The sequence below is a fragment of the Cryobacterium sp. AP27 genome (assembly GCF_056680495.1).
This window is the reverse complement of the sequence record NZ_CM155285.1, coordinates 2,965,404-3,022,844: the sequence shown is the minus strand read 5'-3', so window position 1 is coordinate 3,022,844 and position 57,441 is coordinate 2,965,404. Positions and strand designations below refer to the sequence as shown.

At 67.4% G+C, this 57,441-nt stretch carries 49 protein-coding genes, 1 pseudogene and 1 riboswitch (1 of these 51 cut by a window edge); of the genes and pseudogenes, 25 read left to right on the top strand and 25 right to left on the bottom strand.

From position 1 onward, the window contains the following. Positions 1-68, bottom strand: the 5' end (the start) of a protein-coding gene (locus AC1MB9_RS14300) for a LysR family transcriptional regulator (RefSeq protein WP_479962596.1). Its footprint begins 847 nt before the window's first position; only the first 68 of its 915 coding nucleotides appear in the window; its start codon is at positions 66-68; its stop codon lies beyond the left edge, outside the window. 156 nt (positions 69-224) lie between these two features. Between AC1MB9_RS14300 and AC1MB9_RS14295 the strand changes: the two genes are divergently transcribed. The 4 genes from AC1MB9_RS14295 (at position 225) to AC1MB9_RS14280 (ending at position 8,732) form a co-directional block, all read left to right on the top strand. After that, a complete protein-coding gene (locus tag AC1MB9_RS14295) occupies positions 225-3,797 on the top strand; it encodes a proline dehydrogenase family protein (protein WP_479962595.1) in 3,573 nt (1,190 codons plus the stop codon). A 185-nt stretch (positions 3,798-3,982) separates the two neighbouring features. Beyond that, positions 3,983-5,005, top strand: a complete 1,023-nt coding sequence (locus AC1MB9_RS14290) for a 3-oxoacyl-ACP synthase III (protein WP_479962594.1) — start codon at positions 3,983-3,985, stop codon at positions 5,003-5,005. Continuing rightward, the gene (locus AC1MB9_RS14285) at positions 5,002-7,749 is read left to right on the top strand and encodes an alpha/beta fold hydrolase (protein WP_479962593.1); all 2,748 of its coding nucleotides are present in this window, start codon (positions 5,002-5,004) and stop codon (positions 7,747-7,749) included. The genes AC1MB9_RS14290 and AC1MB9_RS14285 overlap by 4 nt, the downstream gene beginning before the upstream one ends. Further along, entirely contained in the window at positions 7,746-8,732 is a 987-nt protein-coding gene (locus AC1MB9_RS14280) for an NAD-dependent epimerase/dehydratase family protein (RefSeq protein ID WP_479962592.1), read from the top strand. The genes AC1MB9_RS14285 and AC1MB9_RS14280 overlap by 4 nt, the downstream gene beginning before the upstream one ends. 27 nt (positions 8,733-8,759) lie before the next feature. Here AC1MB9_RS14280 and AC1MB9_RS14275 read toward each other — a convergent pair whose 3' ends face one another. Continuing rightward, positions 8,760-9,143, bottom strand: a complete 384-nt coding sequence (locus AC1MB9_RS14275; RefSeq protein WP_479962591.1) for a GntR family transcriptional regulator — start codon at positions 9,141-9,143, stop codon at positions 8,760-8,762. 154 nt (positions 9,144-9,297) lie between these two features. On the opposite strand from AC1MB9_RS14275, the gene AC1MB9_RS14270 reads away from it, so the two are divergent. Next, complete coding sequence (locus tag AC1MB9_RS14270) at positions 9,298-10,071, top strand: ABC transporter permease (RefSeq protein WP_479962590.1); 774 nt, start codon at positions 9,298-9,300, stop codon at positions 10,069-10,071. Between the two features lie 19 nt (positions 10,072-10,090). Here the strand turns inward: AC1MB9_RS14270 and AC1MB9_RS14265 are convergent, their stop codons facing one another. Beyond that, on the bottom strand, positions 10,091-10,315 hold the full coding sequence (locus AC1MB9_RS14265; RefSeq protein ID WP_479962589.1) for a hypothetical protein: 225 nt from the start codon (positions 10,313-10,315) through the stop codon (positions 10,091-10,093). 25 nt (positions 10,316-10,340) lie between these two features. Between AC1MB9_RS14265 and AC1MB9_RS14260 the strand changes: the two genes are divergently transcribed. Continuing rightward, positions 10,341-10,673: a hypothetical protein gene (locus AC1MB9_RS14260; protein WP_479962588.1), complete on the top strand. Its 333-nt coding sequence runs from the start codon at positions 10,341-10,343 to the stop codon at positions 10,671-10,673. Positions 10,674-10,717: 44 nt separating this feature from the next. Here AC1MB9_RS14260 and AC1MB9_RS14255 read toward each other — a convergent pair whose 3' ends face one another. Continuing rightward, complete coding sequence (locus AC1MB9_RS14255; protein ID WP_479962587.1) at positions 10,718-11,155, bottom strand: Lrp/AsnC family transcriptional regulator; 438 nt, start codon at positions 11,153-11,155, stop codon at positions 10,718-10,720. Positions 11,156-11,385: 230 nt separating this feature from the next. Between AC1MB9_RS14255 and ddaH the strand changes: the two genes are divergently transcribed. The 3 genes from ddaH (at position 11,386) to AC1MB9_RS14240 (ending at position 14,704) form a co-directional block, all read left to right on the top strand. Then, positions 11,386-12,255: a dimethylargininase gene (gene ddaH, locus AC1MB9_RS14250; RefSeq protein WP_479962586.1), complete on the top strand. Its 870-nt coding sequence runs from the start codon at positions 11,386-11,388 to the stop codon at positions 12,253-12,255. A 76-nt stretch (positions 12,256-12,331) separates the two neighbouring features. Continuing rightward, on the top strand, positions 12,332-13,567 hold the full coding sequence (rocD, locus tag AC1MB9_RS14245; protein ID WP_479964658.1) for an ornithine--oxo-acid transaminase: 1,236 nt from the start codon (positions 12,332-12,334) through the stop codon (positions 13,565-13,567). Positions 13,568-13,741: 174 nt separating this feature from the next. Continuing rightward, positions 13,742-14,704 carry an acetylxylan esterase gene (locus AC1MB9_RS14240; protein ID WP_479962585.1) on the top strand — a complete coding sequence of 321 codons (963 nt, stop codon included), beginning with the start codon at positions 13,742-13,744 and terminating at the stop codon, positions 14,702-14,704. Between the two features lie 21 nt (positions 14,705-14,725). On the opposite strand, the gene AC1MB9_RS14235 is transcribed toward AC1MB9_RS14240, so the two are convergent. The 3 genes from AC1MB9_RS14235 to AC1MB9_RS14225 all read right to left on the bottom strand — a co-directional run bounded on the left by AC1MB9_RS14235 (position 14,726) and on the right by AC1MB9_RS14225 (position 17,963). Next, on the bottom strand, positions 14,726-16,003 hold the full coding sequence (locus AC1MB9_RS14235; RefSeq protein WP_479962584.1) for an alpha-hydroxy acid oxidase: 1,278 nt from the start codon (positions 16,001-16,003) through the stop codon (positions 14,726-14,728). A gap of 21 nt (positions 16,004-16,024) precedes the next feature. Next, on the bottom strand, positions 16,025-16,780 hold the full coding sequence (locus tag AC1MB9_RS14230; protein WP_479962583.1) for a FadR/GntR family transcriptional regulator: 756 nt from the start codon (positions 16,778-16,780) through the stop codon (positions 16,025-16,027). Positions 16,781-16,919: 139 nt separating this feature from the next. Further along, the gene (locus tag AC1MB9_RS14225; protein ID WP_479962582.1) at positions 16,920-17,963 is read right to left on the bottom strand and encodes a glycerophosphodiester phosphodiesterase family protein; all 1,044 of its coding nucleotides are present in this window, start codon (positions 17,961-17,963) and stop codon (positions 16,920-16,922) included. Between the two features lie 302 nt (positions 17,964-18,265). Between AC1MB9_RS14225 and AC1MB9_RS14220 the strand changes: the two genes are divergently transcribed. Then, complete coding sequence (locus AC1MB9_RS14220; protein ID WP_479962581.1) at positions 18,266-19,030, top strand: dienelactone hydrolase family protein; 765 nt, start codon at positions 18,266-18,268, stop codon at positions 19,028-19,030. Positions 19,031-19,064: 34 nt separating this feature from the next. Here AC1MB9_RS14220 and AC1MB9_RS14215 read toward each other — a convergent pair whose 3' ends face one another. Both AC1MB9_RS14215 and AC1MB9_RS14210 read right to left on the bottom strand, forming a co-directional pair. Continuing rightward, positions 19,065-19,988 carry a 2-hydroxyacid dehydrogenase gene (locus AC1MB9_RS14215; RefSeq protein WP_479962580.1) on the bottom strand — a complete coding sequence of 308 codons (924 nt, stop codon included), beginning with the start codon at positions 19,986-19,988 and terminating at the stop codon, positions 19,065-19,067. Next, complete coding sequence (locus AC1MB9_RS14210; RefSeq protein WP_479962579.1) at positions 19,985-20,902, bottom strand: DMT family transporter; 918 nt, start codon at positions 20,900-20,902, stop codon at positions 19,985-19,987. Before AC1MB9_RS14210 ends, AC1MB9_RS14215 begins: the two co-directional genes overlap by 4 nt. 429 nt (positions 20,903-21,331) lie before the next feature. Between AC1MB9_RS14210 and AC1MB9_RS14205 the strand changes: the two genes are divergently transcribed. Further along, on the top strand, positions 21,332-22,519 hold the full coding sequence (locus tag AC1MB9_RS14205) for a glycerate kinase (protein ID WP_479964657.1): 1,188 nt from the start codon (positions 21,332-21,334) through the stop codon (positions 22,517-22,519). 90 nt (positions 22,520-22,609) lie between these two features. Here the strand turns inward: AC1MB9_RS14205 and AC1MB9_RS14200 are convergent, their stop codons facing one another. The 10 genes from AC1MB9_RS14200 to AC1MB9_RS14155 all read right to left on the bottom strand — a co-directional run bounded on the left by AC1MB9_RS14200 (position 22,610) and on the right by AC1MB9_RS14155 (position 34,673). Continuing rightward, positions 22,610-22,933 (bottom strand): DMT family transporter, encoded by a 324-nt coding sequence (locus tag AC1MB9_RS14200; RefSeq protein ID WP_479962578.1) that lies wholly within the window; start codon positions 22,931-22,933, stop codon positions 22,610-22,612. Positions 22,934-22,945: 12 nt separating this feature from the next. Beyond that, positions 22,946-23,010, bottom strand: a riboswitch (guanidine-III (ykkC-III) riboswitch). 70 nt (positions 23,011-23,080) lie between these two features. Beyond that, positions 23,081-24,523 (bottom strand): rhamnulokinase, encoded by a 1,443-nt coding sequence (locus AC1MB9_RS14195; protein WP_479962577.1) that lies wholly within the window; start codon positions 24,521-24,523, stop codon positions 23,081-23,083. A 106-nt stretch (positions 24,524-24,629) separates the two neighbouring features. Beyond that, the gene (locus AC1MB9_RS14190; RefSeq protein ID WP_479962576.1) at positions 24,630-26,666 is read right to left on the bottom strand and encodes a bifunctional aldolase/short-chain dehydrogenase; all 2,037 of its coding nucleotides are present in this window, start codon (positions 26,664-26,666) and stop codon (positions 24,630-24,632) included. Positions 26,667-26,756: 90 nt separating this feature from the next. Beyond that, on the bottom strand, positions 26,757-27,923 hold the full coding sequence (gene rhaI, locus AC1MB9_RS14185; RefSeq protein WP_479962575.1) for an L-rhamnose isomerase: 1,167 nt from the start codon (positions 27,921-27,923) through the stop codon (positions 26,757-26,759). Beyond that, positions 27,920-28,375 carry an L-rhamnose mutarotase gene (locus AC1MB9_RS14180; protein ID WP_479962574.1) on the bottom strand — a complete coding sequence of 152 codons (456 nt, stop codon included), beginning with the start codon at positions 28,373-28,375 and terminating at the stop codon, positions 27,920-27,922. Before AC1MB9_RS14180 ends, rhaI begins: the two co-directional genes overlap by 4 nt. Beyond that, positions 28,359-29,828: an arabinose isomerase gene (locus AC1MB9_RS14175; RefSeq protein WP_479962573.1), complete on the bottom strand. Its 1,470-nt coding sequence runs from the start codon at positions 29,826-29,828 to the stop codon at positions 28,359-28,361. Before AC1MB9_RS14175 ends, AC1MB9_RS14180 begins: the two co-directional genes overlap by 17 nt. A 103-nt stretch (positions 29,829-29,931) precedes the next feature. Beyond that, the gene (gene rhaS / locus AC1MB9_RS14170; RefSeq protein WP_479962572.1) at positions 29,932-30,990 is read right to left on the bottom strand and encodes a rhamnose ABC transporter substrate-binding protein; all 1,059 of its coding nucleotides are present in this window, start codon (positions 30,988-30,990) and stop codon (positions 29,932-29,934) included. Between the two features lie 2 nt (positions 30,991-30,992). Then, positions 30,993-32,120: an ABC transporter permease gene (locus AC1MB9_RS14165; RefSeq protein WP_479962571.1), complete on the bottom strand. Its 1,128-nt coding sequence runs from the start codon at positions 32,118-32,120 to the stop codon at positions 30,993-30,995. Continuing rightward, positions 32,113-33,156, bottom strand: a complete 1,044-nt coding sequence (locus AC1MB9_RS14160; protein WP_479962570.1) for an ABC transporter permease — start codon at positions 33,154-33,156, stop codon at positions 32,113-32,115. The genes AC1MB9_RS14165 and AC1MB9_RS14160 overlap by 8 nt, the downstream gene beginning before the upstream one ends. Continuing rightward, positions 33,153-34,673, bottom strand: a complete 1,521-nt coding sequence (locus tag AC1MB9_RS14155) for a sugar ABC transporter ATP-binding protein (RefSeq protein ID WP_479962569.1) — start codon at positions 34,671-34,673, stop codon at positions 33,153-33,155. Before AC1MB9_RS14155 ends, AC1MB9_RS14160 begins: the two co-directional genes overlap by 4 nt. 196 nt (positions 34,674-34,869) lie before the next feature. Between AC1MB9_RS14155 and AC1MB9_RS14150 the strand changes: the two genes are divergently transcribed. Further along, entirely contained in the window at positions 34,870-35,874 is a 1,005-nt protein-coding gene (locus AC1MB9_RS14150; protein WP_479962568.1) for a LacI family DNA-binding transcriptional regulator, read from the top strand. Between the two features lie 66 nt (positions 35,875-35,940). Continuing rightward, entirely contained in the window at positions 35,941-37,428 is a 1,488-nt protein-coding gene (locus AC1MB9_RS14145; RefSeq protein ID WP_479962567.1) for a peptide MFS transporter, read from the top strand. A 216-nt stretch (positions 37,429-37,644) separates the two neighbouring features. On the opposite strand, the gene AC1MB9_RS14140 is transcribed toward AC1MB9_RS14145, so the two are convergent. Beyond that, a complete protein-coding gene (locus tag AC1MB9_RS14140; protein WP_479962566.1) occupies positions 37,645-39,987 on the bottom strand; it encodes a glycosyltransferase family 2 protein in 2,343 nt (780 codons plus the stop codon). Between the two features lie 217 nt (positions 39,988-40,204). On the opposite strand from AC1MB9_RS14140, the gene AC1MB9_RS14135 reads away from it, so the two are divergent. Further along, positions 40,205-41,749, top strand: a complete 1,545-nt coding sequence (locus AC1MB9_RS14135; RefSeq protein WP_479962565.1) for a chitinase — start codon at positions 40,205-40,207, stop codon at positions 41,747-41,749. 17 nt (positions 41,750-41,766) lie between these two features. On the opposite strand, the gene AC1MB9_RS14130 is transcribed toward AC1MB9_RS14135, so the two are convergent. Beyond that, entirely contained in the window at positions 41,767-43,128 is a 1,362-nt protein-coding gene (locus tag AC1MB9_RS14130) for an MFS transporter (RefSeq protein WP_479962564.1), read from the bottom strand. Continuing rightward, on the bottom strand, positions 43,125-43,589 hold the full coding sequence (locus tag AC1MB9_RS14125) for a MarR family winged helix-turn-helix transcriptional regulator (RefSeq protein WP_479962563.1): 465 nt from the start codon (positions 43,587-43,589) through the stop codon (positions 43,125-43,127). Before AC1MB9_RS14125 ends, AC1MB9_RS14130 begins: the two co-directional genes overlap by 4 nt. Before the next feature lie 108 nt (positions 43,590-43,697). Here AC1MB9_RS14125 and AC1MB9_RS14120 point away from each other — a divergent pair, with 108 nt between their 5' ends. From AC1MB9_RS14120 to AC1MB9_RS14110, 3 genes are all read left to right on the top strand, one after another. Continuing rightward, positions 43,698-44,582 carry an alpha/beta fold hydrolase gene (locus AC1MB9_RS14120; RefSeq protein ID WP_479962562.1) on the top strand — a complete coding sequence of 295 codons (885 nt, stop codon included), beginning with the start codon at positions 43,698-43,700 and terminating at the stop codon, positions 44,580-44,582. A gap of 9 nt (positions 44,583-44,591) precedes the next feature. Further along, positions 44,592-45,641: a lipoate-protein ligase LplAB gene (gene lplAB, locus AC1MB9_RS14115; protein WP_479962561.1), complete on the top strand. Its 1,050-nt coding sequence runs from the start codon at positions 44,592-44,594 to the stop codon at positions 45,639-45,641. A gap of 92 nt (positions 45,642-45,733) precedes the next feature. Continuing rightward, positions 45,734-46,048 (top strand): hypothetical protein, encoded by a 315-nt coding sequence (locus AC1MB9_RS14110; RefSeq protein ID WP_479962560.1) that lies wholly within the window; start codon positions 45,734-45,736, stop codon positions 46,046-46,048. Positions 46,049-46,060: 12 nt separating this feature from the next. On the opposite strand, the gene AC1MB9_RS14105 is transcribed toward AC1MB9_RS14110, so the two are convergent. Beyond that, positions 46,061-46,405 carry a GNAT family N-acetyltransferase gene (locus AC1MB9_RS14105; protein WP_479962559.1) on the bottom strand — a complete coding sequence of 115 codons (345 nt, stop codon included), beginning with the start codon at positions 46,403-46,405 and terminating at the stop codon, positions 46,061-46,063. Positions 46,406-46,439: 34 nt separating this feature from the next. On the opposite strand from AC1MB9_RS14105, the pseudogene AC1MB9_RS14100 reads away from it, so the two are divergent. From AC1MB9_RS14100 to AC1MB9_RS14090, 3 genes and pseudogenes are all read left to right on the top strand, one after another. Then, a pseudogene (locus AC1MB9_RS14100) lies at positions 46,440-47,288 on the top strand (DNA-methyltransferase); the annotation flags it as partial. 218 nt (positions 47,289-47,506) lie between these two features. Continuing rightward, the gene (locus tag AC1MB9_RS14095; protein ID WP_479962558.1) at positions 47,507-48,436 is read left to right on the top strand and encodes an LLM class F420-dependent oxidoreductase; all 930 of its coding nucleotides are present in this window, start codon (positions 47,507-47,509) and stop codon (positions 48,434-48,436) included. Between the two features lie 153 nt (positions 48,437-48,589). Continuing rightward, complete coding sequence (locus AC1MB9_RS14090) at positions 48,590-49,270, top strand: hypothetical protein (protein ID WP_479962141.1); 681 nt, start codon at positions 48,590-48,592, stop codon at positions 49,268-49,270. Positions 49,271-49,482: 212 nt separating this feature from the next. On the opposite strand, the gene AC1MB9_RS14085 is transcribed toward AC1MB9_RS14090, so the two are convergent. Continuing rightward, on the bottom strand, positions 49,483-50,892 hold the full coding sequence (locus AC1MB9_RS14085; RefSeq protein ID WP_479962557.1) for a GH1 family beta-glucosidase: 1,410 nt from the start codon (positions 50,890-50,892) through the stop codon (positions 49,483-49,485). Positions 50,893-50,933: 41 nt separating this feature from the next. Between AC1MB9_RS14085 and AC1MB9_RS14080 the strand changes: the two genes are divergently transcribed. The 3 genes from AC1MB9_RS14080 to AC1MB9_RS14070 all read left to right on the top strand — a co-directional run bounded on the left by AC1MB9_RS14080 (position 50,934) and on the right by AC1MB9_RS14070 (position 54,223). Next, positions 50,934-51,776 (top strand): M15 family metallopeptidase, encoded by an 843-nt coding sequence (locus tag AC1MB9_RS14080; protein ID WP_479962556.1) that lies wholly within the window; start codon positions 50,934-50,936, stop codon positions 51,774-51,776. Positions 51,777-51,895: 119 nt separating this feature from the next. Next, the gene (locus tag AC1MB9_RS14075) at positions 51,896-53,365 is read left to right on the top strand and encodes an amidase domain-containing protein (protein WP_479962555.1); all 1,470 of its coding nucleotides are present in this window, start codon (positions 51,896-51,898) and stop codon (positions 53,363-53,365) included. 147 nt (positions 53,366-53,512) lie between these two features. Further along, positions 53,513-54,223: an amidase domain-containing protein gene (locus AC1MB9_RS14070; RefSeq protein ID WP_479962554.1), complete on the top strand. Its 711-nt coding sequence runs from the start codon at positions 53,513-53,515 to the stop codon at positions 54,221-54,223. A 53-nt stretch (positions 54,224-54,276) separates the two neighbouring features. Here AC1MB9_RS14070 and pgm read toward each other — a convergent pair whose 3' ends face one another. Further along, positions 54,277-55,893 carry a phosphoglucomutase (alpha-D-glucose-1,6-bisphosphate-dependent) gene (gene pgm / locus AC1MB9_RS14065; RefSeq protein ID WP_479962553.1) on the bottom strand — a complete coding sequence of 539 codons (1,617 nt, stop codon included), beginning with the start codon at positions 55,891-55,893 and terminating at the stop codon, positions 54,277-54,279. Positions 55,894-55,928: 35 nt separating this feature from the next. Between pgm and pheA the strand changes: the two genes are divergently transcribed. Together pheA and AC1MB9_RS14055 are read left to right on the top strand one after the other, a co-directional pair. Continuing rightward, on the top strand, positions 55,929-56,876 hold the full coding sequence (pheA, locus tag AC1MB9_RS14060) for a prephenate dehydratase (RefSeq protein WP_479962552.1): 948 nt from the start codon (positions 55,929-55,931) through the stop codon (positions 56,874-56,876). Beyond that, positions 56,873-57,427: a hypothetical protein gene (locus tag AC1MB9_RS14055; protein ID WP_479962551.1), complete on the top strand. Its 555-nt coding sequence runs from the start codon at positions 56,873-56,875 to the stop codon at positions 57,425-57,427. Before pheA ends, AC1MB9_RS14055 begins: the two co-directional genes overlap by 4 nt. The last annotated feature ends 14 nt before the right edge of the window (positions 57,428-57,441 follow it).

The window sequence follows — 57,441 nt, the reverse complement described above, 5'->3', positions numbered from 1 at the left end:
GCGACCCCGGCGAGGGTGCCGCGAATCTTCAATTCGCGCAACAAGCGTAGTCGACGGACGTCGAGCATTCGCCCTCCTCAGGGGGGTCATAACCATTCATCAATAATTCTAATGAATATCGGTCAGGAAGACTCGCTTTTGTGGTGCTAGAGGGGACGCATCGCTGGGGCACACTGAGAAGATACCGAGCGACCCACCGTGAACGAGAGACTAAAATTGTGACCATGACGAACCCCTTCATTCCCCGCGTCGACAAGGACCTCAGCGCGGAGGTGATCGTTCTCGTGCAGAAATGGCTCGCCGAGAGCGCGACAATCCCGGAGGATGCCGCGGCCGAACGCTTGGCCGGGGTGCTGAAGGATCCGAATGGACTCGACTTCACCGTCGGATTCGTTGACAACGTCATGCGCCCCGAAGACAAGATGGTCGCCGGGTACAGCCTGCAGCAGGTTGCCAAGAAGGCGCCGGCCTTCCTCCCCTGGTACATGCGCGGCGCCATCGGCGTCGGTGGAATCCTCGGGCCCGTACTTCCCTGGGTCGTCATCCCCGCCGCCCGCAAGGTACTGCGCCAGATGGTCGGCCACCTCGTCGTCGACGCCACGCCCGACAAGCTCGGCCCCGCGATCGCGCACCTGAAGGAATCGGGCAACCGCCTCAACATCAACCTGCTCGGCGAAGCCGTGCTCGGCGAGGACGAAGCCTCGCACCGTCTCGCATCCACCATGGAGCTTCTTGCCCGCTACGACGTGGACTACGTCTCCGTCAAGGTGTCCTCCATCGCCAGCCAGATCTCCATGTGGGCCTTCGACGAGTGCGTCACGCGCATCGTCGAACGCCTCACCCCCCTCTACGAGCTGGCAGCCGAAAGCCCGACGCCGAAGTTCATCAACCTCGACATGGAGGAGTACCACGACCTCGACCTCACCATCGCGGTCTTCGAGCGACTCCTCGACCAGCCGCAACTCGCCGAGCTTGAGGCCGGCATCGTTCTGCAGGCCTACCTGCCCGACTGCCTCGCCGCGCTGCAGGGACTGACTCACTGGGCACAGTCCCGCCGTGCCGCCGGAGGTGCGCCCATCAAGGTGCGCCTCGTCAAGGGCGCCAACCTGGCCATGGAGCACGTCGACTCGGCCGTGCACGACTGGCCCCTCGCCACCTACTCCACCAAGCAGGACAGTGACACCAACTACAAGCGCGTGCTCAGCTGGGCGCTGACCCCGCAGAACACCGACGCCGTGAAGATCGGCGTGGCCGGCCACAACCTCTTCGACGTGGCATGGGCGCACCTGCTGAGCAAGCAGCGCGGCGTCGATGACAAGGTCGAATTCGAGATGTTGCTCGGTATGGCCACCGGCCAGGCCACCGCCGTCAGCAAGGACGTCGGTCGCCTCCTTCTCTACACGCCCGTCGTGAAGCCGTCAGAGTTCGACGTTGCGATCAGCTACCTCATCCGCCGACTCGAGGAGAATGCGAGCCAGGAGAACTTCATGTCGGCCGTGTTCGAACTCACCACCAGCCCCGCCCTGTTCGAGCGCGAGAAGGACCGCTTCCTCGCCTCGCTTCAGGCCGTTGACGACACCGTACCCACCCCGAACCGCACGCAGAACCGTGCAGAGGTGACCCAGCTCGAAGCGCTGCCAACCCCGGACGCAGAGGATGCCGACGCATCTGCTGACGACGAGGGCGACGGCAACCTGACGGCCGCGCTGCTCGGCCTCACCCGGGGATCGACCGGGGAATCCGGCTTTCACAACGAGCCAGACACCGACCCGTCCCTGCCGGCGAACCGCGCCTGGGGCCGCCGGATCCTGAGCCGCGTCGAGACGTCGACACTCGGGCTCGACACCATCGCCGGCGCGCGCGTCGACGACGTGCCCACTCTCAACAAGGTGATCGAGACGACCGTCGCGGCGAGCGTGGCCTGGGGCCAGAAGACCGGTGCCGAGCGCGCTGCCGTTCTGCACCGCGCGGGCCTCGCCCTCGCCGCCAACCGCGACCGCCTCATTGAGGTCATGGCCGCCGAGACCGGCAAGACCATCGCCGAGGGTGACCCGGAGGTGAGCGAGGCCATTGACTTCGCGCACTACTACGCCGAGCGGGCGAAAGACCTCGACCACGTGCAGGGTGCCACCTTCGTGCCCTCCAAGCTCATCGTGGTCACCTCGCCGTGGAACTTCCCGGTGGCCATCGCGGCCGGCGGAATGCTCGCGGCCCTGGCCAGCGGCTCGGCCGTGATCGCCAAGCCGGCCCGGCTCGCCCAGCGCTCCGGCGCGATCGTGGTCGAAGCGCTATGGGAAGCCGGCGTGCCGCGTGACCTGCTGGCCCTCGTCGACCTCAAGGACCACTCGCTCGGAACGGCCCTCATCGGGCACCCCGCTGTGGACCGCGTGATCCTCACCGGCGGATACGAGACCGCTGAGCTCTTCCGCTCGATGCGCCAGGACCTGCCGCTGCTCGGCGAGACGAGTGGCAAGAACGCCATCATCGTGACCCCCTCGGCCGACCTTGACCTGGCCGCCGCCGATGTGATCAAGAGCGCATTCGGCCACGCCGGCCAGAAATGCTCCGCCGCGAGCCTCGTGATCCTTGTGGGCTCCGTTGGCAAGTCGGAGCGCTTCGAGCGCCAGCTCATCGACGCGGCGCGCTCCGTGCGCGTCGGCATGCCGAGCGACCCGGTCAACACGATGGGGCCGATCATTCAGCCCGCCGAAGACAAACTGCTCCATGCCCTCACCACCCTGGGCGCGGAGGAAAGCTGGCTCGTCGAGCCGCACCAGCTGGACGAAGAGGGCCGACTGTGGACGCCCGGTATTCGCACCGGCGTCGCGCCCGGCTCATACTTTCACCTCACCGAGTTCTTCGGGCCGGTCCTGGGCGTCATGCACGCCAAGACGCTTGAAGAGGCGATTCGTTTTCAGAACGCGGTGGACTACGGCCTCACGAGCGGACTGCACTCGCTCGATGCCGATGACCTGACCGAGTGGATCGACTCGGTCGAGGCGGGCAACCTCTACGTGAACCGTGGCATCACGGGCGCCATCGTGCAGCGTCAGCCCTTCGGTGGCTGGAAGCGTTCGGCGGTGGGCCCCGGCACGAAGGCCGGCGGACCGAACTACCTGTACGGGCTCGGCAGCTGGGTGAGCAACCCCGGACGCAACAGCTCCACGCTCCACCTGCGTGGGCTGGAGCCTCGGGTGACGGAAATCATCGAGGCTTCGCAGCCGTTCCTTGACTACGCGGACTTCGACGTGCTCCGCCGTTCGAGCCTGAGTGACGCCCTCGCCTGGCGTGAAGAGTTCAACGTGGTGCGCGATGCCTCGAACCTCAAGCTGGAGCGCAACCTGTTCCGCTATCGTGCGCTGCCCGTGACCGTGCGCCTCACCGAAGACGGCACCCTGTCGAACCTGCTGCGTGTGATTGCGGCGGCCACCCTGTCCCGGTCGCGTTTCGCCGTGTCGAGCGCCCTGCCGGTTCCGGCCGGTGTGCGCGCCGTTCTCGAACAGCGTGAGATCCCGGTGAGCGTCGAAAGCGACGAGGAATGGCTGTCCCGTGCCGCGGCCGGCGGAATCACCACAACGCGCGTGCGCCTCGTGGGTTCCGACCCGGTTCATGGCGCGGCCGAGGCGGCATCCGCATTGGCCATTGCCCTGGACGGAAGCCCCGACGTTGCCGTGTACGCGCACCCGGTCACCCAGGCCGGCCGCGTCGAGGTGCTGCCGTTCCTGCGCGAACAGGCGATCTCGCTCACAGCGCACCGCTTCGGCAACCCGAGCGCGATCTCGGACGACGTGATCTAGGCCCGTTCAGGCCCGCGATCGCCGGGACTCATCGATACGATGGGTCTCGGCGATTTTGCGCTGTCATGACGCTCTCGCCGGGCGCTCAGGCGCGGCAGCGTAAAGTAGGCGCGGGAACCCGTCTGGTTTGGACTCGGTTCCGGACGGATGCTCGCTTCGTTCATATCTCGACAGGGGAACAGCAGTTGGATGGAAATGCAACGTCGACGCACAAAAACGTCGCCCTGTTGTCGGTTGTCAGTACCCTTGCCACCCGCATAACAACGTCACAGGACATCGACAGCCAGCTGCAGCCGGTGCTGCGTCGGCTGCGCCTGCCGAGCGGCCTGCTCCAGCGAGTGGCGGGAGTGCAGGAACGACGCAACTGGGCAGACGGTGAATCCTTCGACGATGCCGCCGTATCGGCCGGCAAGCGCGCGCTGCGCGACGCCGGGATCGAGCCGAGTCAGGTGGGTCTGCTGATCAACACCTCGGTCACGCGCAAGCACCTGGAACCGTCGGTGGCCGTGCGCATCCACCACGGGCTCGGTCTGCCCTCCTCGGCCATCAACTTCGACATCGCCAACGCCTGCCTCGGATTCGTGAACGGCATGACCCTCGCGGCACAGCTCATCGACTCGGGACAGATCCAATACGCCGTGGTCATCGACGGCGAAGACGCCGATGAGATCCAGCTCAACACGATTGAACGGCTCGGCCGCGAGGGCATCAACCGCAAGGACTTCATGAGTGAGTTCGCCAGCCTCACGCTGGGTTCCGGGGCTGCGGCGGCCGTTCTCGGACCGCTCGACGCGCACCCCGGATCGCACCGCATACTCGGCGGCGTCACGCGCGCGGCCACGCAGTTCAACGACCTGTGCGTCGGCAGCGTCGACGGCATGTTCACCGATGCGAGGGCGCTGTTGAAGGGCGGCATGGAACTCGTGGTATCCGCCTGGACCGCCGCGCGTCGCGACTGGAACTGGGCAAACATGGACCGGTACATCGTGCACCAGGTCTCGGACGTGCACACGAACGCGCTCGTGAAAGCCACCGGCCTCGACCGCTCGAAGGTGCCCCTCACCTACCCGACCCTCGGCAACGTCGGCCCGGCGTCGATCCCGATCACCCTGGCCCAGGAGGCCCCACGACTGCAGACCGGCAACCGGGTGTTGCTCATGGGTGTGGGGTCGGGCCTCAACACCGCCATGATGGAGATCCTCTGGTGAACCGGCGCCTTCCCCGCGCCGGGGCCACCCCCGCAGCGGCCGAGCTCCCCCCGCCCGGGTTATCCGGACTCGATCCCGCGTTCTCGCGCCTGCTGCAGGTCAGGGAGAGCGACGCTGCGGACGTCGTGCGCACGTGGCACGTGCTCGACAACGGCCCCGCACTGGACTCACTGGGCGTCACGCCCGTCGGCACCATCCTGTGCGTTCACGGCAATCCCACGTGGTCCTATCTCTGGCGTCGACTCGTGACCCAGGCGACGGATGCCGCCGCTCGCGGCGCCGAGGCCTGGCGCGTCGTGGCCGTCGACCAACTCGATATGGGCTTCTCGGAACGCACCGGGGTTCCCCGCACGCTCGCGCGACGAGTGCGGGACCTCGCTGACCTCACCGACTCCCTCGCCATTGACGGGCCGGTCGTCACATTCGGGCACGACTGGGGCGGATCCATCTCGCTCGGCTGGGCGCTCGACCACCCCGAGCAGCTCGCCGGCGTCATGCTCCTCAACACCGCGGTGCACCAGCCCGAGCAGCATGCGGTGCCCGCTCCACTGCGCCTGGCCCTCGGCAAGGGTATTCTCGGCGTGGCGACCGTGGTCACGCCCGCCTTCCTGGAGACGACGCTCGCACTGGCGCACCCGCCGCTCGATCCCGGCGTGAAAACCGGCTATCGTGCGCCGTATCGAGGCCAGGCGCGTCGCGGCGGAATCGGCGGCTTCGTCGCGGACATTCCCGTCGACGCCCGGCACGAGAGCGCCCCGGAACTCGACCGCATCGCGACGGGGCTGCTCGCGCTCGAGGTTCCCGCCCTGCTGCTGTGGGGGCCCCGCGACCCCATCTTCAGCGATCGTTACCTCGACGATCTGCTCGGCCGCATGCCGCATGCCGACGTGCATCGCTTCGAGGGCTGCGGGCATCTGCTCGCCGAAGACGCCGACTACGCCGGAGCCGCGCTCACCTGGCTCGGCGACCTGCCCGCCGTCGCCGCACCGCTGGACACGCCACGCTCCGCCGAGAACGAACCGCCCGCCGCAACGGCGGAGGATCCCGCCGAGACGCCCGCCTCCGGGTGGGCCGCCGCGACCGTGAACCCGCTCTGGCATTACCTCGACGAGCTGAGTTCCAGCGACGACACCGCGCTCGTCGACATGGCGCCCGGCACGGGAGCGGGGCCTCGTGTCGTCACCTGGCGTCGGCTCTCCCGGCAGGTTCGCCGCATCGCGGCCGGCCTGGACCGGATCGGCGTGCGCCGCGGCGACCGGGTCTCCCTGCTCGTCCCGCCGGGCGCCGACCTGACCGCCGTACTCTATGCCTGTGTGCGCATCGGTGCGATCGTCGTTGTGGCGGATGCCGGGCTCGGCCTGCGTGGTCTGACCCGCGCCGTGCGTGGAGCCCGCCCCGACTTCGTGATCGGCGCCGTGCAGGGGCTCGCCGCCGCGCGCGCCCTCGGCTGGCCGGGAACGAAGATCGCCACCGCCCGATTCCCCGCGGTCGTCGCCCGTACGCTTGGCGTGTGCCACACCCTCGCGGACCTGATCGAGCTCGGAGCCGACGAAGCGCTGCCCGAGGGGCCGGGCCCCGACGACACCGCCGCCGTGCTCTTCACCTCCGGGTCCACCGGACCCGCCAAGGGCGTTGTCTATTCCCACGGGCAGCTTTCCGCCGTCGCCAATGCGCTGTTCGTGCAGTACGGCGTCGGCGTGGGAACCGGTCTCGTCGCCGGTTTCGCGCCGTTCGCCCTGCTCGGACCCGCGCTCGGCGCCCGCTCGGTGACACCCGACATGGACGTGACCGCGCCGAAGACCCTGACCGCGGTTGCCGTCGCCGCGGCCGTCGCGGCCATTGATGCCACGGTGGTGTTCCTGTCCCCGGCAGCGCTCGCAAATGTGGTCGCCACCGCCGGAGATCTCGCCCCGGCCGACCATGACGCCCTGCGCGGCGTGCGCACCTTCCTCTCCGCCGGCGCGCCGGTATCGGAGCCTCTCCTCGCCGCAGCCGGGCGCCTCATGCCGGAAGCGAGCGCACATACTCCGTACGGCATGACCGAGGGGCTGCTCATGGCAGATATTTCCCTCGACGGAATACGTGCGGCCGGCGCGGTTACCGCCGCGTCCGCCGCGGGACCGGGCGGCGTCTGCGTCGGCATCGGAGCGGCGACCACGAGCATCCGCATCTCCCCGCTCGACGCGCACGGGAACGCGACCGGTGCGGCGGGTGCCGAACCGAACGTCACGGGCGAGATCGTCGTGTCCGCGCCGCACGTGAAAGACCACTACGACCGGCTGTGGGTCACCGACCGCGCCAGCCGTCGTGCCGTGCCGGCCGACGACCGACGCTGGCACCGCACCGGGGACGTGGGGCACCTCGACGACGTCGGACGCCTCTGGGTGGAGGGGCGGCTGCCGCACGTCATCGTCACCGCCGACGGGGTGGTCACTCCGGTTGGGCCGGAGCAGCGCATTGAATCGGTGTCGGGCGTCTCGCGGGCCGCCGTTGTCGGTGTCGGCGCGTCGGGAACGCAGCAGCTCGTCGCCGTTGTCGAGACGCCGGCGGGCGAGCGACGCCCACGCCTCGCCTCCGAGGCTTTGGCGACCGCGGTGCGCGCCGCCGTGACGTCACCCCTTGCGGCGATCCTGATCGTGCCACAGCTCCCGACCGACATTCGTCACAACTCCAAGATCGACCGCACCCTGCTCTCGACCTGGGCGACCGGCGTCCTTTCCGGCGGGCGGATGACGCCGCCGTGAAGGTGCTTGTCACCGGAGCCAGCGGCTTTCTGGGCCGAGCCGTGGCCGCCGAGATCGTTGCGGCGGGCCACTCCGTGCGCACCTTCCAACGCCGCGCCTCCGGTGTCGCCGGTGCCGAGGATGCCCTCGGATCGATTGTCGACGCGTCGGACATCGTTCATGCCGTGACGGGAATGGATGCCGTGGTGCACCTCGCGGCCAAGGTCTCGCTGGCGGGCGACCCGGCCGAGTTCCAGGCCGTGAACGTGCACGGCACGCGGGCGTTGCTGGCGGCGGCAGCGGATGCCGGGGTTTCCCGCTTCGTCTACGTGTCGTCACCCTCCGTCGCGCACGCCGGAACATCCATCATGGGAAGCGGGGCGGAGGTCGCCGACCCGGGACGGGCTCGCGGCGCGTACGCACGTACCAAGGCCGAGGCGGAGCTGCTGGCGCTGGGGGCCGACTCCGCGGCGCTGGCCGTGGTGGCTGTGCGACCCCACCTGGTCTGGGGCCCCGGAGACACCCAGCTCATTGAGCGCATCGTGGACCGTGCCCGATCCGGACGGTTGCCGTTGCTGGGTCACGGCGCCGCTCTCATCGATACAACCTACGTCGACAACGCGGCGTCGGCGATTGCCGCCGCCCTAGAGCGTGCGCCGGAGGTACGCGGTCGCTCCTACGTGATCACGAACGGCGAGCCGCGCCCGGTGGCCGAGCTGCTCGCGGGCATCTGCGCGGCCGCCGGCGTGCGCGCTCCCTCCTGGCGCGTACCGGCCGTCCTTGCCCGCCAGGCCGGATCCGTCATCGAAGCGGTGTGGCGGGTGCGACCGGGCACGGATGAGCCACCGATGACGCGGTTTCTCGCGGAACAGCTCTCGACCGCGCACTGGTTCGACCAGCGTTCCACTCGGGCCGACCTGCGGTGGACTCCGACGGTCAGTCTCGACGAGGGACTCGCGCGCCTGGCCGTGTCGTATCGTCGCGACATGCCCTTCCCGCTCTAAGCGGCCGCCGGGCCCGCCGAACCCGCTCTACGTCGGAGCGTCGGGGAGGGTCTTCAGCGACCGGGTGACGAGCTCGAGCGCCTCATCCGTGGCGATCCCGAGTTTGGTAATGCGGGCCGCGTAGGCGGTTGCCGCCTCCTGGGCGTGGCGGTGCGCGGCGTCGCCGTTTGCCGCGACAAAGGACCCCATGCGACCTCGGGTCTCGATCAGGTCATCTCGCTCCAGTTCCCGGTAGGCGCGGGCGACGGTGTTCGTGGCCACTCCAAGGTTTGTCGCGAGGGCACGCACCGTGGGAAGTCGGGCCCCCGGGGTCATCCGGCCGGTTCGGACCGCCTCCATGATCTGGGCGCGAATCTGCTCGAACGGTGGCGCTGCCGCTTCGGGATCTATGGTGACGAAAGACTCTGGCACGGCGTCTCCTTGGGCGTATTTGACTTATGCGTGCCGGGAACGTGCTGAACGTGGCACGGACTGCTGCTGTGTTGGACATTGTCGCAAGTTCTGGGCATTGTGGCAAGCCATAGACGTGACGGGTGCTGGCGTTCATTCTCGGTAGAGTCGGCCTATGAACCTTGCGAGCGGCCTCTCCGAGCAGCTCGCCGGGCTGCTGCCGACGGTGCTCGGCGTGGCGGCCTTGTTGGGCATCGTGTGGCTGGTGCTGCGCGGATACCGCACGCAGCATCCGCTCGCGCCACCGTTGGCCCTGCTGCGTGGGGCGGTGCAGCTGGCCGCCATCAGCCTCGTCCTGAGCGGAATCATCAACGACCCGGTCTGGGTGGGCGTTGGGCTCTTCGTGATGTTCGCGGCAGCCGTCGGCACCGTGGCGCGGCGGATCGGCATGAGCAGATCGCACCTGCTCTCGGTCGCGGCCGCCATGGCGCTCGGTGTGGGAGTAACGCTCGGTATTGTCTTCGCCGTGGGGGCGATAGATTTTTCGCCGCGCTACGTGCTGGCGATCGGCGGCATTGTCATTGGCAACGCCATGTCGATCGCGACGCTCACTGGGCGTCGGTTCGGTGAGGCCGTGGAGGACCACTGGGACGAGGTCGAGGGCTGGCTCGCCCTCGGAGCGACACCGCGGCAGGCGGTGCGGGACCTCGCGGGCCGCGCGGTGTACTTCGCGATGATCCCGTCGACGGACCAAACCAAGACAACGGGACTCGTGACGCTGCCCGGCGCGTTCGTCGGGGCGATCTTCGGCGGCGCGTCACCGCTTGAGGCCGGACGCTTTCAAATCGTTGTGCTCGCCAGCATCCTCTGCGCCGGCTCGATCGCGGGTGTGTTGCTGATGCGCCTGATCTCGCCGGTGCGCCAGAAACCCGCCGCAACACTCATTTGATCGGGCCGGTCGTAAGCCGCTATTCGACCACGAGTCCTTCATCCGGGCACATGAATACTGTGGAGATTCGCGCGCCCGTGAAGCTGAACGTCAGGATCTGAGTGTCGGCCGACCGGGCTATGAGACCGTCGGTGGGGAAATACGAGCCGTAGGCGTGTGCACGGTAGTTGTCGATCGTCGTGGCGGGAAGCGCGAACTCCCACGGGAGTGCCGCACTGGCGAGCCGCTGATCCATGTCAGTCACGACGTCTGCGGGCGCGAGAGGGCCGATGCCACCGGACCCGCACAAGATCACAGTCGTCGGATCGGCCAAGTACGGGGTGAGGGCCGCGGTGTCACGGCTGGAAACGGCGACCGAAATGGCGGCGCGGTCCTCGTCGGAGATCGTGGGGGCGACCGGCGCCGGCGGAGTCGAGGACGGTGGCGGAGGAGCCGAGGAGGGCGCCGGAGGCGTCGTAGCCGTGGCGCTCGGCGGCGCTAGAGGCTGGTCGACGCAACCGGTCAAGCTGACCGTCAGGATCACGATTGCGATAGCCGACGTGATTGCAGCTTTCATCGTTGCTCCCCGGGAAAATCCCACCGAATTCACAATTATTCAATGAAACTACCACCCTTACCCGACGTCGGGGCGTGTGGTTGAAGTGGCCTAGTCGGCGGCGCGGTGGATGAGCCGGGAGAGCACGATAGCACTGCGGGTATGGTCCACGTTCGGGGCGAGTCGCACCTTTTCCAGCGCGACCTCCAGTGAGGGGATGTCCCGCGCGCGAATGTGCACCATCGCATCGGCGCTGCCCGTGATCGTTCCGGCGTCAACCACTTCCGGCACGCCGGAGAGGATACGAAGCAGGTCTTCCGGGGCCACGGTGCCGCGACAGAACAGCTCCACGTAGGCCTCGGTGCTCATGCCGTCGACGGCCGGGTCCACTTGGATTGTAAAACCACGAATAACCCGGTCAGCGACGAGACGATCCACACGACGTTTCACAGCGGATGCCGACAGGCCGATAACCGAGCCGATGTCGCCGTATCCCGCCCGCGCGTTCTGACGGAGCAGGTCGAGAATGCTGCGATCGAGATTGTCCATAACGCCAGTGTAGGTGTGGCCAAGGAATTATTGCGTGAGAGCCGGGATCCACGCTGATTTCGTGCGCGCTTCGGCGTGCACGGTCGATTCAAGCTGTGTGAGACTGGATGTGGCGTCCCGCGTGCGATCAATTCGATTGTGCCGGGCTCTCGTGAGCGACCTGGTCCGCCATTCACCCCACGCTCCGCAGGCTTGCCGCGCGGTTCGTATAAGAGGAGTCAGATCACGCCATGACCATCAACACCGACACCGACACCGACACCGACACCGACACCACCATTGTCCCCGAGGCACCCGTTCGCACGCCGGTCAAGCGCACCGTGCTCATGTGCAAGCCGGAATTCTTCACCGTGGTCTACCGCATCAACCCGTGGATGGACCCCGCGCTGCCCACCAATACCTCGCTCGCCGTTGCGCAGTGGCAGACGCTCCACGACACGTACGTGGGCCTGGGCTTCGACGTGCACCTCATCGACCCGATCGACGGACTTCCCGACATGGTCTACGCCGCCAACGGCGGCTTCGTCATCGACAACCAGGCCTACGGCGCCAAGTTCACCCACGTGCAGCGTCAGCCGGAAGGCCCCGCATACATGGATTGGTTCGGCGCCAACGGTTTCGATGTGCGCGAACCCGTCGAGACCAACGAGGGCGAAGGCGACTTCCTCCTCGTGGGCGATGTGATTCTGGCGGGAACCGGCTTTCGCAGCGACTCGAACAGCCACGCTGAGGTCGCTGCCATTGCCGGACGCCCGGTCATCACACTCAACCTCATCAACCCGAGCTTTTACCACCTCGACACGGCCATTGCCGTGCTCGACGATACGAACATCGCCTACCTGCCGAGCGCGTTCGACGAGCCGAGCCTCGTCATCCTGCGTGAACGCTACCCGGATGCGGTCATTGTGACCGAAGAGGACGCGGCCATTCTCGGCCTCAACTCCTACTCCGACGGCTATAACGTGGTCATCGCCGCGCGCGCCAAGGATTTCGAGCGCCAGCTGCGCGCCCGCGGCTACAACCCGATCGGCGTCGACCTCTCCGAGCTGCTGCTCGGCGGCGGCGGCGTCAAGTGCTGCACACTCGAGCTGCGCCGCTAACCGCAACCGAACGACGAGTGAGGACCCGATGACGACCGTGACACCCCCGAACGCCGTGACGCCGGCCCACGCCGGGATGGTCCCGATCAACGCCGCCGACGACGCCTCCCTCGCACCGATCGCGCTCGAGGCGGAGCACGCCGCGCACAACTATCACCCGCTCGAGGTGGTCGTCGCCTCTGGTGATGGCGCGTGGGTGACCGACGTCAACGGTGGCCGCTACCTGGACTGCCTCGCGGCTTACTCCGCCGTGAACTTCGGTCACTCGAATCCCGTGTTGCTCGATGCCGCCCGGGCACAGCTCGGTCGCATCACGCTCACGAGTCGTGCGTTCTACAACGATCAGCTGGGCCCCTTTGTCACCGCGCTCGCCGAGCTGTGTGGCAAAGGAATGGTGCTCCCCATGAACACGGGCGCTGAGGCGGTCGAATCCGCTATCAAGGTGGCCAGGGCGTGGGGCTACCGGGTGAAGGGCGTCGCCGCGGACCAGGCCAACATCATCGTGGCGGCCGGCAACTTCCACGGCCGCACAACCACGATCGTGAGCTTCTCCGACGATGAATCGGCACGCAGCGGTTTCGGCCCGTTCACCCCGGGCTTCCGCATCGTCCCCTTCGGCGATGTTGCCGCCCTCGAAGCGGCCATTGACGAGAACACGGTCGCGGTATTGATTGAGCCGATCCAGGGTGAGGCCGGGATCGTCGTACCGCCGGCGGAATACCTGCCGGGCGTGCGTGAGGTCACCACACGTCGCAATGTTCTGTTCATCGCGGATGAGATCCAGTCCGGCCTCGGCCGCACCGGAGCGACGTTTGCCTGCGACCTCGTGGGCGTCGTGCCCGACCTCTACCTGCTCGGCAAGGCGCTCGGCGGCGGCATCGTTCCCGTCTCCGCCGTGGTCGGCAACGTCGATGTGCTCGGGGTGCTCCGGCCCGGCGAGCACGGCTCAACCTTCGGCGGCAACCCCCTCGCCGCCGCCGTGGGGCTCGCGGTCGTGAAGATGCTGGCGACCGGCGAATACCAGGAACGTGCCCGCTCGCTCGGAGAGCGCCTGCACGCCGGGCTCACCGCACTCGTGGGACACGGCGTCGTCGAGGTGCGCGGCGCCGGGCTCTGGGCCGGTATCGATATCGACCCGGACCTCGCACCGGGCCGCGAGGTCTGTGAGAAGCTCCTCGCTCGCGGAGTCCTGGCCAAGGACACGCACGGGTCGACCATCCGACTCGCTCCACCCCTTGTGGTTTCCGCGAATGATGTGGACTGGGCGGTTGAGCAGGTCGCCGCGGTCCTCGAGGAGCTCCGCGCCCGGTAGGTCCGCGAACAGCGCCCGGCTGAACGGTATCCTCGGACTTTTTTCGCGACCGGCCGCATCCACCGGTCACAAATACAGTGTTTCGTGATTTTCTCCGAGGTTGCGTTCGTGCCCCGTGCGCAACCTTGGGACTTGTCGCGTCGCGAGTCGGGGGCGGCCCCGTAGGCTACTCGCATGTACACTGACCTGCCCGAAGCCGACCTGCGCCGCTATGTCAGCGCGCAGGCCGACCCCGCCGATTTCGACGCGTTCTGGGCCGAGACTCTCGCCGAGACGGCCTCCCACGACCTCAACGTCACGGTGACACCGGTCGACGCCGGCCTCGGGACCCTTGACGTGTTCGACGTGACGTTTGGCGGGTTCGCTGGAACGCCGATCAAGGCGTGGCTGCGGGTGCCCGCCGGTGCCACCAGGCCGTTGCCGACCGTCGTGCAGTTCCACGGGTACGGACGCGGACGCGGGCAGGCCTTCGAGAACCTGCTCTGGGCATCCGCCGGATTCGCGCACTTCGACATGGACCTTCGCGGGCAGGGCTGGGGCGGCAGCACGAGCGACACCCCCGACGAAGCCGGCAGCGGGCCTCAGGCTCCCGGCTTTCTGACCCGCGGCATCGGGTCGAAGGACACCTACTACTACCGCAGGTTGTACGCGGATGCCGTGCGTGCGGTCGAGGCGGCCCGCAGCCTCGACCTCGTGGATGCGGCGCGCGTGGGTGTGATGGGCACGAGCCAGGGTGGCGGCCTCGCGCTCGCCGTGGCCGGGCTCGTTCCCGATGTGGCGGCCGTTGTGGCCCGGGTTCCCTTTCTTTGCGACTTCGCACGCGCCTCGGTGATCACCGACGCGCACCCGTACCGGGAACTCGCCGACTACCTCTCCACGAATCGGCTGAGCGTGTCCCGGGCGCACGACACTCTCTCGTACTTCGACGGCGTCAATTTCGCCAAGCGCGCCACCGCGCCGGTGACCATGACCGCGGCCCTGATGGACCCGATCTGCCCGCCGTCGACCGTATTCGCGGCCTACAACAACTACGCCGGACCGAAAAAGATCACGGTGTGGCCGTACAACGGGCACGAAGGCGGACTATGGGAGGACGACGCGCTGGCCCTTCGGACATTCCGGAAGCACCTCGGTTAGTTGTACCCCGCGGGAGCGGCGTCAGGAGCGTGAGGCGGGTGCGGCCTCCGCGGCGGCGACGGCGGGTGCCGCGACGGGCATCAGCCGGGCGAGCTGCGTGACATGCCCGGGGTTCAACTCCTCAAGCGCGTTCACCCCGAGCAGACGCATGGTGCGGGTGATCTGTTCGGAGAGGATCTGGATCGTGCGGTCGACCCCGGCCTCACCACCGGCCATGAGGCCGTAAAGGTACGCCCGACCGATCATTGTGAAGCGGGCGCCGAGGGCGACGGATGCCACGATGTCGGCACCCGACATGATGCCGGTGTCGAGATGTACCTCGGTGTGTGCGCCCACCTCGCGCGCGACCTGCGGCAGCAGGTGGAACGGGATCGGCGCCCGGTCGAGCTGGCGGCCGCCGTGGTTGGACAGCGTGATGCCGTCGACGCCGAGGTCCACGAGCCGCTTGGCGTCTTCGAGGGTCTGCACGCCCTTGACGACGATCTTGCCGGGCCACTGCGCCTTGATCCAGGCGAGGTCCTCGAAGGTGACGCTGGGATCGAACATCGAGTCGATCAGTTCGGCGACGGTCCCGCTGGAACGGTCGAGGCTCGCGAAGGAGAGCGGTTCGGTCGTGAGGAAGTTGATCCACCACGCCGGCCGGGGCAGAGCGTTGGCGACCGTGCCCAGGGTGAGTGCGGGCGGAATCGAGAACCCGTTGCGCTTGTCGCGCAGCCGGGCCCCGGCCACGGGCACGTCGACCGTCACGAGCAGGGTGTCGTACCCGGCCTTCGCGGCGCGTTCGACGAGGGCCATGGAACGATCCCGGTCCTTCCACATGTACAGCTGGAACCAGTTGCGTCCGTCCGGGTTCGCGGCCCTGACGTCCTCGATCGAGGACGTTCCCATCGTCGACAGCGCGAAGGGGATTCCGGCCCGCCCGGCCGCGTGGGCGCCGGCAATCTCGCCCTCGGTCTGCATCATGCGCGTGAACCCGGTGGGGGCGATGCCGAACGGCTGTGCCACGGGGGCGCCGAGCACGTCCCACCCGGTGGAGACGTCCGACACGTCCCGCAGAATCGACGGGCTGAACTCGATGTCTTCGAAGGCCTGCCGGGCCCGCCCGAGCGAGAGCTCGGCCTCCGCGGCGCCGTCGGTGTAGTCGAAGGCGGCCCTCGGGGTGCGCTTCTTGGCGATGGTGCGCAGGTCATGAATGGTGAGCGCGGCGTCGAGTCGGCGCATTGTGGCATTGAGTTCCGGGGTCTTGAACTGCATGAGCGGGGCGAGGTCTTTGATCCTGGGGATGCGTCGTTGAACCATGGCAGAAGTTCCGTTCCGGGGTTAGGGCGTGGGGGGCGAGTGAAGCGGGGGTGCGGTCAGGTGCGTTTCGGCGTAGTAGCCGGAGATATGGGATTCAACGGCCAGGCGGGCGCCGTTCGCATCGCCGGCGCGAACGGCGGCCAGGATCTGGCGGTGCTCCCGACCGAGGCGAGCGGATGTCTCCGCCCAACTGGTGAGACCGGCGATACCCGCCCGCGCGTAGCCTTCGATGGCGCTGCGCAGCCCGGCCATGGTGGCGGTGACCACCTGGTTGCCGGCGGCTTCGGCGAGCGAGAGATGGAACTGGGCATCAAGGGCGAGGAATTCGGCCTCGGTGAGCGTCGGCTGATCCATGGCGTCGAGCAACAGTTCCGACGTGGCGAGATCGGGGGCCTGCTGTCGTGCGGCGTGAGCAAGTTCGGTGGCGACGGCACCCTCGAGGATGAGCCGGGTTTTCACCACATGGGCGACCGGGAATCCCTGCGCGGCCACCTGCAGGCGCATGAGCGCCGACATGCCGCCACCCGGCAGTGCCACGATGATGGCGCCCGCCGACGGCCCCGATCCCACGTTCGTGCGAATCAGGCCGAGAACCTCGAGCACCCGCACGGCCTCGCGCACACTCGAACGCCCCACCCCGAGCGCTGCCGCGAGGGCGCGTTCCGGCGGCAGGTGGTCACCGGGGCCGAGGCGGCCGCTCAGCAGGTCGAGCTCGATGCTCTGCAGCACGAGTTCCCAGGCGCGTGGTGCGGCGGTGTCCGTAGGGGCGTCGGTCACGGGGCTGCTCCTTCGCGGTCTCGGGCTCTGTGGTCTGACCACAGGCTACATGACTACGGCCGGGCTGTCGAGGGCCGCGCGCAGAGAGCGGATGCCCGGGGGTGCACCCCCGGGCATCCGCTCTCATCCCGCCGAACGGCTACCGCAGCGCGTACGCCGTGGGCAGCTTCAGGCCATGCTCCGCCATGACCCCGCGCAACGCGGTGGGGTAATCGGTGATGAGGCCGTCGACGCCCATGTCCATCAGGGCGTTGATGTCGCTCGTGGCGTTGACCGTCCAGGGGATCACCGGGAGGCCGAGTTCGTGGGCGTCGGCCACCATCTGCGGGGTGACCGACGCGAATCTGGGCGAAATCACGTCGTAGCCCTGGGCCGAGGCCGCCTGGGCGAGGGAACCGCCGAAGTCGTCGATGTCGATGCCGCCGAGGTTGACGCTCGCGCCCGGTTCGCCCACGCCCATCCACTCGTCGCCGCTGGAGAGCGCCACGAGCGGAAGCTCGGGGGCGATCTCTTTCGTGAGGTTGAGCGAGGCCCAGTCGAAGCTCTGCACGGTGCTGCGGCCGGCCATGCCGCCGGCCTCGATCTCGCCGACGACGGCACGAGTGAGCGCGTCCATCTCGGAGGCACCGGTCGGGCCGGCCACCTCGACCTTGGTCTCAATGTTCAGCTGCACCTTTTTGGCCTTGTGTTCGTCGAGCAGGTCGAAGACATCCGTGAGCAGCGCGATGCGGGTGCCGGGGATGTTGGCCTGTTCCGGGAAGCCCGGCAGCTGCTGGTAGCCGCAGTCCATGGTCTGCACCTGGGCGAGACTGAGGTCTCGCACCCGGTCATCGGCGTAGGGAAACAGCGGATCGCCCGCAAATGCGGGAGCGGTGTCGGCGCACTTGCTCGCCGTCATCACATCGTCGTGCCACACCACCACCCGGTCGTCGCGGGTGAGGTGCGTATCGAGCTCGAGGGTCGAGACGCCGAGTTCGAGCGAGTGGGCGAATGCCGTGATCGACTCCTCTGACCACTGGCCGCGGCCACCCCGGTGCGCCTGCAGGTCGAAGGAACCGTTTCGTTCGTTGGCCTGCAGGGGGGTGGTCGGGTTCTCGGCGGGGGCGGCCATGGCGGGAGCGGCCGTGGCGACCGCTCCCACTGAGAGGGCCGCGACAACCGTGAGGGTGAGGATTGTGCGCATTGCGAAGTCCTTCGATTGCCGTTCGGGCCGTGGGACATGCCCGTGCGGCCACGTTAAGAATCGAAGATGACGGGTGTACGTCGGCGACCGGTCTGCGGAGTGAACGATGGGGGCGGATCTCGCTCCGTCGACGGAGCGCGGCCGGTGGTGCACGTGGTGTTGGAGCATTACTGCTTGCCGAGCCGCGGGAAGCCGCCCGGATACGATCCGCGCCGGCTGCCAGGGGAGTGACGCCCGCAGGCCTCGGCCAACGCTAGAGTTCACACCACCGCGTCATCCGGTGTCCAGTCCCAGGGAGAATCATGAGCGAGTCACCGCAGTTGATCAACCTCACCCTCCCCGCCGGGCCCGGTGGCAGCGCCGGACTCAAGGCCGTACTCGCCATTCCCTCCGGCAAGGGGCCATGGCCGGGCGTGGTTCTCGTGCACGAGGCCTTCGGTCTCACCGACGTGATGCGCCGCCAGGCGACCCGCATGGCTGCGGCCGGGTACCTCGCGCTCATGCCCGATCTCTTCACCGAGGGCGGCGCGCGCAAGTGCCTCATCGCCACGTTTCGGGCGCTGTCGGCCGGAACGGGCCGTGCCTTCGTCGACATCGAGTCGGCTCGCGAGTTTCTGGCCGGTCGGCCCGACTGCACCGGCCGCATCGGGGTGCTCGGCTTCTGCATGGGCGGTGGGTTCGCCCTTGCGACGGCCACGCGAGGCTTCGACGTGGCATCTGTGAATTACGGCCGGCTGCCGGCCGAGCTGCATGAGCACCTGCTCGGTGCGTGCCCGATCGTGGGAAGCTACGGTGGGGCCGACCGGTCGCTGCCGGGAGCGGCGACGAAGCTCGGCGTCGCGCTCGCCCGGCAGGGGATCGCGCACGACGTGAAGGAGTATCCCGGCGCCGGTCACAGCTTTCTGAACGACGCCGACACGGGGCCGAGTGTGCTGCGCCCGGTGTTCAAGCGCATCCTGGGCGCGGGGCCCGACCCCGAGGCCGCCGCCGACGCCTGGCGGCGAATCGAGGCCTTCTTCGGCGAGCACCTGGCCGAGCGCCGGGCTCGGCCCCGCCGGCCGGAATGACCGGCGGGTGGCTCCGTGCGCTCCCGGTCGGGCATTAGCTGCGCAGTACGACGTTCAGGGGGGCGTCGCCACGCTGCATCCGCTCAATTTGCCCGCGGATGAGCCGAACCATGCGTGGGCGCATGGCCGAGGACGCACCGCCGACGTGGGGTGACACGAGCACGTTGGGCAGCGCAAAGAGCGGATGTGCGTGCGGTAGCGGCTCCGGATCCGTCACGTCGAGGGCGAGGCGCAGGCGTCCGCTGCTCGCGTGGGCGAGCAGGGCGTCGGTATCGGCGACCTGGCCGCGCGCGATGTTGACCAGCAGGGCGCCGTCGCGCATGAGCGTGAGGAAGGCGTCGTCGACGAGGTGCGTCGTTGACTCGCTCAGCGGCACGCCGATGACCACAATGTCCGCCTGCGGCAGCAGGGTGGGGAGCGCGTCCATGGCATGGATCTGGCCATGCGCATCACTGCGCGCGGTGCGTGCGACCCGTACGACCGTGGTCTCGAAGGCGAGCAGTCGCGCCTCGATCGCGGCGCCGACGCCGCCGTAACCCACGAGCAGCACGGTGCGATCGGCGAGGCTCGCGTGGAAGGCGGGCGCCCACTCACCCTGCTCTGCGGCGCGCACGAAATCGGGGATGCCGCGCTGGGACGCGAGAATGAGCGCAAGGGTGAGCTCGGCCGTGGACGTCTCGTGCACGGTGGCCGCGTTGGCGTACACCTGGCCGTCGGGAAGCAAACGGTCTATGCCGTCATAGCCGATCGACTGGCTCTGCACGAGCCGGGTTTCGACGCCCGCGAGGTGCGCGATGCGGTTCGAGGCTCCCATGTACGGCGTCACCACCATGTCGATATCAGGCACGGGAGCCGGGCCCTCCATGGGCCAGTCGATGAACTCCACCCCGTCCATGGGGCCAAGGGCCACGCGGAGGTCGGACTCGGGAAGGCTCACGCGCAGGGGAAGGAGGCTCATCGGTCAACCCTAGACGCCGCAGCGCCCGCCGTCCCGCGCGACGCCCGCGGGGTGGTCCTGCGACTTTGGCGCGTGCTGACGGCGACGCCGGCGAACACGATCACGCCGCCGATCAGCTGCGGCGCGGTGAGCTGCGCCCCGAGACTCACGGCGATGATCACGGTGAAGACGGTGATCAGGTTGAGAAACACACCGGCTCGGCCCGGCGGGATTGTCTTCAGCGCCGAATTCCACAACACGTACGAGCCGATCGAAGGGAAGATGGCGATGAAGATCACGGCCCAGCCGACCCGGGCATCCGCCGGCCAGCTCACCCCGCCGAGTAGCGCCACGGGGGTGAGGAGCACGACGACGAAGGTGCCCTGCAGTGCCGTGGCCGTGATGGGCGGCACCGGGAGTCCGCGGCCTGCGATCGCGTAGAGGCTCCACACGACGACGGCGGCCATCATCAGCAGGTCGCCCGTGTTGGGCGATCGGGTGAACACGGAGGCGAGGGCGCCGTCCGTGATGATCAGCACGACTCCGAACAGGCCGAGCATGAGGCCGGCGACTCCGCGCCAGCCGATGCGTTCCCGGAGCAGCAGTGCGGCGAGCACGACCATCACGGCGGGATTCGCCGCATTGATGAGGGAGGCGGACTGCGGCGTCGTGTACTGCAGGGCGGTGTAGAGCAGCAGGTTGTAGCCGCCGATGCCGAGTGCGCTGAGCAGCAGAAGGCGGGGCCAGTGGCGGAGTGCCTGCCGCCAGGACGGCTTTTCGACGATCTGGGCGAGGATCAGCAACGGCACAGCGGCGAGTAACCAGCGCAGCCAGGTGAGGTCCAGCGGTGACAGGGTCTGCACCGCGATGCTGCCCACGATGTAGTTGCCCGCCCACATGAGTGTGGCCAGAACCAGTGCGATCTTCGCCTTCACGCGGGGCACGCCCCGCGGATCGAGCGGCAGAGCCGAACCCCGCCCGGACGTGGCTTGACGAGGGAGGCGGGCCGGTCGTGGCGGGCTGGTTTGGAGTGAATCATCGTGTCCCTGGAGCGTTGTGAACGGTTGCCTCGACCCTAGCCCGCGTGTCGGGTGGATGTAGATTGCGCCCCTGAGCCGTGCAGCAGCACCTTAGGGTCGATGTACGGCCCAAGCGACGCAGGCGTCGAACGGCGGGCCGTTGAACACAGCAACGTGTTCGACGCACCGGAAAGAAAGCCAGGCCAGTGTCAGAACCTGACGGCACACCTGCACCCGAGCAGCCCCACATCCGAGAAGAGATCCCATGAATTCCAATGTCGACCTGCTCACGTGCCTGGCGGTTTCCGCCTCGGCCGCGCCCGCGGTGCCGAGCGGCTCGCTGTCATGAGGATCGTGTGCGCGCCGGATTCGTTCAAGGAGTCCATGACGGCCGTTGAGGCTGCCGAGGCGATGGCCAGGGGCATTCATCGGGTCGACCCCGGCATTCAGTGTGAGCTGGTGCCGATGGCCGACGGCGGCGAGGGAACCGCGGAAGCCCTCGTGGCCGCGCTGGACGGCGAATGGGTCGAGGCAGGCTGCCACGATGCGCTCAACCGGCCGATCACGGGGCGGTATGGATTCGTGCCCAGCAGTCACCTGGCGGTCATCGAGGTCGCCGAAGCCGCCGGGCTCGCCCAGATCGCTGCGGGACAACGGGACCCGTGGGCCGCCACCTCCCGCGGCGTCGGCGAGCTGATCCTGTCCGCTCTGGATCGCGGCGCGACCGACTTCATCATCGGCCTGGGGGGATCGGCGACGAACGATGCCGGCGCCGGCATGCTTACGGCGCTGGGCGTCCGATTCCTCGATCACGACCGCGTGCCCATTCCAGACGGGGCCAGGGGGCTGATCTCGCTCGTCTCGGCGGACCTCGGCGACGTCGAACCCCGGTTGCGCACCGCCACGTTTCGCCTCGCCTCCGATGTCACCAACCCCCTGCTCGGTGACCGCGGCGCCTCCGCGGTCTACGGTCTGCAGAAGGGCGCCACACCACAGGATATTCCCGCACTGGACGCGGCCCTGGCCCGCTGGGCGGATGTCATGGAGCCGGCCTTCGCCCGCCATGTACGGGATATTCCCGGCGCCGGCAGTGCCGGAGGCCTGGGGGCCGCGTTCGCCGGGGCCACCAACGCCACCCTGGAAAGTGGCGTCGAGTTGGTCAGGGACGCGGTCGGGCTTCGAGAGCGGATCACCGGAGCCGACTGGGTGTTCACCGGAGAGGGAGGCATCGACCGGCAGACCGCGTCGGGAAAGACACCGTGGGGGGTTGCCCAGGCGGCCCGGGCGGAAGGTGTCCCCGCGATCCTCTTCGGCGGTCGGATCAACGACGACGCGTACGAGCTGATCGGTGACGCCGTCGTGGCCGTGGTGCCGATCCTGCGCCAGGTCACCGATCTTCCGAACGCATTGCGTGACGGCAGCGTGAACCTGGAACGAGCGGCGGCGACGGTGACCCGGCTGCTCACGGCAAGAATGCCCAAGAGTTGCGCCGTAGCCGGAGCGACCAACCGTCCGCCCGTCGAACACTCCTAGGCATGCTGCTCAGGGGCGCAGGAAAGTGCTGCGTTGTTGGGAGCTCCCCGATGGCGGTGGCGGGGACAGGTGAAGGGCGCCGCTGCCGGGTCAGTGGCTGCCGTCGACGAGTTTGAGGCCGATGATGCACCCCACGAGCCCCAGCAGGAGCAGAATCTTGATCAGCGACGTCGGTTCGGCGCCGAAGACCATCGCGTAGGCCACGGTGAGGGCGGCCCCGATTCCGACCCAGACCGCGTACGCCGTGCCGGTTGAAATGTCGCGCATGGCAAAGGCCAGGCCGCCCATGCTGAGCAGGAGCGCGCCGCCGAAGACGACAGACGGCCATAACTTGGTGAGGCCGTCCGATTTGCCCAGGGCCGTGGCCCAGACGGCTTCGAGGATTCCGGACACGATGAGGACGATCCAGGACATGACAGTGACTCCCTTGGCCAGTCTTGTCGCATTCCGGGTACTGATCCGTCGTCCGGGGCCGCGCATCGCGGCTCATGCCGAGGTTACCGCAACCGGCCGAGCACCTGCCGTTGATGCGGTGTGCGGCCCCGGACGGGACCGTGCGGGTTACCGCTTGATTCCGTCGAGGCGCTCAGGGTCGTACCGCCGTGGTGTGAAGGCTTGTGCCACGAGTGACCGGAGGCCTTCGAGGCTTCCGGTGACGAAACCCTGCACGCGGGCCTGCACGAGCACATTGCCGATCGCCGTCGCCTCGACCGGTCCGGCCAGCACGGTCAGGCCGGTGCGAGTCGCCGTCAACTGGCAGAGCAGTTCGTTCTGCGACCCGCCGCCGACGATGTGCACCACACTCACGCTGGTCCCCGAGAGCTCGGCGGCGAGGCGCAAGGTGTTCGCGTAGGCGGCCGCGAGACTCTCAATGATGCTGCGCACCAGCTCAACGTTCGTGCGCGGCGGGCGCAGATCGTGTTCGACACAGTACTCACGGATGCGCGTGGGCATGTCGCCGGGGCTGAGGAAGCGCGGGTCGTCGACGTCGAAAATGGTGACCTGCCCGGTGACCTGCCCGGCCTGAGCGAGTAACCCGGGCAGGTCATACGAAGCGCCCGCCTCGTCCCAGGTGCGCATCGACTCACTCAGCAGCCAGAGCCCCATGACGTTGCGGAGGTAGCGCACGCGACCGTCGACGCCGCCCTCGTTCGTGAAGTTCGCGGCCCGACTCGCCTCGCTCAGTACCGGGGCAGGCAGCTCGACACCGGCCAGCGACCAGGTTCCGGAGGAAATATAGGCGGCGGTATCGCTCGTCATGGGCACGGCCACCACCGCGGATGCCGTGTCGTGCGACCCGACCGTGACCGCTTCGAGCGGGCGGCTGGCACCGATCTCGGCCAGCACCCGCGGGGCAACGGGACCGACGCCGGTGCCGGCATCCACGAGTCGGGGAAACAGCGCGCGGGGGAGGCCGAGACGGGTGATGAGTTGCACGTCCCACTGGCCGTCCGCGACCGTGACGAGCCCCGTGGTGGACGCGTTGGTGCGCTCGGCCACTCTCTCGCCGGTAAGCCAGAACGTGATGAGGTCGGGGATCAGCAACAGGCCGTCGGCGCCGTCGAGGCTACCGGCCAGGCGGTCGGCGGCGAGCTGGTACAACGAATTGAATGGCAGGAACTGCAGCCCGTTGCGACCGTACAGCTCGGCGGGCGCGATCTCGGCGTGCACCGCCCGAACCCCGGCGGTCGTGCGCTCATCGCGGTAATGCAGGGGGTTGCCGAGCATGCGGTCGCCGCGCATCAGCGCGTAGTCGACCGCCCACGAGTCAACGGCGACGCTGCGCAGCGTCGGTTCCTCGCGCACGGCGGCACGCAGACCGCCGAGCGCTCCCCGGTACAGGTCGAGAATGTTCCAGTGCAGCCCGTCGGTGACGCGCACCGGGTTGTTCGGAAAGCGGGCGACAGGGCGGATGCTCAGTTCGTTGTGCCCGACGTGCCCGAGCATGACCCGGCCGCTCGACGCACCGAAATCGACCGCCGCAACCGTTCCGGCCGCGCTCATGGTCGGCGCCTCCGACCGCGAACGGCCCAATGGCCGGGCCGGGACGAGCGGGGCGCCCGCACCGGTCCGAATCGGGCGCCGCTGTCGTCGGGGGCGGCGATCGGAGTCATCGCAGGAACGCCGCGGCGACGCCGGCGTCGACCGGGATGTGCAGCCCGGTGGTGTGGCTGAGGTCGCTCGTGCACAGCACGTACACCGCGTTCGCCACGTTCTCCGGAAGCACCTCGCGCTTCAGCAGGGTGCGCTGGGCGTAGTACTTGCCCAGATCGTCCTCGTCGACGCCGTAGACCGCGGCGCGCTTGGCGCCCCAGCCGCCGGCGAAAATGCCCGAGCCGCGCACGACACCGTCGGGGTTGATGCCGTTCACCTTCACGCCGAACTCCCCGAGCTCGGCGGCGAGCAGCCGAACCTGGTGCGCCTGGTCGGCCTTCGTGGCCGAGTAGGCGATGTTGTTCGGCCCGGCGAAGACCGAGTTCTTCGACGAGATGTAGATCACGTCGCCGCCGAGCTTCTGGTCGATCAGCACGCGGGCCGCTGCACGCGACACCAGGAACGAGCCCTTCGCCATCACGTTGTGCTGCAGGTCCCAGTCGGCGACCGTGGTCTCCAGCAGCGACTTCGACAGCGAGAGCCCGGCGTTGTTCACCACAAGGTCGAGTCCGCCGAAAGCGAGCACCGCGGCATCCACCCCGGCCTGCACCTGCACCTCGTCGGTGACGTTGGCCTGCACTCCGATCGCCACGTCGGTGGTGCCGATCTCGGCGGCGGCGGCCCGCGCCTTGGCGAGGTCGAGGTCGGCGATCACGACGCACGCTCCCTCCGCCGCGAGGCGGGTGGCGATGGCCTTGCCGATTCCGGAGGCCGCACCCGTGACGAGCGCCACGCGGGTGGCGAGGGGTTTGGCGGCGGGCATCCGCTGCAGCTTGGCCTCTTCGAGCGCCCAGTATTCGATGCGGAACTTCTCCGCCTCGTCGATCGGGGCGTAGCTGGAGAGTCCCTCTGCGCCGCGCATCACGTTGATCGCGTTCACGTAGAACTCGCCGGCGACCCGGGCGGTCTGCTTGTTCGCGCCGTAGCTGAACATGCCCACGCCCGGCACGAGCACGACGAGCGGGTCGGCGCCGCGGATCGCGGGGGAGCCCGCCACAGCGTTGCGGTCGTAGTAGGCCTGGTAGTCGGCGCGGTACGCCAAGTGCAGTTCGACCAGTCGGGCGAGCGAGTCCTCGATGGATGCCCCGGCGGGCAGGTCCAGCAGCATCGGCTTGACCTTGGTGCGCAGAAAGTGGTCGGGGCAGCTCGTGCCGAGGGCGGCGAGGCGCGGGTGTTCCGCGCGGGAGAGGAAGTCCAGCACCTCCGGCGCGTCCGTGAAGTGGCCGACCTTCGCGCCGTCGGTGGAGACCAGGCCGCGGATCGTGGGGGCGAGCGCGGCGGCCTTGGCGAGCCGCTCGGCATCCGTCAGGGGGGCGAAGCCCTCGAGTGCGGGCCCGAACGGTTCCGGACGGGAATTCGCCTCGATGTAGGCGGCGGCGGTGTCGACGATCCAGAGCGAGTTGGCCTCTGACGCGTCGCTCGTGTCGCCCCACGCCGTGATGCCGTGGCCGCCGAGGATGCAGCCGATCGCCGCGGGGTTGGCCGCCTTGATGGCGCTGATGTCGACGCCGAGCTGGAATCCGGGGCGGCGCCACGGCACCCAGACGACCTTGTCGCCGAAGATCGTGCCCGTGAGCGCCTCGCCGTCGGCCGAGGCGGCGATCGCGATGCCGGAGTCGGGGTGCAGGTGGTCGACGTGAGCGGCGTCGACGAGGGCGTGCATCGCCGTGTCGATCGAGGGCGCCGCTCCGCCCTTGCCGTGCAGCGTGAAGTCGAACGCCGCCACCATCTCGTCTTCGCGCTCGATCCCCGGGTACACGTTCACGAGGGCACGCAGCCGGTCGAGGCGCAGCACGGCGAGCCCCTTCTCGGTGAGCGTGCCGAGGTCTCCGCCGGAGCCCTTCACCCACAGCAGCTCAACGGACTCGCCGGTGACCGGGTCGGTTTCGGTGCCCTTGGCCGACGTGTTGCCGCCCGCGTAGTTCGTGGTCTTCGGGTCAGCGCCGAGTCGATTCGACCGGGCGATGAGGGCGGCAACTGTGGGGTTCGTCATGTCATTCCTAGCTGGGGAGTCGAGAGAGTGGTGTACCGCTGGTCGAGCGTGCGTCGTCCTGACCCTGTCGAGGGGCCGAGGCGGGTGCGCCTACGCACCCCAACCGGCCTGGTGGCCGCCCACACGCTCGGCGGCCATACGTTCCTGGTAGCCGGATGCCGCGAACGCCTTCATGGGGTCGGCGCCGAGCCCGCGCGTCTCGCGCCACGCGGCCAGGTCGCCGCGCACGTCGGTGTAGAAGGCGTCCATCAGGATGCCGTTGGCGCCGAGCACATCGGCGGAATTCTGGGCTTCGAGCAGCGCGGCCCGGTCGACGAGCAGCGCACGCGCCGTCATCTCCTGCACGTTGAGCACGGAACGGATCTGGCCGGGGATCTTCTCTTCCACGTTGTGGCACTGGTCGAGCATGAACGCAACGGGGGAGTCCGGTCCGAAGCCGTCGCCGCGGATGACCTCGTAGAGGATGCGGAACAGCTGGAACGGGTCGGCCGCGCCGACGATCAGGTCGTCGTCGGCGTAGAACCGCGAGTTGAAGTCGAAGGAGCCGAGCTTTCCGAGGCGCAGCAGCTGGGCCACGATGAACTCGATGTTGGTGCCGGGGGCGTGGTGCCCGGTGTCGAGGCACACGAGGGCCCGGTCGCCGAGCGCGGACACCTGGGCGTAGCTCGTTCCCCAGTCGGGAACGTCGGTGTGGTAGAAAGCCGGCTCGAAGAACTTGTACTCGAGCACGAGACGCTGTTCCGCCCCGAGGCGGGCGTAGATGGCGGCGAGGGAATCGGCGAGGCGGTCCTGGCGGCCGCGGATGTCGCCCTGCCCGGGATAGTTGGTGCCGTCGGCGAGCCAGATCTTCAGGTCTGTCGAGCCGGTTTCGTTCATCACGTCGAGGCAGTCGAAGTGGTGGTCGATGGCCTTCTGGCGCACCGCGGCATCCGTGTGGGTGAGGCTGCCGAACTTGTAGGCGTCGTCCTGGAACGTGTTCGAGTTGACGGTGCCGAGTTCGAGGCCGTGGTCTGAGGCGAAGGTGCGGAGGGCCGCGTAGTCGTCGACCTTGTCCCACGGGATGTGCAGCGCGACGGAGGGAGCGAGGCCGGTGAACCGGTGCACCTGCGCGGCGTCGGCGATCTTCTCTTCGATCGTGCGCGGTGTGCCGGGGGTTCCGAAGACCTTGAACCGGGTTCCTGAATTACCGAACGCCCACGAGGGCAGCTCGATGGCCTGCGCCTCGAGTTGGGTGAGCACGGCAGCACTAATGGTCACGAGTTGCTTCTTTCTGTTGTGGGGATCTGTGTTGTCGTCGCGAGGGCGGCGAGCTGGTCTTCGAGGTGGAAGACCTCGGTCAGCTGCACGAACCCCGTGTCGGGGGCGCCATCGAGTTCGACGAAGAATTCGCCCATCTCGGCCTGCCAGCGTGCGTTGACGGCGGTGCCGGCCATACCGGCCTGAGCGGATGCGAGATCCGTCGTTTCGAAGTAGCCGATCAGCAGGCCGTCGGCCCGCAGAAACAGCGAGTAGTTGTTCCAGTCGCTGCCCTTGAGCGCACGGAGCATCTCCGGCCAGACGGCGGCGTGGCGCTGTCGGTATTCGTTGATGCGGTCCGGCTTGACCTGCAACTGGAAGCAGACGCGGTGTGTGTCGTCGGCGTTCGTCATCGGGGGCTTCTCAGGCGATCGGGGGATGCCGGTCGCATCCGGGTTAGTTGAGCGCGACATGACGGTGTTCGATGCCCAGCAGGCTCGCGGCTGCCTTGATGTCGGCTGCGCGGTGTCCGAGGCTCAGCGCCCAGTGATGGCCGATACCGGTCTGGCTCCACTCGTCGACCCAGACGCCGGGATCGCCGCCGAAGTCGACCCGGGAGGTCGTGTTGCCGATCGCGAGCAGCGGCCCGGGAACGACCGTGCCCTCCGATGTCACGAAAATGAACCGGCCATCCGGATCCTGACCGACCCCGAAGGTCGTCACCGGTCCGGGCTGCACGTCGAACTCCACCGAGACCCCCCACCCGCGCTTGCCGTGGTAGACGCCGAGGCCCCGCAGCAGGGGCTCGCGCGCGCTCACGGCGAGGTGGGCAGGGCCGTCGTGACCCATCTCCACGACACCGTCAAAGAAGTTGAGCGCCTGAATTTCGGTGAATGACCCCCCGGCGCCGATGGCCTGGCTGGCCAGCATCGCGATCGAGGTGCGCAGTTCGTACTCGCCGGCCATCGGAATCCCGCGGGCGGTGAGCAGCGACGATCCCAGGATCATGCCGGCGCCGAGGCGTTCGTGCTGTTCGCCGGCGAGACCGCGGTGGTAATAGGCGACCGAATCGAGGTCAAAGTCGGCCACTAAGCGATCCAGCCCGACCGATACCTTCGCGCCCCAGGCGAAATCCTCCTGGTTCACCGAATCATCCAGCTGAAACAGTTGCGAGGCGAGGTGCATGCGCTCGCGCACCTCGGCATCCGACACCTCGTCGACGCGCACGCGCAGGTCGTCGAACTCGAGCACCTCCACGTGGGAACCGAATGTGGTCGAGACGCTTGTGAGGTCGGTCGAGACGTCCAGCATGCCGGGGTACAGGTGACCCATCAGCCCGTGGCGGGCGGTCCGCAGAGCGGCCCGCACACCGGCGGCGTGCACCCACTGAATGATGCGTTCCCACGCGCTCTCCTGGCGCAGGTAACCGGAGACCGACCTGAACGGAATGCCCGCCCGGCGAAAGACGTTGGCGACCTCGGGGACGGGGCACTGGCCGCAGTAGGCGAGCCATTGACCGGTGTCGAAGGTGGCGTGGTCCATGGCTTCGCTCGGCTGCAGGTCGATCACGAGCACGGGGGTTTTCGACTTCTGGGCGATCGGTAACACCATGGACGAGGTCAGATAGGTGGCGAGAAACACCACGATGAGGTCACAGTCCGCGACCCGCAGCTTCTCGGCGGCGGTCTGGGCATCCTGCGCGTCGGAGATGAAGCCGGCGTCGATCACCTCGGCGTCGAGGGCGTTGAAACGCTCGGTGACGTAGCGGGCGGACTTCTGCAGCAGCGGCAACAGATCGGGAAACTGCGGCCAGTAGGCGCCGAGCCCGCCGGAAACCAGGCCGATGCGGGTGCTGCGGCGCGTCTTCGGCTCGAGCAGCCCGGCCGGCAGGCCGTGGCTGTTCTCCGTGTTCGGGGTGTACGTCATGGAATACTCCTGCGCTGGCGCGAAGCCGGATACGAACGAGGCTGGTGGACAACAGGGTGGTGGGGCGGATGCCGTGGCACTCGCCCCACCACGGGGCTACGGCTTAGAAGTCGTAGTCGTCGATGTTGTCGGCGGTGAATGTTGTCGGCGGGCCGACAATGACGAGGCCGTCGGCGCCGACCGTGCGCTCACCGAGGTCGCCGGCGGTGAACGTGTCACCCTCTGCTCCGGTGATGGTGCCGTCGGCGAGTGCCTTGCCGGCGAACGCGGCGACGTAGCCGAGCTGTGCCGGGTCCCAGAGGGCGAACGCCGTCACGGTGCCGTCCTTGACGAACGGGCGCATCTCATTGGGCAGGCCGAGGCCGGTCAACGCGACCTTGCCCTTGTAGTTCGAGGTCGAGAGGTAACGTGCCGTTGCCGCGATGCCGACCGTAGTGGGCGAGATGATGCCCTTCAGGTTCGGGTACGCCTGCATCAGGCCCTGGGCCTCCTGGAACGATTTCGTGTCATCGTCATCGCCGTAAACCTTGGCAACGAGGGTGATGTTCGCATAGTCCGGGTTGGAGGCGAGCTCCTCTTCGATGAACTTGATCCACTCGTTCTGGTTGGTGGCGTTGGCCGTGGCCGAGAGAATGGCAATTTCGCCCGATCCGCCGATCTGCTCGGCAATCAGCTTGACCTGAATCAGGGCGACGTCCTTCGCGACAACCTGACTGATGAAGACGTCCCGGTACTTGGGGTTCGTGTCCGAGTCGAAGGCGACGATCTTCGCGCCGGCGGCGCGGGCTTCCTCGAGTGCCGGACCGACGGCATCCGGGTCATTGGCTGCGATCACGATGACGTTGGTGCCGGCCTGGGTCTCGGCGTTGATGAATGACACCTGGCTTGAGGCACTCGCTTCGAGCGGGCCGACGACCTCGACGCCGGTGAATCCGGCGGCGGTGGCGCCGTCTTTTCCTCCGCCGAGAACGACGTCGGTGTACGGGTTGTTGAGCTGCTTGGGAATGAATGTGATGCTGAGGTCTCCCTCGCCGCCGGCACCGGTGCCGGCATTGTCGCCGGAGGCGCAACCGCTGGCCACGAGGGCGACGGATGCGGCGACTGCCGCGAAGGCGAAGAGGCGGCGGGTGCGCCTCGTCTTAGTGGGGCGAATGAACTCCATTGTCATTTCCTTTCCTGAACGCCGGATGCTGTGGCGCGGGTTTCTCCCAAGGCCGATGCCTGGGGAAGTTGACGGCGGTGTCGCCGGGTATGGCGCCACTTCGATATCCCCTCGATGATGCTGGGGGCTACGACGGAAGCGATGAGCAGACTGCCGGTCACGATGATGAGCACGACGTCGGAGATGCGGTTCAGGCGCAGGGTGAAATTGATCGTGCCGATCAGCAGCACCCCCGCGATAGCGCCGGGGATGGACCCTTTGCCGCCGAAGATGGAGACACCACCGAGCAGAACGGCCGCGATCACGGTGAGTTCGAGGCCGCTGGCGTTGTCGCTGCGGGCGCTCGAGTAGCGCAGCGTCCAGTAGATGCCGGCAAGCGCCGACACGGAGCCCGAGGCGACGTAGAGCCAGAATTTGGCCCGCATGACGTTGATGCCCACGAAGGTGGCCGCTTCTTTGCTGTAGCCGAGTGCGAACAGGCCGCGACCGAACGGGGTGAAGTGCAGCAGCACGCCGAAGAACACGGCGACGATGACCACGCCGATCATCACGGTGGGGATCCCGGTGCCGCCGAGCTTGGAGGTGAAGAGGCCGGTGAGTTCCGGCGGGAAGTTCGCCACGGCATTGTCGCCGATCACGACCAGGGCGAGTCCGCGAAACAGGGCCAGGGTTCCGATGGTCACGGCCAGGGAGGGAAGCCCGAGCACCGCGACGAGCACGCCGTTGAATGCCCCGGCGAGCACCCCGGCGAGCAGGCTGATGGCCAGCACGACGCCAATGTCAAGTCCGGCGGCCCAGAGCACCCCCATGAGCGCGCTCGTGAGACCGGCGATGCTCGCCACCGACAGGTCGATTTCCCCGGTGATGATGACGAGGGTCATGGGCAGCGCGATGAGGAGGGCCGGAATCACGTCGAGCAGCAGGAATCCGGTGGAGACGGGGCCGGCGAAGCGCGGAATGAAGAGGGCAGCGTAGACGACGAAGACCACGAGGGCGTAGATCATGACGGTGTCGCGGCTGAGCAGGATTCGCGCCACGCCGGTGCGGCCGCCCGCCTGGGGACGTCCGGCAGCGCGTACGCCCGATTTGTTGGTCGCTGTCGGGAGCAGTTCGGTCGGGGGGTTAGACATCGCGGGCCTCACTGAGTCGGAGCTTCTTTGCTGTTCGAATTCGGGCCACCCGGTCGATGACGATCGCGGACAGGATGAGGATGCCGACGATGGCCTGTTGCCAGAACTTGTCAACCCGCACCGCGGTCAAGGCGCTCGTGATCGTGGTCAGCAGGAGCGCGCCCATGGCCGCGCCGACGACGGTGCCGCTGCCCCCGAAGATTGCGACGCCGCCGACGACGGCCGCGGCGATGATGTCGAATTCCAGCCCGGTACCGGTCGTGGCCCCGACGGAGTTGAAGCGGCTCGCATAGAGCACGCCGGCCAGACCGGCCAGAATGCCATTGCTGAGAAAGGCGAGAAGCACCCGGCGGGTGACGGGGATCCCGAACAGTTTGGCCGCTTCGGGGTCTGAGCCGATGGCGTAGAGGTCGCGACCGGGGCGGGTCGATGCCATGAACACGGCGACGATGATGACGACGACGATCGCGATGAGGGTGATCAGCGGAAACCCGAGGATGGTATCGACAGAGAGGGCGCCGAAAGCGCGAGGGCGGTCGCCGGCGAAGTACTGCGTGCCACCGGCCCAGGCGTTGTTCAGGCCGCGATAGACGTAGAGCGTGCCGAGCGTGATGACCAAAGACGGCACCTTGGCGATCGTGACCAGCAGCCCGTTGATGGTGCCGAGCAGCGCCCCGAGCGCCATTCCGGCGAGAAAGACCAGCACGATGGGGAGCCCGGGAACGCTGACAAAAAGCGTGCCGGTGCTGAAGGCGACGATGCCCAGGATGGAGCCGATCGAGAGGTCGACGTTGCGGGTGATGATCACCATGGCCTGCCCGACCGCGAGGATGATCACGATTGTCGCGTTCAGCAGCAGGTCTTTCACGCCCTGTTGGCTGAGAAAGAGCGGGTTCGCGAGGTAGGTCACGGTAACGAGGACGATCAGGGCGAGGGTGACCGGAATCTCCCGCTGACGCAGCACGGCGGCGAGGCCGTTCGTCCGGCGCCGGTTCGGGACTGCGGTCGTTTCTGCTGTCGGGGTTCCGAGGGTCATAGTGAACGCTCCAATTGTGCGGTAGCCGCGTGCATGATCGACTCGGCCGTCGCATCCGCTCGGTCGAGTTGTGCGGTGATGCGCCCCTCATGCATGACGAGGACCCGGTCGGCCATTCCGAGTACCTCCGGCAGCTCGCTGGAGATCATGAGAATTGCGATGCCGCGTCCGGCGAGGTCGGACAGCAGGCGGTGCACCTCGCTTTTGGTGCCGACGTCGATTCCGCGGGTGGGCTCGTCGACGATGAGAAAGGTGGGCTCGGTGGCGAGCCACTTGGCCAGTACGACCTTCTGCTGGTTGCCACCGGAGAGAGTGGAAACCTTGTAGTCCTGTGATCCGGTTTTCACCTGCAGGAGCGTGGTCCATTCTGCGGCCGTGCGGCGTTCGGTTGCCGCGTTGATGAGGCCGAACCGCGACAGGCGGTTGCGCAGGGTGAGTGCGGCGTTGCGCGCGACGGAGAGGTCCATGACCAGGCCCTGTTTGCGTCGATCTTCCGGGACAAAGCCCGTGCCGGCATCGATCGCGGCCTGCGGGTTGTTCGGTTTGACGCGGGCACCGTGCAATTCCACGGAGCCGCCATCGTACGGGTCGATGCCGAACACGGCGCGGGCCACCTCGGTGCGGCCTGCGCCGACCAGGCCGGCCAGCGCCACGATCTCGCCGGCCTTGACCTCGAAACTGATGTCGGCGAAAACGCCGGCGCGCGAGAGCTCAGAGACCTTCAAAACCGTTTGTCCGACCTCGGCGACAACCTTGGGGAACAGTGCTCCGATGTCACGGCCGACCATTTCCCGCACGATCTCCGGCGCGGTGACGCGCCGGGTTTCGTGGGTGGAGATGTACTCGCCGTCGCGCATGACGGTGATGCGGTCGCACAGGGCGAAGACCTCGTCGAAGCGGTGCGAGATGAAGAGGATGCCGGCACCGTTCGCTCGCAGCGCGCGCGCCACCTGGAACAGGCGCTCCACCTCGACGCCGGAGAGCGCCGCGGTCGGTTCGTCCATGATGAGAACGCTCGCATCCAGGGAGATGGCCTTGGCGATCTCGATGATCTGTTGGTCCGCGATCGACAGTCCCTCGGCGAGGCGGTCCGGATCAATGCGCACGCCGAGTTGGTCGAACAGGGCGCTGGCCTGGTTGCGCATGGCCGAGCGGTTGATCAGCCCGAGGGCGTTCTTCGGCTGGCGGCCGATGAAGATGTTTTCGGCGACCGTGAGATCGGGGAAGAGCGTCGGCTCCTGATAGATGACGGAGATTCCGGCGGCCTTGCTGTCCGCGACGGTGCGGAAGGCCACCGGCTTGTCGTTCACGAGAAACTCGCCGGCGTCGAGGCTGTACAGGCCAGCGAGGATCTTGACGAGGGTGGACTTGCCGGCGCCGTTCTCGCCGACGAGGGCGTGGATCTCACCGGGCAGAATCTCGACCACCCCATCGGCGAGGGCGATGACCGGGCCGAAGGCCTTGGCCGCACCGCGCAGCGACAGAAGCGGAACGGTGTTACCGGGACTTGTCGACATTGAGAGGCCTTTTCGTCGTGCGAGGGGGTGATTGAATCGTTTTAATGAAGCGTTAGTCAAAACCTATGTCGAGGTGCTCACCGTGTCAACCCAAACCGCATCACAAGTTGAAACGTTGGTAAACGCGTCGCGGAATGCGCAAGAATGGAACGGGGCGCGGTCAGCCCCACCACATTCGAGTTGGGGAAAAATGGACATGACGGTTAACGTGCGCGATGTCGCCGCACTGGCCAAGGTCTCGGTCGGCACGGTATCCAACGTGATGAACCGCCCCGAGAAGGTGTCTTCGGCAACCGTTGTTCGGGTGCAGGCGGCCATCGACGAGCTCGGTTTCGTGCGCAACGACGCCGCCCGACAGCTGCGGGCCGGCCGCAGCCGCAGCCTGGGGCTCGTCGTCCTGGATGTGGCCAACCCGTTCTTCACCGACCTCGCCCGCGGTGCCGAAGATCGAGCGGCCGAAGAGGGGCTCACGATTCTTCTTGGCAATACTGATGACAATCTCGCGCGCGAGGCCGCCTACCTCGACCTGTTCGAGGAGCAGCGCGTGCACGGGGTACTGATATCTCCCCTCGGTGACATCGGCGACCGGCTGACGCGGTTGCGTGCCCGCGGCACGCCGACCGTTCTGGTCGATCGACAGACGGAGGATCGCAGTTTCTCCTCGGTCGCGGTCGATGACGTGGCAGGAGGTCGCCTCGCGGCCCGTCACCTGCTCAGCATCGGGCGCACTCACCTCGCCTTCGTCGGCGGCCCGGGCAGTATTCGCCAGGTGGTTGACCGGCTGGAAGGCGCTCGCGAAGCCGTGGCGGAGCATCCGCAGTCATCTCTCGAAGTGATCGAGACAGAGATGCTCTCGGTGCTCGCCGGCCGTGCGGCCGGCGAGGGGATACTGCAGCGCGCGCCGGGCGACCGGCCGGATGCGATCTTCGCCGCCAACGACCTGTTGGCCATCGGCGTGCTCCAGGCGCTCAACATGCACGGGGACGTACATGTTCCTGGAGACATCGCCCTAATCGGATATGACGATATTGCCTTCGCCTCGGCCGCCGTCGTGCCGCTGTCCTCCATCCGCCAGCCGAGTGAACTCATCGGCTACACCGCCGTGGACCTGCTGCTGCGCGAGGCGGCCGGCGGAGCCGACTTCACACATGAACAGATCGTCTTCCAGCCGGAGCTCGTGGTGAGGGAGTCCACGACCTGACCGTCACCGGGGTCGAGCGCGCCCTCATCAGCGTTCAAGCAGGGGGCGCGCGGTAAGGTCGGCTAAATGAGTAACATCACCAATGATGCTGAACCCGCAGTTGTGACCGACAGCTCCCACGAGGATCGCGGATTCTTCGGACAGCCCCGTTCGCTCGCCAATATCTTCGGCGTGGAAATGTGGGAGCGATTCTCCTTCTACGGCATGCAGGGCATCCTGCTGTTGTACTTGTTCTACACGGTGGCCGAGGGCGGCCTCGGTATTCCGCAGGCAACAGCCGCCGGAATCGTGGGCGCCTACGGCGGCGGCGTGTACCTGTCCACTATTCTCGGCGCGTGGATTGCCGACCGGCTGCTCGGCAGCGAACGGGTGCTCTTCTACAGCGCGATCGTGATCATGCTCGGGCACGTTGCCCTCGCGTTCATCCCCGGGGTCCCCGGGCTCGCGACCGGATTGATTCTCGTGGCGGTCGGCAGCGGTGGCCTCAAAGCCAGCGCCACCTCCGTCGTCGGCACGCTCTACGCGGCCGATGATCCCCGTCGTGACGCCGGGTTCTCCCTGTTCTATCTCGGCATCAACCTGGGCGCCCTGATGGGTCCGATCCTCACCGGACTGCTCCAAACCACCCTCGGCTTTCACTTCGGCTTCGGCCTGGCGGCCGTGGGCATGGTGGTCGGCCTTGTGCAGTACTCGCTCGGTCGCCGGCGACTGCCCGATTCCGCGCGAGTCGTTCACAACCCACTGCCGCGGGCTCGTTTCGCGGCCTACGGGTCCTTCGCCCTCGCGGCTCTCGTCGTGATCGTGGTGCTCGTGATGACCCGCGTCGTCACCGCCGGCAACCTGGTCACTATCGTCATCGTTCTCACCATCGTCGCCACGATCACCTATTTCGCCCTGATTCTCAGCAACCGTCAGATCACCGGCGTGGAGCGCAACCGCGTCTACGCGTTCATCCCGCTGTTCATCGCGAGTGCCGCCTTCTGGTCCCTGTACCAGCAGCAGTTCACGGTCGTCACGTTGTACGCCGTCGACCGCCTCGATCGCGGCCTCTTCGGATGGGAGATGCCGGTGTCGTGGGTGCAGTCGATCAACCCGGTCTTCATCATCCTGATGTCGGGTGCCTTTGCCGCGCTGTGGACCCGCTGGGGTACGAAGCAGCCCTCAACCCCGCTCAAATTCGCTATCGGCACCGGCGTGATGGGTGTCGCGTTCCTGCTGTTCCTGCCTTTCGTCGGTGGCGGCGACAACTCGACTCCCCTGCTCGCGCTCGTGGGCATCCTCTTCGTCTTCACGATCGCCGAGTTGCTTTTGTCGCCGGTTGGGCTGTCGGTGGCCACCAAGCTCGCGCCGAGCGTCTTCAAGACGCAGATGGTGGCGTTGTTCTTCCTGTCCGTGGCGCTGGGTTCCGCCGTGTCCGGTCTGCTGGCCCAGTGGTACGCCACCGTGCCGGAGACGGTGTACTTCGGTGTACTCGGCGCCGTGGCGATCGTGCTGGGGCTGCTTCTGGCCCTGATCGCGCGCCCGGTGCTGAAGCTGATGGGCGGCGTGCGGTAGCCGCCCGGCGGCATCCGCATCCGGTGCCTGCCGAGTCGCTACTTCAGGAGTTCCGCCGGCGCGAGCCCGCGCGGCCCTGCAACGGTACGGATGCCCCGCCCGCCCGGCGGCCATTCTCCTGAAGTAGCAACCGACTCGCGAGAAACCGCGCCGGGCCTCCGCAGAGCGGGACCGGGCGCGGTGTCCAGTACGGGCCCAGGGGCGCGCGCGTCGTGCCTAGCGAGAGGTCGCGCGACGGCGGCGGTCGGAACCGCCGCGCAGGTTGCGGTTCAGGCGGCGGTCACCGTAGTAGAGCACGGCGGCCCAGTCCACATCTTTCGGTTCCTTGGTCGGGTAGACCGGCGGCACGACCTTGGGTTTGCGTGGCGCCACGTAGAGCCAGCTGACCATCCCGAGGACCACGTCGACGACGGAATTGCGCAGGCCGATGTAGGCCTTGATCGCCCAGCTGGCGAGCACGGCGTTGAGCAGCGCAAACGCCACGTTGCCCCAGTTGCCTGCCTCGACGTTGCGCCAGATGGTGAGGATCGAGAAGGCCACGATCAGGTACGGCACCACGACGTACAGGCCCGGGGCTGCAGTGCGGTCCTTGACCTTCGGGGTGCGCACGAACGGGATCTTCTCGCCGGTGATCGCCTGCTGCATCGACTTGAGCACACCGGCGAGGTTGACGGGGAGCAGTACGAGGTTGAAGCCGTAGATGCGGAAGATGTCGCTGAACCGGTGGCCGCATTCGCGGAGGTCGCTGCCCATGGCGAGGAAGTATGGCAACGCCGCGAAGAACACGAGCGGGCTGAGCAGCCGGCTGTCATAGGGGTAGGCGAGCAGGAAGAGCAGACCGAAGCTCGACCACGCGATGGAGCCCATGTAGTTCACGCGCAGCAGCAGCTCGCGGAACAGGACTCGCTCGCGATTGAACCGCCGATGCGTGACCTGGTTCCACAACTTCGGCATGATGAGCAGCCCACCGTTGGCCCACCGGCGCCGCTGCACGACGAGGGAACCGAAATCCGGCGGCGTCGCGCTGTAGCTGAGTCGTTCGGGGTAGTTGGCGAGGGTCCAGCCGTGCGTGCCGAGGTCAACGCTCGACTCGGTGTCCTCAATGACCGTGCGGTCCTGGATGTACGTGCGAATCTCGAAACCGCCCACGGTTTCGACTTCCACGATGTCCTCGAGAGCGCGTTTGCGGATAACGGCGTTGGCGCCCACCCAGAACGTCGCGCCGTAGTACGTCATGCCCTGGTGGAGGATGTGCTGGATGTCGGTGGTGGCGCCGGCGACACGCTCGATGCGGGTCGGTGCCCCGCGAAAAGACGAGTACGGCGTCTGGGTTACCGCGACGCGTTCGTTGCCGGCCGATTCGAGAAAATAGACCAGGCGCAGGCAGTAGTCGCGCAGCAGCAGGGAGTCGGCGTCGAGCGTCAGCACATACATCGTGTCGGGGACAACGAGGTCGGTGGGCGCCGGCTCGACGGAGGGCCGCAGCACGGTTGACCCGGCCGCTTCGTCCCGCTGCCAGGTTCCGCCCATCAGCGCGATGTACGAGTTGAGGTTCATGGCCTTGTTCGCCTCGTGCGAGAGATTGGCGAAGGTTTTGCGCTCGAACGTGTCCATCTTCACTTCGAAGATCGACGTGAGCCTCGAGTAGAGGCGGAACATGTTCTTGTCGTCGGGGGAGCCGCCCTGCACGAGCGCGGACTGCAGACCGAGAAGGGTGAGGCGCAATTCGCTCGCCAGGCCCATCAGCACGGAGTCGACGAAGAAATCGTCGACGTGGTCTTCGATGGGCTCGGAATGCGCCATGTTTTCGAGCCACGTGGCCGCGGCTTCGTACTCAGCGATGAGCAGCGGCAGCTCGTTCCCCTTGTCGGCGGGCCGTTGTTCCTGGAAGCTGGTGAGCGCACGCCGAAAACGTTCGGCCGGCAGGAGCAGTGCGTTCTGAATGTCGCCGGCCAACGCGCGGGTTTCGGTGAGACGCTCGATGACGGCGAGGTCAGTCGGGAATGGCGGGTCGTCGACCAGCAGCACGACGGAGAGATCGGGGAATTCCTGCAGGGCGGCGGACCAGAGGGTGCCGCGCACAACGCGTGCCTCCTCGGCGTAGGAGGGCACCAGGACGGTGATTCCCTCGGTGTAGTTTTCAAAGTGGCGATCGAGTTCGCCACGTGGCACGCGCTCGTGGTCGCGGAATCGGTAGAGCGCGCCCTGCCGGGCGAGCAGGTACATCAGGGCAGAAAAGGTGAGAACCGTCACGACGATCAGGTAGGAGATGGCCTCGAACTGAAAGCGTGACCCCGAATTGGGGTTATTGAGCAGTTCGGCGATGATCGTGGAGATCACATAGGTGATCCAGGCGAGAATCGTGATCACGATGCCCAGCCGACCGAGCGTGATCTTTCGTGCCGACGGCGTCGGGTGCACGATCGACAGGGGCTCCGGACGCTTCTCCGCGCCCCACTGGCGGCGCCGGGCCCCGGATGAGGGGCGGGGCGTGGTGTGCGCACTCGGGTTGGAGGCGGACTCGGTGTGCTCCGCAGTGGGCGCCGTTAGATTAGTCATGTTTCCCTCATGCCGCGCTGGTCGGCCGGATAGCCGGAGGATCACGCATTCGGGGCGCGAGTAGCGAATCTACCCCCCATACTAGGGTATGAATGTCAAACTGAGGATGCAGCGCAGCGCGCGGGTGGCCTCACCGTCTGAGGTCCCTGCCGACGGGGTGCATGAGCGCGATTCGCGTGGGTTTCGGCCACGCGAGACCTGACTTTGGAGAAGAATCGTGTCAAAACGTTTTCCCGGCCGTCGTCTGTCCGTTGTGCGCCTCGGCGCCGTGTTCGTCGTCGCGGGGCTTGTCGCCACCGGCGCGTTCTTCGGCGTGAACGAGTTTCAGGATGCTCGCGCCGCGTCAACGGGTGACTCCTTCTTCGCCGGATACGTTGACGTGACGGCGCAGCCTCAGTTCGGTTTTGAATCATCGACCGCCGACGACAGCCAGAGCGCCATGCTGTCGTTCATCGTCGCCGACACGACGAATGCCTGCAGCCCCTCGTGGGGAACCTACTTCAGCCCCGGACAGTCGGGGGCCGGCCGCGACCTCGACCGCCGCATTGCGCAATATGCCCAGAACGGCGGAGAGGTCTCCATCTCGTTCGGAGGCCAGGCCAACGAGGAACTCGCCACCGCGTGCACGTCACCGAGCAAGCTCAAGAAGGCGTACGCCGCCGTTATCGATCAGTACAAGCCGGCGACCATCGACCTCGACATTGAGGGCGCCAACCTCGAGGATGCCGAGGCGGGCCAGCGGCGGGCGGTTGCCATCGCCGCTGTGCAGGCCGATCGCGCCGCCGCGGATATGCCCCTCGCCGTGTGGCTCACCCTCCCCGTCGCCCCCACGGGACTCACCGAAGCCGGCGTCATCCTCGTGCGCCAGATGCTTGCGGCGAATGTGGACCTCGCGGGTGTCAACCTGATGACCATGGACTACGGCGCCAGCCGCGATTCCTCCGAGAGCATGTATGAAACATCCGTTGCCGCGGCCGAAGCGACCCATGTTCAGCTGCAGGAGACCTACACGGCCAGTGGACGGGAACTCGGCACCCACGCGCTGTGGCGCAAGATCGGGCTCACGCCCATGATCGGCCAGAACGATGAACCCGGTGAGGTGTTCGGGCTGCGAGACGCGACCCTGCTCAACGCGTTCGCCCAGGAGATGGGCGTCGGCCGTATGTCGGCCTGGTCGCTCAACCGCGATCGTACCTGTGGGGCCAACTTCCCCGACGTGACCCGCGTGTCAAATTCCTGCAGCGGCGTTGACCAGGGTGCCGCGCGATTCGGCGAGGTGCTCGCCGCGGGCTTCGCCAACCGCGTGGAGCCGGTACCCACGAGAGCCACCGCCAAGCCGACCACGGTCGTCGATGACGCCGCCACGAGCCCGTACCCGATCTGGTCGGCCACCGCCTCATACGCGGCCGACGAGCGCATCGTCTGGCACGGTCACGTCTACTCCGCCAAGTGGTACACGGAGGGCAATCAGCCCGACAACCCGCTGGTGAGCGCAGCGGATGCGCCCTGGAAGCTCATCGGGCCGGTTCTGCCCGGCGACCGTCCGGCCGAGGTGCTCGTCGTTCCCGATGGAACCTACCCGGAATGGGAGTCAGCGCCCGTCTACGAGAAGGGCGACCGCGTTCTCCTCAAGGGCCGGGCCTTCGAAGCGAAGTGGTGGACCCTGGGGGAGAGCCCCCAGGCGGCCCTGGACGGTGCCGGCTCGTCACCGTGGACGTTGCTGGGCGATGTCGAGATGCAGAAGATTCTCGACGCAGCGTAGACCGGTGCCCCGCGCGATCAACGCGGGGCCGTGGCCTCCACGATCGCGATCTCCCGGGTTGCGGTGTCCCGTCCCGACTCGGCGCCGGCGGGCTCCCGGCCCGCCTCGAGGCTCCGGCCGTCGCCGATGTGACGTACGCGCATGCGCGGTGCCGTGCGGAGACGCACGTGCACCCGCAGCTCGCGGTACCTGATCATCCAGAACAACAGGCTCGCGGCGGCGAGCAGACCGGCCGCCGCGGCGACCCCGAGCGCCCAGCGCGGACCGAACGTGTCGGCCACCCACCCCACGAGCGGTGCTCCGAGCGGCGTTCCTCCCACGAAAATGGCCATATACAGGGCCATCACCCGACCGCGCATCTCCGGAGCGGTGGACGTCTGTACGTACGCGTTTGCGGTGGTCATGAGCGTGATCGACGACAGCCCCACGAAGACCAGCGACACCGCGAAGCTGGCATAGGTGGGCATCAGGGCCGAGACGGCGCAGGCGACACCGAACAGAGCGGCGCCACCCACGATCAGGCGCAGGCGAGCGCGGCTGCGGCGCGCGGAGAGGAGGGCGCCGATGACGGCGCCGACGGCCATGATCGAGCTCAGGATGCCGAACTCGGTTGCCCCCATGCCGAACTCCACGGTGGCCATCGTGGACGTGAAAATGGCGAAGTTGAGTCCGAACGTGCCGATCAGGAACACCACGATCAAGACGACGACGATGTCGGGACGGCCCCGTACGTAGCGGAACCCGGCGGTCAACTGGCCGCGCTTGCGACCGGCCTTGGGCGACAGGCGGAGCTGGGCGGTGCGCAGCAGCAGCATGGCGACGACGGTCGCGGCGAATGTGATCGCGTTGATCATGAAGACCCACCCCGCACCGATGGCGACGGTGAGCAGGCCCGCCGCGGCCGGGCCGATGAGGCGTGCCCCGTGAAACGACGCCGAGTTGAGTGCGACCGCATTGGAGAGGTTGTCGTCGGACACGAGTTCGGACACGAAGGTTTGCCGGGCCGGCGCATCAACGGCCGCGACGACGCCGAGGCCCAGCGCGAACAGGTACACGTGCCAGAGCTGAGCCGTGCCGGTCACGGTGAGAAGCCCGAGTCCGAGCGCGAGCAGGCCCATCAGGGCCTGGGTGAGTATGAGCAGCTTGCGCCGGTTGAAGCGGTCGGCGATGAGCCCGGACCACGGCATGAGCACGAGCTGCGGTCCGAGTTGCAGTGCCATCGTGATGCCAACGGCCGTGGCGTTGTAGTCGGTCAGCTGGGTCAGCACGATCCAGTCCTGGGCGGTGCGCTGCATCCAGGTGCCGATATTCGACACGAGGGCGCCGGCGAACCAGATCCGATAGTTGACGACGCTCAGCGAGCGGAACATGGCACTCAACTGTTGGCTAGCCCCCGCATGATCACCGTCGCCTCGGCCAGGACCTGTCGTTGCTCGTCGCTCAAGGTGGTCACTCGCTGGGCGAGCCACGCGTCGCGGCGTTTCCGCGTCTCGCGCATGAGCTTCAGCCCCGCCTCCGTGGCGGTCAACTCCACCTTGCGGCCGTCATCAGACGACACCGCACGGTGCGCCAGGCCGGCCGCGACCAGCGCGTTCACCGTGCGACTCATCGAGGGCGGGGTCACGCGCTCCCGCTCGCTCAGCGCCCGCAGCGTGAGGGAGCCCTCCACGAACAGGGCGCCGAGCGCCGAGAACTGACTGGCCGTGAGTTCGCTGTCGACGCGTTCCTGGCGCAGCCGACGCGCCAGTCGGCCGTTCGCCAGACGAAAGTCGTGACTCAGCTCGGCGATGGCATTCTGGTGGTCCGCGGCATCGGCGGAGGAGTGTGGTTCAGTGCTCATTAACATGTCTAATTACCTTAGCTAATTAGCTGTGCTAATTATTCCCGGCTCGGGGAAGAAAAAAGCGAGACTCGGGTTCACGTCGCGCCGGGGTGTCAGTATGGTCTCGTGCCTACATTCACGGATGACTCGGGTCTTGTCGTTACCTACTACGTCTGGCCGGTTGACCGACCCGTTGGGGTCGCGCAGATCGTGCATGGCGTCGGGGAACACGCGCTTCGCCACAGCGAACTCGCCCAGGCCCTGAACGGCGCCGGCTATACCGTCTACGCGGACGACCACCTCGGCCACGGGCAGACCGGCCTCGCCCAACACCGCGGCGACCGCACCAAGATCGGTCGGCTCGGCGCGGGCGGGCTGCGGGCGGCCGTGCGCGATGTGCACCAGCTGAGCGGGATCATCCGCGCGGCGCACCCGGAACTGCCGCTCGTGCTGATCGGGCATAGCTGGGGGTCGTTCATGGCGCAGATCATTGTGAACGACCATGCCGACGAGTACGCCGCCGTCGTGCTGAGCGGAACGGCCTACCGCATGCCGCGCTACCTCGACGGCGGCGACCTCAACCGTCGGCACAAGAAGCTCGGCACGACGGGTGCGGAGTGGCTCAGCAGGGACCCGGCGGTGGCGGAGGCGTTTGTGGCCGATCCGCTCACGACGACCACGCCGCTGGCTCGGTTGTTCGGACTGCGGGAGGCCGCCCGCCTGTTCGGTCGGCCGAAGCCGGATTTGAGCGCCGACCTGCCCATTCTCATGCTGGTGGGCAGCGACGACACCGTGGGCGGGGAACGCAGCGCGCTTCGGCTGATGAAGGCCTATGCCGAGCGGTCCGGCCTGCACGACCTTCACCTCATCGTGTACGACGGGGCCCGGCACGAGGTGTTCCAGGAGACCAACCGTGCGGAGGTCTTCGCCGACCTCCTGGCCTGGCTCGGCGACCGGGTTCCCGCCTCCCCGGCGGCGGCAACGCCCGCTCCCCCCGCCGCGGACGATTAGGCTGGCGCTATGCACGGTGAATACAAAGTTCCTGGCGGCAAACTTGTCGTGGTTGATCTCGACGTCGTAGACAACACGGTCGCCAATTTTCGTCTCGCGGGCGATTTCTTCCTCGAGCCCGATGACGCTCTGGAAGGCATCAACGCGGCCGTCTCCGGGCTGAGCGCCGACAGTGACGCCGCCACCATCGCTGCCGCCGTGCGCGCGTCGTTGCCCGAGAACGCGGTACTTCTCGGCTTCACCCCTGAGGCCGTCGCCGTCGCCGTGCGGCGCTCGCTCGTGCAGGCCAGCACCTGGCGCGACTACGACTGGCAGGTCATCCACGGCAAGGCCATTGCGCCGGTCCTGCAAATGGCGCTCGATGAAGTGCTGGCCACCGAGGTGGGGGAGGGCCGACGCCAACCGACCCTGCGCATCTGGGAGTGGAACGCCCCCGCCGTGGTCATCGGCAGCTTTCAGTCCCTCCGGAACGAGGTCGACGCCGACAACGCCGCAAAATACGGCTTCACGGTCGTGCGGCGCATCAGCGGCGGCGGAGCCATGTTCATGGAGGCCGGTTCGGCCATCACCTATTCCATTTATGCCCCGACCGACCTCGTGCACGGAATGACCTTCGCGGACTCCTATGCCTTCCTCGACGAGTGGGTGATAACCGCCCTCAAGTCGCTCGGGATCGACGCGTACTACCAGCCGCTCAACGACATCACGAGCCCGAAGGGCAAGATCGGCGGTGCCGCGCAGAAACGGCTCGGCAGCGGAGCGGTGCTGCACCACGTCACCATGAGCTACGACATGGACGGCGAGAAGATGGTGCAGGTCTTGCGCATCGGCCGCGAAAAACTGAGCGACAAAGGCATTACGAGCGCGGCCAAGCGCGTTGATCCGCTGCGCAGCCAGACCGGGCTCAGCCGCGGCGACATCATTGACCGGATGAAGAGCACGTTCACCGGGCTCTACGGAGCCACCGTCGGGGACATCACCGACGAGGAGTACGCCAAGGCCGAGGAGCTGGTGCGCACCAAGTTCGGCACCGACGAATGGATCACCCGCGTTCCCTGACCGGTGATGCCGGGACGCATTCGGCGCCGATCCGAGGTGTCAGACCTGGCGCATCCGCTGGCCAGGCCCGTCGCGCGCGATAAACTCGACACATGAACTGGTGGATTCTTCTCGGCATAGCGGGCATTGTGCTGCTCGGTTTTGTCGCGAGCCGGGTGGGCTGGATCGACCTGTCGAACAAGAACCAGCGGCGTGGAAACGGGTCAAGCCTTCTCGGCATCGGCGATGAGGTCTTCGCCCCGAGCCGGTATGAAGCGGCCGTCGAGATGGAGCGCCAGACGGTGCTGCCCGCGCCGGCGCCGGTGGCCGGCGATGACGATATGGGAATTTACGACGGGCGCATCCGCATCGACGTGGATCGCCCAGACACCGACGACGGCGCGCACCCGAGGCACCGCCGCCGCTGAGCCGGCGCCCTCCTACCGGCCCCGGTCGAGCAGATCCTGGTACTCGGCGTGATCGTTGATCCAATCCGCCACATACGGGCACTGCGGAACCACGCGAAGCCGCGTGTTCGTGCTCACGTCGGTCAGGGCGTGCTCGATCAGAATCCCGGCGAGACCGCGGCCGCGAAACTTCGGGTCCACCTCGGTGTGCGTGAAGCGCACCGTCGTCGGACTGAGCACGTAGTCGGCCAGTCCCGCCGGCTGGCCTTCCAGCCACAGCGTGTAACGCCGCGCCGTCTCGTCGTGGCGCACTTCGATGCGTCCTTCTGGTGGGGTCGGTGCCGTCGTCGCGGTCACTGGTGCGAGGTCGTCAGTCATCCCGACATCCTAATCCGACTGGCAGAATAGGGGGATGCCTATTGCGTGGACTCCGACCAGTGCCAGTCGGGTAATTCACGCCGACAACCTCGACGTGCTTCCGGCCCTTCCGGATGAGTCATTCACCCTCATCTACCTGGACCCGCCGTTCAACACCGGGCGACCGCAGACCCGCCAGACCACGACATCCGTGCGGTCGGCGGTCGGCGCGGGAACCAAGGCCAAGGGAACCATCACCGGGTTCAAGGGGCTGCGTTACGAGCGCATCAAGGGGGACCTGCTCGGCTACGACGACCAGTTCGAGGACTACTGGGCCTTTCTCGAACCGCGGCTGATCGAGGCGTGGCGCCTGCTGGCCGACGACGGCACGCTGTACCTGCACCTCGATTATCGTGAGGCGCACTACGCGAAGGTGCTGCTCGACGCGCTGTTCGGCCGCGACTGCTTTCTCAACGAACTCATCTGGGCCTACGACTATGGCGCCAAGTCGAAGAATCGCTGGCCCACCAAGCACGACACGATCCTCGTCTACGTGAAAAACCCAGCCACGTACTACTTTGACTCCACTTCCGTTGACCGGGAACCCTACATGGCTCCCGGACTCGTCACGCCGGAAAAGGTGGCCAGGGGCAAGCTGCCAACGGATGTCTGGTGGCACACGATCGTGTCGCCCACCGGCAAGGAGAAGACGGGCTACCCCACCCAGAAGCCGATCGGCATCCTGCGCCGCATCATCCAGGCGTCGAGCCGGGAGGGCGACTGGGTGCTCGACTTCTTCGCCGGCAGCGGTACCACGGGAGCGGTTGCCGCGGCGCTCGGGCGCAAGTTCTTTCTCGTCGACCAGAATCCCGACTCAATGGCGGTGATGCGTGCCCGACTCGGCCCGCGCGTCGACGCGCAATTCCTGGCCGGCACCGAATACGGCCCGCCCGTTGACTTCGTGCCGGAGGCCGCCCCGGAGGCCGCTGCCCCGGAGGGCGCCGCGCAAGCGGCCACCACCGCGGAGACCGCGACCACCCCCGGTGCCGCGGCCCCGGTCGCTGCACTATCCACCGCGACCCTCGCCTTCGTCGAGACCGCCACCGATCAGGAGCAGGACTCATGAGATTTCGCATTTTCACCGAACCGCAGCAGGGCGCCACCTACGACGATATTCTGGCCGTGGCCCAGACGAGCGAACGGCTCGGCTTCGACGCGTTTTTCCGCAGCGACCATTACATGAAAATGGGGGACGCAGGCGACATCGGCCTCCCCGGCCCCACGGATGCGTGGACGACGCTCGCCGGCCTCGCCCGCGAGACCGAACGCATCCGGTTGGGCACCCTCGTGTCCTCGGTCACCTATCGTCTGCCCGGAATCCTCGCGATTCAGGCCGCCCAGGTGGACCAAATGTCCGGCGGGCGAGTGGAACTCGGACTGGGCACCGGCTGGTTCGAACAGGAGCACCTCGCCTACGGAATACCCTTCCCCAGCCGGCGCTTCGGTCTGCTGGAGGAACAACTCGACGTGATCACCGGCCTGTGGAACACGCCGGTCGGTGAGCGCTACAACTTCGAGGGCGCGCACTACACGCTCGTGGACTCGCCGGCGTTGCCCAAGCCGACGCAGGCTCGCGTGCCCGTGATCGTCGGCGGCGGCGGCGCCAAGCGTACGCCCGCGCTCGCCGCACGTTTCGCCACCGAGTTCAACCTGCCGTTCCCCGATTTTGCTGACATCCCGGGAAAGTTTGCCGGGGTGCGTGCTGCCTGCGAGGCCATCGACCGCGATCCGCAGGAACTCGTGTACTCCGCGGCCTTGATCGCCGTCGCGGGTGCCGATGAGGCAGAATTCGCCCGGCGGTCCGCGGCCGTGGGGCGTCAGCCCGCCGAATTACGCGAGCACGGTCTCGCCGGAACACCGTCGGAGATTGTCGATCGGCTGGGCGCGCTCGCCGAGTCAGGTGTTGAGTGTGTCTATCTGCAGATCATGGACCTCTCCGACCTGGATCACCTGGAGTTTCTGGCCGCGGAGGTCGTGCCGCAGCTGAGCTGAAGTTCCGCGTGATTGCGGGGCTGGCTGCTGTGTTTGGTAACGGAATGGTAACGGAACGTGTGGGTTCCAAACCTTTTCGGGGATGAGACCGAACACCATTCAGACCTCATCACCACCACCAATCACAGCAACTCAGACAAGGACACCCACCTCATGCGTACATTCTCCAAGACCATGATCAGCCTCGCTTCCGCTGGAATTCTCGTTGCCGGCCTCGCCGCCTGCTCCACCGGAACCACGGCCACCGCCGAGTCGGGTTCCGGGTCGAGCTCGTCCAGCGCCCCGACCGCTGAAGCGCCTCTCGCCTCGATCCCCAGCCTCTCGGGTGTGGACACCGCGGTTCTGCTTGACGCCGACTTCGCGGCCGCCCTCGGCAGCCTGGGCCTGACGCCGGGCACCGTCGGAGACGCGACGCTCGAAGAGGGCAGCCTGCACTTCCCCATCACCGGCGGAAACGTGGACTACTTCGACCCGAACGGCACCGTGCGCCCGTACGTGCAGGGCTCGCTCGAGCACGAGGGGTCCGGCTTCTCACTGACCGCCGGTGACACGGTTGTCGAACTGACCAACTTCACGATCGACCCGGGAACCTCCGAACTGTTCGGTGACGTGAGCGTCAACGGCGAGTCCGCCGCGACGCAGGTTCTGCTCTTCGACCTCTACGGTGGAACCCTCAAGCCCCTCGAGATGGACGGCGACAACGCCATCCTCACCGGCACCACGGTGCACATCTCCGCTGACGCCGCCGGACTGCTGAACTCCACATTCAAAACCGACGCCGTCGCCGACCAGCTCCTCGTCGGCATCGCGACCATCACCGTCGCCACCAAGTAACCCGCACCACCCCCACGGGGCCCGTCGCACACGCGACGGGCCCTATTGTGTGCGCCCCGCCCCGGTTTGTGTCACTAGTTCAGGAGATTCGGCCGGCCGCATCCGCCCGGCCGGTGTTTGCGGGGCCGATGTGTGTGTCGGGCCTCGGATCTCCTGAACTAGTGACCGGGGCCCAGGGCCCCCGGTATAGGGGCAGCCGGGCACGCGGGCGCTCAGACGGAGTGGGCCTCCGCGATCACCCGGGCGTAAGCGAGTCCGCTGTCCTTAATGGTGCGTTCCAGGGTGTCGTAGTCGACCCGCACGATGCCGAACCGCTTGTCATACCCGTACGACCATTCAAAGTTGTCGAGCAGCGACCACACGAAATAGCCGCGCACGTCCGCCCCCTGCTCAATGGCCTCGGCGACGGATGCCAGGTGGTCCAGAATGAACGCGGTGCGTTGGGTGTCGTGAACCGCACCGTCCGCGGCGACGACATCGTCGTAGGCGGCACCGTTTTCGGTGATGTAGAGCGGCGGCAGGTTGGGATATTCGGCGCCGAGCCGCAGGAGCAAGGCGCGCAGCCCGTCGGGGTTGACCTCCCAGTCCATGGCCGTGCGCGGCAGGCCGCGGCTGGGGAAGGTGATGTGCTCGGAACCGACCCATGGCGAGCCCGACGGGCGCTCCGCTCCGCCGGAATGGCTGTCGCCCACGGCGCTGTCGGGATGACCGCTGACGAGGTCGTCGTGATAGTGGTTCACGCCGAGAAAGTTGATCGGCGCGGAGATGATTTGGAGGTCCTCTGGCAGGATGACGTCGCCCAGACCGAACGGCTCGAGGTCCGCGAGTGTGTCGTCCGGGTAGGCGCCGAGCAGCAGCGGCTCGAGGAAGATGCGGTTGGCCAGCGAGTCGAGCCGGCGGGCCGCGTCCAGGTCCATGGGGTCGTTCGCATCGCGGGGCACGGCATTGGTGAGGTTGAGCGTGATGCCCAGGTGCTGGGCGCCGAGGTCACGGAGGTCGTTGACGGCGAGCCCGTGCGCGAGGTGTTGGTGGTGCACGGCGGCGACCGCCGCGCGGGGTTCTCGACGCCCGGGGGCGTGCACACCGGACGCGTAGCCGAGCAAAGACGAGCAAAAGGGCTCATTGAAGGTTGTCCAGTGGGTGACCCGGTCGCCCAGAGCGGCATAGATATCCGCTGCGTAGTCGCGAAAACGAAACGCGGTGTCGCGGTTGGCCCAGCCGCCGACTTCTTCGAGGGCCTGGGGGAGATCCCAATGGTAGAGCGTGAGCCAGGGAAGGATGCCGGCCTCGAGCAGCTCGTCCACGAGCCGCGAGTAGAAGTCGAGGCCCTCCGGGTTGACCGCGCGGTCACCGGGGCGCACCCGCGCCCAGCTGGTGGAGAAGCGATACGAGTCCAGCCCGAGCTCACGCATCAGTCGCACGTCGGCGGGCATGCGGTGGTAATGGTCGTCGGCGATCTCCAGGTTGTCGCCGCCGTGCACGGCGCCGGGAACTCGCGCGAACGCATCCCAGATCGAGTCTTCCTTGCCGCCTTCGTGCGAGGCGCCTTCAACCTGTGCCGCGGCCGTGGCCGACCCCCAAATAAACCCCCTCGGCCATGTGGCCACTGTGTGCTCTGACATACAGATACGGTACACGGGTGGGCCCCGATAGGCTCTCTGTCGTGCCCGAAAAAGCTCAGTCTCCCGGCGCGCCGCGGCCGCCCCTCCGCAGGCTGTTCCGTGGGGGTATCGCACTGCTGGGCGTAGTCATCGCCGCGGGCACCGTCTTCCTGGGCCTCTTCATCGGAACGCCCGGGGATACCTCGGTCGTTGAGACACCGACGGCCTCGGCCGCCCCGCCGCTGCCGCCTCGCCCGGTACCCGCGACGGCGTCGACGGCCGTTCCCGTCGCCTCCTTTGACCGTGGCGCCCGGTCCAACGACGACCCCGCGAGCCTGTGGGTGGTCGTGAACAAGCAGCGGTCTCTGCAGCCGTCTGACTATTCACCGAGCGATCTCATCACCGTCGCGGTACCGCACACCTGGCAGCCGCAACTGCGGCAGGAGGCAGCTGCGGCGGCGGTGGCCATGTTCGCAGCGGCCCGCGACGAGGCCGGCCTGAGTCTGGCCTCCAACAGCGCCTACCGTGGATTCGCCGCGCAGACCCGCGTGTACTCCGCGTTGGTAACAGCGGAGGGCGTCGACGCGGCGGACCAGAGTATCGCCCGGCCGGGAAGCAGCGAACACCAAACCGGTCTGGCCATCGACGTGGGTGCGGAGTCGGGCCAATGCTCGCTGAACGCGTGTTTCGCGGAGACTCCGGAAGGTGTGTGGCTTGCTCAGAACTCTGTCAGGTTCGGGTTTCTGCTGCGGTACCCGGCCGACAAGGTCACGGTCACCGGGTACGAGTTCGAACCGTGGCATTTTCGCTACATCGGCGTTGATTTGGCCGCGGAGATGCAGTCAGCAGGGGTGCGCACCCTGGAAGAATTCTTTGGGCTGCCGCCCGCCCCCGGCTATCCGTAGGCCGGCGAGCGATCCCACACGTCAGTCCACTTCGCGGCATTGCCGCGCCGTGCACAGGGGATTGCCAAGATGGCTGTGTTTGGGTGGAGCACCCCCGTAAGCGACAAAGAAACGAATCCGTGCGCCCAGAATCCACTCCCGTACACCGCGACCAGCTTCACACTGAAACTCGCGACCGGCTGCGCAATGGACTCCAGAACACGCCTCGCAACGGCATCGTCTCGCCGCCGCCCGCAGAAGAGCACGGGCTCGCCCAGCTCGGACTCGCCCCGCAGGCCGCGGAGCCGACCGTCGACGAGACACCTCCCGTGCAGTACCTGACCAGGCGCGAGTCCCTCGCTCAGTCCCGCCGTGCCACGGCTCCGGCCTCCGCAGCCGCACCCGCTGCCGTTGCCGCCATCGTTGCCGGAGCAGATGACGCGTCGTCGCCCGCGCACACGGACGGTGTCGCGCCGCGCATCCGTCGCGCCCCGCAGAAGAACCACGTGGCTCCTCAGGGCCGCCGCTCTCGCTCGCCGAAGCCCGCCGCGCGCAAGACCAATCGCCACCACGCCGTACTCATCGGTGCCGTGGCGGTCGCCTGCGCTCCCATTGTCATTGCCCTGGGGCTCGCCTACACGGGCAGTTCCGCGGGAGCGTCGGGGACCGCCGCGCCGTCCGCCTCCGCTCCCGGCCCCGCCGCGAGTGTCGCCCCCGCCCCGGTCGAGGCGACGGTCCCCTCGGTCAGCAGCATGGTCTCCGCCGACGCCGTCACACCGATTCCCGAGGACGGCTCGTCCACCGGACCGGTCACCGGCGGCACCGTGGTCACGCTCACCGGAGCCGACCTCGACACCGTCGCCACGGTGAACTTCGGGGCCAACGCCGGCACGGTCGTCTCCGCCACCGAGACCAGCATCACGATTGAAACCCCGCCGGCGACCGATTACGATCCCGGCGTCGTTCCCGTCGAGCTGCTCGACAACGCGGGCACGCCGATCGTCACGGTCGAAGAACCCGGCACCGGCACCGGCACCGACGCCGACGCCGACACCGACACCGAGACGCCAGCACCCAGCTCCTCGGCCACACCGGAACCGACCGAAGCTGCCAAGCCACTCAGTTTCAGCTACGTTCCCGACCCCCGCATCACGGCGCAGATGAGCTACGTGCAGGCGCACTGGAACGACTACAACAGTGCCGAGTACGGCGCCCTTCGCGGCACCGACTGTGTCAACTTCGCCAGCCAGTCGCTCATTCAGCGCGGCTGGGCCATGGACGAAGCCTGGTCCTTTGAGCTCGCGAGCAACCAATACAGCCTCCCGTGGGCAAGTTCAACGGCGTTCGACGCGTACCTGCTCAAGCACCCGGAACGAGCGCTTCCCCTCACCGACGAACAGCGCTCCGAGGTCAAGGTGGGCGACATCGTGCAGTTTGACTGGGATCGCTCCGGTGACCGGGACCACACGGGTATTGTGACGGCCGTCATCAAAACGGATGCCGGCGTGGAGATCGAATACGCCGGGCACACCTACGACACGATCGACCAGTCCGTCGACGAATCGCTCGCGAACTCCGGCGGGACCGTCTCATACTGGAGTATCAACTAGCCCAAACGGGGGCAGTTTTGAATCTGCTGTGTACGCGCGCGGCCATTACGTCGGCGCGGCGGTTTGTGGTTGTCTTGGATCGAGCGGTTGGCCCGGCACGGCCGCCCGGTCCCCTCACCCCGCAGCACAGCATGAATAGAGGCATACGTGGCGTTTACCCGATTGCAGAAGATCGGAGCGACGGCTGCTGTCGTCGCGGTCGTGGCCGTGGGCGCGACCGCCCTCGTCGTGCAGGCCGCTGCCAACCAGGTACCGACCGCGGCCACGTCGGCAGCCACACCGGAGCCCGTTGCGTCAACAGCGCCCCCGCGGGCGACCCCGACGGACACTCCGACGCCGGTGGCGGTCGCTCCGGCCGCCGCCGAGCCCTCGACTTCGGCCGTCCAGGCCCAGCTCGACTACGCGCTCGCACACTGGCACAAGGACACCTACAACACCGCGGAATACGGCGTGCTCGGCATCAACGATTGCGTCAACTTTGCGAGCCAGACGCTCATTGAGCGCGGATGGCAGATGGATGCCACGTGGAACAGCCCCCGCACCGGCGACGCCTACGCGGCATCGGCGGCCTGGCGCAGCTCGACATCCCTGATGAACTACCTGGCGGATTCCGGCAAGGTGACTGCCCTCACTGATGACCAGCGCGACCAGGTGAAGCTCGGCGACATCGTTCAGTTTGACTGGGACAACTCAGGTGACCGCGACCACACCGGCATCGTCACCAAGGTCGAGCGCGTGGGCGACACCGTCGCGATCTCGTTCGCGGGGCACACCCTGGACTCCGACTTCCGCTCGGTCGACACCGCAATCACCATCGACCACCCGGGTGGCACCGCGTACTACTGGAGCGTTCCCTAACCGGAGCCACCCCCGCGGTGGGCGGCGCGGTCGAACCCGCGCCGCCGGCTGCGCTACGCGATGGCGGCGTCGACGATGGCCTTCGCCTCGCGCTGCACCGCGGCCAGGTGCTCCGCGCCGAGGAACGACTCGGCGTAGATCTTGTAGACGTCTTCGGTGCCGCTCGGCCGGGCGGCGAACCACGCGTTCTCCGTGGTCACCTTCACGCCGCCGATCGCGGCGCCGTTGCCCGGCGCCACACTGAACTTGCCGGTGATCTTCTCTCCGGCCAGTTCAGTCGCCGAGATGGCGTCTCCGTTGAGCTTGCCCAGCGCGGCCTTCTGCGCCGGCGTGGCGGCGGCATCCACTCGCGCGTACGCCGGTGACCCGAAGTGCTCCGTCAGCTCCGTGTAGCGCTGCGAGGGGGTCTTGCCGGTCACCGCGAGAATCTCAGCCGCGAGCAGGGCGAGCAGAATGCCGTCTTTGTCGGTCGTCCATACCGTGCCGTCAAGGCGCACAAAGCTCGCGCCGGCGCTCTCCTCGCCGCCGAACGCCACCGAACCGTCGATGAGACCGGGCACGAACCACTTGAAGCCCACCGGCACCTCCCACAGGTCGCGGCCGAGAAAGCCGGTCACCCGGTCGATCATCGTCGACGAGACCAGCGTCTTGCCGACGGCGGCATCGGTGCGCCACCCCTCACGGTGGCTGTAGAGGTAGTCGATGGCCACGGCGAGAAAGTGGTTCGGGTTCATCAGGCCACCGTCGGGCGTCACGATGCCGTGCCGATCGGCATCCGCATCGTTGCCGGTGAGCAGGTCGTACTCGTCTTTGTGGGCGACAACGGATGCCATCACCGACGCGCTGGACGGGTCCATGCGAATCTTGTCGTCCCAGTCCAGCGTCATGAAGCGCCAGGTGGGGTCGACGTGCGGGTTCACCACCGTGAGGTTGAGGTCATACCGGTCACGGATGGCTCCCCAATAGCCCACGCTGGCTCCGCCGAGCGGGTCCGCGCCGATGCGTATCCCGCTGGTCTTGATCGCGGCCATGTCGATGATGTTTTCGAGGTCGTTCACGTAGTTGCCCCGAAAGTCGTAGGTCTCCACGGCGCTCGGCTCGCTCATCTTCACGTTGTTTAGGCCGCCGGCGATGAGCTCGTTGGCGCGGTCGGCGATCCACGAGGTCGCGTCGCTGTCGGCCGGGCCGCCGTGCGGCGGGTTGTACTTGAAGCCGCCGTCCATGGGCGGGTTATGGCTCGGCGTCACGACGATGCCGTCGGCCAGGTCGCCGTTCTCCGCCCGGTTGTACGCCAAAATCGCGTGCGACAGCGCCGGGGTGGGCACATAATCGTTGAACTCATCCACGAGCACGCGCACGCCGTTGGCCACGAGCACCTCAAGGGCGGTCGTGTACGCCGGCCCGCTCAGGGCGTGCGGGTCGGTTCCGATGAACAGCGGCCCGGTGATGCCCTGGCCGGCGCGGTACTCCACGATTGCCTGGGTGGTCGCGATGATGTGGTCCTCGTTGAACGCCGTGTTGAAAGAACTGCCTCGGTGGCCCGATGTGCCGAACGCCACCCGCTGTGCGGGGATGTCGACATCGGGTTTCAGGTCGTAGTACGCCTTGACCAATGCATCGACATCGATCAGATCTTTTTCCTGGGCCGGAGTTCCTGCGCGTTCGCTCATATGCCCATACTGGCACCCGCAGTAGGCTGACTGCCATGCCAGAAACCTCCAATCTCACCTACAGCTACCTCGGGCCCGCCGGAACTTTCACCGAGGCTGCTCTGGCGCAGGTCCCCGAGGCGCAGGGGAAGCCCTGGCGGTCCGTCAATAACGTGGGTGAAGCCCTCGCCGACGTGGTGACCGGCCGAAGCGTTGCCGCGATGATCGCGATTGAGAATTCCGTCGACGGCGGGGTGTCGGCCACTCAGGATGCGCTCGCGAGCGTTCCCGGCCTGCGCATCATCGGCGAGTACCTGGTACCGGTGAAATTCGTGATCGTGGCCCGACCGGGAACCACACTCGAACAGGTTCGGGTGATCAACGCGCACCCGGTCGCCTACGCCCAGTGCCGCAGCTGGCTGGAACAGACCGTGCCCAACCACGGGCACATTCCCGCGTCAAGCAACGTGGCCGCGGCGAGCTCTCTGTTTGAGGACGGCCTCGCCGATGCTGCCATCGCCCCGCCCGGAATCGACAAGCACTACGACGTGGTCGTGCTGGCGAACGACGTCGGCGACAACCCGAACGCCGTCACCCGCTTCGTGCTCGTGGCGCGCCAGACCGCGATCCCCGCGCGCACCGGCGCCGACAAAACCAGTCTCATCGTGGAGCTGCCCGACGACCGCTCCGGCGCCCTGCTCGAGATGCTGGAACAGTTCGCCACCCGCGGGGTGAACCTGAGCCTGATCCAGTCGCGTCCCATCGGGGATGCCCTCGGACGCTACCGCTTCGTCATCGACGCCGACGGCCACATTCTCGACGAGCGGATGAGCGATGCGCTGCTCGGCCTTCGCCGGTTCAGCCCGAATGTTCTCTTCCTCGGTTCCTACCCGCGGGCCGACAAGACCCCGAACGAATTCACCTCGCGCTACGACGATGAGATCTTCATCGAGGCCCGCGCCTGGCTCGACAACCTGGTCGAGGGCGAACCGAGCCCATCGTGACCGATCCCGCTTTCGATCCGCGCCACGACGCACGATTCCAACGGGGCTATCAACCCGGCGACGCGGGTCGGGTGCCGGCGCCGGACGCCGCGCCATCTGCTGCCCGGGCGACTACCGAACCGCCTGCCGGCGCCGGTGTTGCAGCGGAGGCGGAGGCGCAGAGTGAGCTGCTTGCGGACATTCTCGGCCAGCTGGCGGCGCTCCGCGAGACCGGGCCGAAGGGGACACCGGCACCGACCGCGGCATCCGAGCTCGTCGAGGCGCTCCCGACTGACCCCGGCACGAGGCCCGGTCTCGCCCGGCGCAACCCGTTCATCATCGGCCTATGGCTGCTCGGCCCGCTTCTTGCCGTGGGCGGCGCCTGGCTGCAAATGCAGGCCATGTCGCCGACCCGGAGCTACACCGGGCTGGATGCCGCTCGGGAGCAGCTCGACATGGCCTTCCGCCAGGTTCTGTGGTCGCTGACCCCCTCCATGATGGCTGCCGGTCTCACGACGATCCTTGGTCTGCTGTTCTGGCACGCCTGGCAGTGGCGGGCCGCCCGCCGCTGATCGCTGCCGCGCCT

Bases quoted from the DNA above. Each gene is read 5' to 3' on its own strand.
- AC1MB9_RS14295 (WP_479962595.1), top strand. From the start codon at position 225: ATGACGAACCCCTTCATTCCCCGCGTCGACAAGGACCTCAGCGCGGAG.
- AC1MB9_RS14270 (WP_479962590.1), top strand. From the start codon at position 9,298: ATGAACCTTGCGAGCGGCCTCTCCGAGCAGCTCGCCGGGCTGCTGCCG.
- AC1MB9_RS14260 (WP_479962588.1), top strand. From the start codon at position 10,341: ATGCCACCGGACCCGCACAAGATCACAGTCGTCGGATCGGCCAAGTAC.
- AC1MB9_RS14255 (WP_479962587.1), bottom strand. From the start codon at position 11,155: ATGGACAATCTCGATCGCAGCATTCTCGACCTGCTCCGTCAGAACGCG.
- ddaH (WP_479962586.1), top strand. From the start codon at position 11,386: ATGACCATCAACACCGACACCGACACCGACACCGACACCGACACCACC.
- rocD (WP_479964658.1), top strand. From the start codon at position 12,332: ATGGTCCCGATCAACGCCGCCGACGACGCCTCCCTCGCACCGATCGCG.
- AC1MB9_RS14240 (WP_479962585.1), top strand. From the start codon at position 13,742: ATGTACACTGACCTGCCCGAAGCCGACCTGCGCCGCTATGTCAGCGCG.
- AC1MB9_RS14235 (WP_479962584.1), bottom strand. From the start codon at position 16,003: ATGGTTCAACGACGCATCCCCAGGATCAAAGACCTCGCCCCGCTCATG.
- AC1MB9_RS14225 (WP_479962582.1), bottom strand. From the start codon at position 17,963: ATGCGCACAATCCTCACCCTCACGGTTGTCGCGGCCCTCTCAGTGGGA.
- AC1MB9_RS14220 (WP_479962581.1), top strand. From the start codon at position 18,266: ATGAGCGAGTCACCGCAGTTGATCAACCTCACCCTCCCCGCCGGGCCC.
- AC1MB9_RS14215 (WP_479962580.1), bottom strand. From the start codon at position 19,988: ATGAGCCTCCTTCCCCTGCGCGTGAGCCTTCCCGAGTCCGACCTCCGC.
- AC1MB9_RS14205 (WP_479964657.1), top strand. From the start codon at position 21,332: ATGAGGATCGTGTGCGCGCCGGATTCGTTCAAGGAGTCCATGACGGCC.
- AC1MB9_RS14200 (WP_479962578.1), bottom strand. From the start codon at position 22,933: ATGTCCTGGATCGTCCTCATCGTGTCCGGAATCCTCGAAGCCGTCTGG.
- AC1MB9_RS14195 (WP_479962577.1), bottom strand. From the start codon at position 24,523: ATGAGCGCGGCCGGAACGGTTGCGGCGGTCGATTTCGGTGCGTCGAGC.
- AC1MB9_RS14190 (WP_479962576.1), bottom strand. From the start codon at position 26,666: ATGACGAACCCCACAGTTGCCGCCCTCATCGCCCGGTCGAATCGACTC.
- AC1MB9_RS14180 (WP_479962574.1), bottom strand. From the start codon at position 28,375: ATGTCGCGCTCAACTAACCCGGATGCGACCGGCATCCCCCGATCGCCT.
- AC1MB9_RS14175 (WP_479962573.1), bottom strand. From the start codon at position 29,828: ATGACGTACACCCCGAACACGGAGAACAGCCACGGCCTGCCGGCCGGG.
- rhaS (WP_479962572.1), bottom strand. From the start codon at position 30,990: ATGGAGTTCATTCGCCCCACTAAGACGAGGCGCACCCGCCGCCTCTTC.
- AC1MB9_RS14165 (WP_479962571.1), bottom strand. From the start codon at position 32,120: ATGTCTAACCCCCCGACCGAACTGCTCCCGACAGCGACCAACAAATCG.
- AC1MB9_RS14160 (WP_479962570.1), bottom strand. From the start codon at position 33,156: ATGACCCTCGGAACCCCGACAGCAGAAACGACCGCAGTCCCGAACCGG.
- AC1MB9_RS14155 (WP_479962569.1), bottom strand. From the start codon at position 34,673: ATGTCGACAAGTCCCGGTAACACCGTTCCGCTTCTGTCGCTGCGCGGT.
- AC1MB9_RS14150 (WP_479962568.1), top strand. From the start codon at position 34,870: ATGACGGTTAACGTGCGCGATGTCGCCGCACTGGCCAAGGTCTCGGTC.
- AC1MB9_RS14145 (WP_479962567.1), top strand. From the start codon at position 35,941: ATGAGTAACATCACCAATGATGCTGAACCCGCAGTTGTGACCGACAGC.
- AC1MB9_RS14140 (WP_479962566.1), bottom strand. From the start codon at position 39,987: ATGACTAATCTAACGGCGCCCACTGCGGAGCACACCGAGTCCGCCTCC.
- AC1MB9_RS14125 (WP_479962563.1), bottom strand. From the start codon at position 43,589: ATGAGCACTGAACCACACTCCTCCGCCGATGCCGCGGACCACCAGAAT.
- lplAB (WP_479962561.1), top strand. From the start codon at position 44,592: ATGCACGGTGAATACAAAGTTCCTGGCGGCAAACTTGTCGTGGTTGAT.
- AC1MB9_RS14110 (WP_479962560.1), top strand. From the start codon at position 45,734: ATGAACTGGTGGATTCTTCTCGGCATAGCGGGCATTGTGCTGCTCGGT.
- AC1MB9_RS14105 (WP_479962559.1), bottom strand. From the start codon at position 46,405: ATGACTGACGACCTCGCACCAGTGACCGCGACGACGGCACCGACCCCA.
- AC1MB9_RS14095 (WP_479962558.1), top strand. From the start codon at position 47,507: ATGAGATTTCGCATTTTCACCGAACCGCAGCAGGGCGCCACCTACGAC.
- AC1MB9_RS14090 (WP_479962141.1), top strand. From the start codon at position 48,590: ATGCGTACATTCTCCAAGACCATGATCAGCCTCGCTTCCGCTGGAATT.
- AC1MB9_RS14085 (WP_479962557.1), bottom strand. From the start codon at position 50,892: ATGTCAGAGCACACAGTGGCCACATGGCCGAGGGGGTTTATTTGGGGG.
- pgm (WP_479962553.1), bottom strand. From the start codon at position 55,893: ATGAGCGAACGCGCAGGAACTCCGGCCCAGGAAAAAGATCTGATCGAT.
- pheA (WP_479962552.1), top strand. From the start codon at position 55,929: ATGCCAGAAACCTCCAATCTCACCTACAGCTACCTCGGGCCCGCCGGA.